The organism is Ammoniphilus soli (assembly GCF_040813775.1).
The window spans coordinates 112,586-170,256 of the sequence record NZ_JBEGDL010000004.1; the positions used below are offsets into that span (position 1 = coordinate 112,586).

General features: G+C 45.2%; 54 protein-coding genes (2 of these 54 running past the window's edge). 12 read left to right on the forward strand and 42 right to left on the reverse strand.

Annotation, left to right across the window (positions count from 1 at the left end):
- The 5 genes from ABLT31_RS10875 to coxB form a co-directional block, all read right to left on the reverse strand.
- Positions 1–412, reverse strand: partial view of a cytochrome c oxidase assembly protein gene (locus ABLT31_RS10875; RefSeq protein WP_367751538.1) — the beginning only. 449 nt of this gene lie to the left of the window's left edge; only the first 412 of its 861 coding nucleotides appear in the window; it begins with the start codon at positions 410–412; its stop codon lies beyond the left edge, outside the window.
- A 115-nt stretch (positions 413–527) separates the two neighbouring features.
- Positions 528–845, reverse strand: a complete 318-nt coding sequence (locus tag ABLT31_RS10880; protein WP_367751539.1) for a cytochrome C oxidase subunit IV family protein — start codon at positions 843–845, stop codon at positions 528–530.
- A 3-nt stretch (positions 846–848) separates the two neighbouring features.
- Positions 849–1,457: a cytochrome (ubi)quinol oxidase subunit III gene (locus ABLT31_RS10885; RefSeq protein ID WP_367751540.1), complete on the reverse strand. Its 609-nt coding sequence runs from the start codon at positions 1,455–1,457 to the stop codon at positions 849–851.
- Complete coding sequence (gene ctaD / locus ABLT31_RS10890) at positions 1,457–3,286, reverse strand: cytochrome c oxidase subunit I (RefSeq protein WP_367751541.1); 1,830 nt, start codon at positions 3,284–3,286, stop codon at positions 1,457–1,459. Before ctaD ends, ABLT31_RS10885 begins: the two co-directional genes overlap by 1 nt.
- 23 nt (positions 3,287–3,309) lie before the next feature.
- Complete coding sequence (coxB, locus tag ABLT31_RS10895) at positions 3,310–4,338, reverse strand: cytochrome c oxidase subunit II (RefSeq protein WP_367751542.1); 1,029 nt, start codon at positions 4,336–4,338, stop codon at positions 3,310–3,312.
- A gap of 849 nt (positions 4,339–5,187) precedes the next feature.
- Between coxB and ABLT31_RS10900 the strand changes: the two genes are divergently transcribed.
- Both ABLT31_RS10900 and ABLT31_RS10905 read left to right on the forward strand, forming a co-directional pair.
- Positions 5,188–5,478: a DUF3817 domain-containing protein gene (locus ABLT31_RS10900; RefSeq protein WP_367751543.1), complete on the forward strand. Its 291-nt coding sequence runs from the start codon at positions 5,188–5,190 to the stop codon at positions 5,476–5,478.
- 170 nt (positions 5,479–5,648) lie between these two features.
- Positions 5,649–6,326 carry an MgtC/SapB family protein gene (locus tag ABLT31_RS10905; protein ID WP_367751754.1) on the forward strand — a complete coding sequence of 226 codons (678 nt, stop codon included), beginning with the start codon at positions 5,649–5,651 and terminating at the stop codon, positions 6,324–6,326.
- A gap of 52 nt (positions 6,327–6,378) precedes the next feature.
- Here ABLT31_RS10905 and ABLT31_RS10910 read toward each other — a convergent pair whose 3' ends face one another.
- The 3 genes from ABLT31_RS10910 to ABLT31_RS10920 all read right to left on the reverse strand — a co-directional run bounded on the left by ABLT31_RS10910 (position 6,379) and on the right by ABLT31_RS10920 (position 8,937).
- A complete protein-coding gene (locus ABLT31_RS10910; protein WP_367751544.1) occupies positions 6,379–7,770 on the reverse strand; it encodes a sensor histidine kinase in 1,392 nt (463 codons plus the stop codon).
- The gene (locus tag ABLT31_RS10915; RefSeq protein WP_367751755.1) at positions 7,760–8,428 is read right to left on the reverse strand and encodes a response regulator transcription factor; all 669 of its coding nucleotides are present in this window, start codon (positions 8,426–8,428) and stop codon (positions 7,760–7,762) included. Before ABLT31_RS10915 ends, ABLT31_RS10910 begins: the two co-directional genes overlap by 11 nt.
- A 143-nt stretch (positions 8,429–8,571) precedes the next feature.
- Positions 8,572–8,937 carry a group I truncated hemoglobin gene (locus ABLT31_RS10920; protein WP_367751545.1) on the reverse strand — a complete coding sequence of 122 codons (366 nt, stop codon included), beginning with the start codon at positions 8,935–8,937 and terminating at the stop codon, positions 8,572–8,574.
- A 344-nt stretch (positions 8,938–9,281) separates the two neighbouring features.
- Here ABLT31_RS10920 and ABLT31_RS10925 point away from each other — a divergent pair, with 344 nt between their 5' ends.
- Entirely contained in the window at positions 9,282–9,722 is a 441-nt protein-coding gene (locus tag ABLT31_RS10925; RefSeq protein ID WP_367751546.1) for a MarR family winged helix-turn-helix transcriptional regulator, read from the forward strand.
- 66 nt (positions 9,723–9,788) lie between these two features.
- On the forward strand, positions 9,789–10,352 hold the full coding sequence (locus tag ABLT31_RS10930) for an FAD-dependent oxidoreductase (protein ID WP_367751547.1): 564 nt from the start codon (positions 9,789–9,791) through the stop codon (positions 10,350–10,352).
- A 319-nt stretch (positions 10,353–10,671) separates the two neighbouring features.
- Here ABLT31_RS10930 and ABLT31_RS10935 read toward each other — a convergent pair whose 3' ends face one another.
- From ABLT31_RS10935 to ABLT31_RS10960, 6 genes are all read right to left on the reverse strand, one after another.
- Entirely contained in the window at positions 10,672–11,529 is an 858-nt protein-coding gene (locus ABLT31_RS10935) for a class II fructose-bisphosphate aldolase (RefSeq protein ID WP_367751548.1), read from the reverse strand.
- Between the two features lie 145 nt (positions 11,530–11,674).
- Positions 11,675–13,012, reverse strand: a complete 1,338-nt coding sequence (locus tag ABLT31_RS10940) for a glucose-6-phosphate isomerase (RefSeq protein ID WP_367751549.1) — start codon at positions 13,010–13,012, stop codon at positions 11,675–11,677.
- A gap of 33 nt (positions 13,013–13,045) precedes the next feature.
- Positions 13,046–14,005 (reverse strand): 6-phosphofructokinase, encoded by a 960-nt coding sequence (gene pfkA / locus ABLT31_RS10945; protein ID WP_367751550.1) that lies wholly within the window; start codon positions 14,003–14,005, stop codon positions 13,046–13,048.
- Positions 14,006–14,051: 46 nt separating this feature from the next.
- Entirely contained in the window at positions 14,052–14,324 is a 273-nt protein-coding gene (locus ABLT31_RS10950) for an HPr family phosphocarrier protein (RefSeq protein ID WP_367751551.1), read from the reverse strand.
- A gap of 58 nt (positions 14,325–14,382) precedes the next feature.
- A complete protein-coding gene (locus ABLT31_RS10955) occupies positions 14,383–14,511 on the reverse strand; it encodes a hypothetical protein (RefSeq protein ID WP_367751552.1) in 129 nt (42 codons plus the stop codon).
- Positions 14,512–14,538: 27 nt separating this feature from the next.
- Positions 14,539–15,975 (reverse strand): NADP-dependent glyceraldehyde-3-phosphate dehydrogenase, encoded by a 1,437-nt coding sequence (locus tag ABLT31_RS10960; RefSeq protein WP_462976485.1) that lies wholly within the window; start codon positions 15,973–15,975, stop codon positions 14,539–14,541.
- Between the two features lie 179 nt (positions 15,976–16,154).
- On the opposite strand from ABLT31_RS10960, the gene ABLT31_RS10965 reads away from it, so the two are divergent.
- A complete protein-coding gene (locus ABLT31_RS10965) occupies positions 16,155–16,397 on the forward strand; it encodes a hypothetical protein (RefSeq protein WP_367751553.1) in 243 nt (80 codons plus the stop codon).
- Between the two features lie 114 nt (positions 16,398–16,511).
- Here the strand turns inward: ABLT31_RS10965 and ABLT31_RS10970 are convergent, their stop codons facing one another.
- The 3 genes from ABLT31_RS10970 to ABLT31_RS10980 are packed head-to-tail and all read right to left on the reverse strand — an operon-like array spanning position 16,512 to position 20,499.
- Positions 16,512–17,639, reverse strand: a complete 1,128-nt coding sequence (locus tag ABLT31_RS10970) for a GerAB/ArcD/ProY family transporter (protein ID WP_367751554.1) — start codon at positions 17,637–17,639, stop codon at positions 16,512–16,514.
- Positions 17,640–17,657: 18 nt separating this feature from the next.
- The gene (locus ABLT31_RS10975) at positions 17,658–18,872 is read right to left on the reverse strand and encodes a Ger(x)C family spore germination protein (RefSeq protein ID WP_367751555.1); all 1,215 of its coding nucleotides are present in this window, start codon (positions 18,870–18,872) and stop codon (positions 17,658–17,660) included.
- Complete coding sequence (locus ABLT31_RS10980; RefSeq protein WP_367751556.1) at positions 18,862–20,499, reverse strand: spore germination protein; 1,638 nt, start codon at positions 20,497–20,499, stop codon at positions 18,862–18,864. Before ABLT31_RS10980 ends, ABLT31_RS10975 begins: the two co-directional genes overlap by 11 nt.
- Positions 20,500–20,596: 97 nt before the next feature.
- Between ABLT31_RS10980 and ABLT31_RS10985 the strand changes: the two genes are divergently transcribed.
- Positions 20,597–20,917, forward strand: coding sequence for a hypothetical protein (locus ABLT31_RS10985; RefSeq protein WP_367751557.1), 321 nt, complete (start codon positions 20,597–20,599; stop codon positions 20,915–20,917).
- Between the two features lie 177 nt (positions 20,918–21,094).
- On the opposite strand, the gene ABLT31_RS10990 is transcribed toward ABLT31_RS10985, so the two are convergent.
- The 9 genes from ABLT31_RS10990 to ABLT31_RS11030 all read right to left on the reverse strand — a co-directional run bounded on the left by ABLT31_RS10990 (position 21,095) and on the right by ABLT31_RS11030 (position 30,623).
- Positions 21,095–22,111, reverse strand: a complete 1,017-nt coding sequence (locus ABLT31_RS10990) for a LacI family DNA-binding transcriptional regulator (RefSeq protein WP_367751558.1) — start codon at positions 22,109–22,111, stop codon at positions 21,095–21,097.
- A gap of 95 nt (positions 22,112–22,206) precedes the next feature.
- Positions 22,207–23,394 carry an MFS transporter gene (locus ABLT31_RS10995; RefSeq protein ID WP_367751559.1) on the reverse strand — a complete coding sequence of 396 codons (1,188 nt, stop codon included), beginning with the start codon at positions 23,392–23,394 and terminating at the stop codon, positions 22,207–22,209.
- A gap of 87 nt (positions 23,395–23,481) precedes the next feature.
- Complete coding sequence (locus ABLT31_RS11000; RefSeq protein ID WP_367751560.1) at positions 23,482–24,213, reverse strand: ThuA domain-containing protein; 732 nt, start codon at positions 24,211–24,213, stop codon at positions 23,482–23,484.
- Between the two features lie 13 nt (positions 24,214–24,226).
- Positions 24,227–25,306, reverse strand: a complete 1,080-nt coding sequence (locus ABLT31_RS11005; RefSeq protein ID WP_367751561.1) for a Gfo/Idh/MocA family protein — start codon at positions 25,304–25,306, stop codon at positions 24,227–24,229.
- A gap of 27 nt (positions 25,307–25,333) precedes the next feature.
- Positions 25,334–26,302 (reverse strand): sugar phosphate isomerase/epimerase family protein, encoded by a 969-nt coding sequence (locus ABLT31_RS11010; RefSeq protein ID WP_367751562.1) that lies wholly within the window; start codon positions 26,300–26,302, stop codon positions 25,334–25,336.
- A 23-nt stretch (positions 26,303–26,325) separates the two neighbouring features.
- Positions 26,326–27,414 (reverse strand): Gfo/Idh/MocA family protein, encoded by a 1,089-nt coding sequence (locus tag ABLT31_RS11015; RefSeq protein ID WP_367751563.1) that lies wholly within the window; start codon positions 27,412–27,414, stop codon positions 26,326–26,328.
- A gap of 28 nt (positions 27,415–27,442) precedes the next feature.
- Positions 27,443–28,279: a carbohydrate ABC transporter permease gene (locus ABLT31_RS11020; RefSeq protein ID WP_367751564.1), complete on the reverse strand. Its 837-nt coding sequence runs from the start codon at positions 28,277–28,279 to the stop codon at positions 27,443–27,445.
- Between the two features lie 10 nt (positions 28,280–28,289).
- Complete coding sequence (locus ABLT31_RS11025) at positions 28,290–29,234, reverse strand: carbohydrate ABC transporter permease (protein WP_367751565.1); 945 nt, start codon at positions 29,232–29,234, stop codon at positions 28,290–28,292.
- Between the two features lie 78 nt (positions 29,235–29,312).
- Complete coding sequence (locus ABLT31_RS11030) at positions 29,313–30,623, reverse strand: ABC transporter substrate-binding protein (RefSeq protein ID WP_367751566.1); 1,311 nt, start codon at positions 30,621–30,623, stop codon at positions 29,313–29,315.
- 775 nt (positions 30,624–31,398) lie between these two features.
- Here ABLT31_RS11030 and bglB point away from each other — a divergent pair.
- The 5 genes from bglB to ABLT31_RS11055 all read left to right on the forward strand — a co-directional run bounded on the left by bglB (position 31,399) and on the right by ABLT31_RS11055 (position 35,434).
- A complete protein-coding gene (gene bglB / locus ABLT31_RS11035) occupies positions 31,399–32,484 on the forward strand; it encodes a beta-galactosidase BglB (RefSeq protein WP_367751567.1) in 1,086 nt (361 codons plus the stop codon).
- 125 nt (positions 32,485–32,609) lie between these two features.
- Positions 32,610–32,837 carry a hypothetical protein gene (locus ABLT31_RS11040; protein WP_367751568.1) on the forward strand — a complete coding sequence of 76 codons (228 nt, stop codon included), beginning with the start codon at positions 32,610–32,612 and terminating at the stop codon, positions 32,835–32,837.
- Positions 32,788–33,573: a TRAP transporter substrate-binding protein gene (locus ABLT31_RS11045; protein WP_367751569.1), complete on the forward strand. Its 786-nt coding sequence runs from the start codon at positions 32,788–32,790 to the stop codon at positions 33,571–33,573. Before ABLT31_RS11040 ends, ABLT31_RS11045 begins: the two co-directional genes overlap by 50 nt.
- Positions 33,574–33,592: 19 nt before the next feature.
- On the forward strand, positions 33,593–34,111 hold the full coding sequence (locus tag ABLT31_RS11050; RefSeq protein ID WP_367751570.1) for a TRAP transporter small permease: 519 nt from the start codon (positions 33,593–33,595) through the stop codon (positions 34,109–34,111).
- A gap of 24 nt (positions 34,112–34,135) precedes the next feature.
- The gene (locus tag ABLT31_RS11055) at positions 34,136–35,434 is read left to right on the forward strand and encodes a TRAP transporter large permease (protein WP_367751571.1); all 1,299 of its coding nucleotides are present in this window, start codon (positions 34,136–34,138) and stop codon (positions 35,432–35,434) included.
- 100 nt (positions 35,435–35,534) lie between these two features.
- Here the strand turns inward: ABLT31_RS11055 and ABLT31_RS11060 are convergent, their stop codons facing one another.
- From ABLT31_RS11060 to ABLT31_RS11105, 10 genes are all read right to left on the reverse strand, one after another.
- Positions 35,535–36,293 carry a DeoR/GlpR family DNA-binding transcription regulator gene (locus tag ABLT31_RS11060; protein ID WP_367751572.1) on the reverse strand — a complete coding sequence of 253 codons (759 nt, stop codon included), beginning with the start codon at positions 36,291–36,293 and terminating at the stop codon, positions 35,535–35,537.
- A gap of 233 nt (positions 36,294–36,526) precedes the next feature.
- Positions 36,527–37,993, reverse strand: a complete 1,467-nt coding sequence (gene rhaB / locus ABLT31_RS11065) for a rhamnulokinase (protein WP_367751573.1) — start codon at positions 37,991–37,993, stop codon at positions 36,527–36,529.
- A 17-nt stretch (positions 37,994–38,010) separates the two neighbouring features.
- The gene (rhaA, locus tag ABLT31_RS11070) at positions 38,011–39,294 is read right to left on the reverse strand and encodes an L-rhamnose isomerase (RefSeq protein ID WP_367751574.1); all 1,284 of its coding nucleotides are present in this window, start codon (positions 39,292–39,294) and stop codon (positions 38,011–38,013) included.
- A 78-nt stretch (positions 39,295–39,372) separates the two neighbouring features.
- Entirely contained in the window at positions 39,373–41,442 is a 2,070-nt protein-coding gene (locus ABLT31_RS11075; protein ID WP_367751575.1) for a bifunctional aldolase/short-chain dehydrogenase, read from the reverse strand.
- Entirely contained in the window at positions 41,420–41,650 is a 231-nt protein-coding gene (locus ABLT31_RS11080; RefSeq protein WP_367751576.1) for a hypothetical protein, read from the reverse strand. The genes ABLT31_RS11075 and ABLT31_RS11080 overlap by 23 nt, the downstream gene beginning before the upstream one ends.
- Before the next feature lie 237 nt (positions 41,651–41,887).
- A complete protein-coding gene (locus ABLT31_RS11085; RefSeq protein WP_367751577.1) occupies positions 41,888–45,004 on the reverse strand; it encodes a rhamnogalacturonan lyase family protein in 3,117 nt (1,038 codons plus the stop codon).
- Between the two features lie 327 nt (positions 45,005–45,331).
- On the reverse strand, positions 45,332–47,902 hold the full coding sequence (locus tag ABLT31_RS11090) for a rhamnogalacturonan lyase (protein WP_367751578.1): 2,571 nt from the start codon (positions 47,900–47,902) through the stop codon (positions 45,332–45,334).
- Positions 47,903–47,937: 35 nt separating this feature from the next.
- Entirely contained in the window at positions 47,938–48,693 is a 756-nt protein-coding gene (gene kduD, locus ABLT31_RS11095; protein ID WP_367751579.1) for a 2-dehydro-3-deoxy-D-gluconate 5-dehydrogenase KduD, read from the reverse strand.
- 25 nt (positions 48,694–48,718) lie between these two features.
- Entirely contained in the window at positions 48,719–49,645 is a 927-nt protein-coding gene (locus ABLT31_RS11100; RefSeq protein WP_367751580.1) for an alpha/beta hydrolase, read from the reverse strand.
- 31 nt (positions 49,646–49,676) lie between these two features.
- A complete protein-coding gene (locus ABLT31_RS11105; RefSeq protein WP_367751581.1) occupies positions 49,677–51,713 on the reverse strand; it encodes a beta-galactosidase in 2,037 nt (678 codons plus the stop codon).
- A gap of 395 nt (positions 51,714–52,108) precedes the next feature.
- On the opposite strand from ABLT31_RS11105, the gene ABLT31_RS11110 reads away from it, so the two are divergent.
- Complete coding sequence (locus ABLT31_RS11110) at positions 52,109–52,981, forward strand: transposase (protein ID WP_367751582.1); 873 nt, start codon at positions 52,109–52,111, stop codon at positions 52,979–52,981.
- Between the two features lie 188 nt (positions 52,982–53,169).
- Here the strand turns inward: ABLT31_RS11110 and ABLT31_RS11115 are convergent, their stop codons facing one another.
- The 6 genes from ABLT31_RS11115 to ABLT31_RS11140 form a co-directional block, all read right to left on the reverse strand.
- On the reverse strand, positions 53,170–53,541 hold the full coding sequence (locus ABLT31_RS11115; RefSeq protein WP_367751583.1) for a sensory rhodopsin transducer: 372 nt from the start codon (positions 53,539–53,541) through the stop codon (positions 53,170–53,172).
- A complete protein-coding gene (locus ABLT31_RS11120; protein ID WP_367751584.1) occupies positions 53,528–54,313 on the reverse strand; it encodes a sugar phosphate isomerase/epimerase family protein in 786 nt (261 codons plus the stop codon). The genes ABLT31_RS11115 and ABLT31_RS11120 overlap by 14 nt, the downstream gene beginning before the upstream one ends.
- A gap of 103 nt (positions 54,314–54,416) precedes the next feature.
- Complete coding sequence (kduI, locus tag ABLT31_RS11125) at positions 54,417–55,247, reverse strand: 5-dehydro-4-deoxy-D-glucuronate isomerase (RefSeq protein WP_367751757.1); 831 nt, start codon at positions 55,245–55,247, stop codon at positions 54,417–54,419.
- A 20-nt stretch (positions 55,248–55,267) separates the two neighbouring features.
- Entirely contained in the window at positions 55,268–56,311 is a 1,044-nt protein-coding gene (locus tag ABLT31_RS11130) for a glycoside hydrolase family 88/105 protein (protein ID WP_367751585.1), read from the reverse strand.
- A 36-nt stretch (positions 56,312–56,347) separates the two neighbouring features.
- Positions 56,348–57,235 carry a carbohydrate ABC transporter permease gene (locus ABLT31_RS11135; RefSeq protein WP_367751586.1) on the reverse strand — a complete coding sequence of 296 codons (888 nt, stop codon included), beginning with the start codon at positions 57,233–57,235 and terminating at the stop codon, positions 56,348–56,350.
- Between the two features lie 4 nt (positions 57,236–57,239).
- A protein-coding gene (locus ABLT31_RS11140; protein ID WP_367751587.1) for a carbohydrate ABC transporter permease crosses the window boundary here: on the reverse strand, positions 57,240–57,671 show its 3' end. Its footprint extends 468 nt past the window's final position; only the last 432 of its 900 coding nucleotides appear in the window; its start codon lies off the right edge, out of view; its stop codon occupies positions 57,240–57,242.

Here is a 57,671-nt window from a genome sequence, read left to right on the forward strand (position 1 = left end):
ACAAGAAGTTAAAAGCAAAGATAGTTAACAGCATATGGGTCTCTAATAGCTTGCGTACAGGCTTCACACTGTAAAACGCTTCGAGCAGATATCTAGGCAAGCCAAGAATGAGCAAGGGCGGAACCATATAATACATCAAAGCCTGCTGCAGCATATGAGCGCTGAACAGATAATGATGCCCATAATAATTTAAAGGACTGCCTGCAGCAATAAAATAGAGAACGAGCCCTGAGATAAATAAAGTGATATGTCGTCCCTTCACGGGAGTGACATGTTCAAAACGTTGCCGACCTGGACCAATGAGATAAAAGTATAGGAAACCGATAGCCAGCGCCAAGAGCAACTGCCAAGGATTCCACATTGCAAATAATCCTACTGGATCCATTCCATGATGTTGGTGTCCATGTGTCATTCGACATTCCTCCTACCTTGGAGATGAGATCAATACCTCTAATATTCTACCACTAGTCAGCCATCATGCTCCATAGGAAAAGAGAGGGGCATGCAACTCGCCCCTCTCTTTTTTCTTAATAACCGCCCAACCAGTAGACGAAAACAATGATAGTTAAAACAGCAACCAAAAGACCCGTATAGATTCCTAATTCAGGCAATTCATGACCTTTTTGGTCCATGTGCATCCAAATATAAAGCTGGAAACCGGCTTGTATGATCCCAAGCACGATAATGAAAGGTATTACGAAAGCATTAGAGCCTCCGAGTATAACGGCTAAAAAGGCAAAAGCAGTAAGAATGATGGAAACGATAAAGGCAACAAGATGTCTCTTCTTCCCTTCCGGCTTATGAGGCTTGGAATTCGTTTCCGTATTGTTTACTTGTTGTGCCATCCATTAACCCACCTTTCCCATGAGATAAACAACTGTAAAGATGAATACCCAGATTAAGTCTACAAAGTGCCAATAAAGACTCGCTAAGTAGAACTTTGGCGCTGTTACGACAGTTAAGCCTTTCTTCGCCAACTGCATTTGAAGCAATGCAATCCAAACTACACCACCCAAAACGTGTCCCCCGTGGAATCCGACAAGCGTATAGAATGCAGATCCAAAGGCACTGCTGGACATGGTATGCCCTTCATGGATGTAGTGATAGAATTCATATCCTTCTAATCCTAAGAAGCAAAGTCCGAGAAATACGGTAATTCCAAACCAACGCTGCATGCTTGCCACATTGTGACGGTGCATGGCTTGAACTCCAAAAACACTAGTTAAACTACTCGTTAACAAGAGCATCGTTGCAACCGCAACAAGTGTCAGATCAAACAGTTCTTCACCAGTAGGCCCGCCTGCATAGGACTTGCGAAGGGCAATAAACGTAGCAAACAAAGAACCGAACAATACGACTTCTCCACCTAAGAAGAGCCAGAAGCCAAGAACTTTATTTTTGCCTTCAAGCGTCGCAGTCTCAGGATGGGCGGGAAGGGTTGTAAAATTTTGTGCCATTACGCCTTTACCTCCTCTTCATCCGGATGCAAATGGTATCCCGGATCGTCATAGATCGAACGCAAGAACATACATACAACTGTAATTCCCATTCCGATGATGACGATTAGATAGGCATGATTCATAAATCCAAAACCTGCAATAAATAGCCCCAGTGACATAATGAGCGGAATAATCGAAGGAGATGGCATATGAATCTCTCCCAGCGGCTCAGCCGGTGTCATCTTCTTCTTGCCAGCCATTTTCTCAATCCAGAACGCATCCAAACCACGAACTAGCGGAGTTTGAGCAAAGTTGTATTCAGGCGCTGGAGAAGAAATGGTCCACTCTAGCGTACGTCCGTCCCAAGGATCTGCTGGAGCTTTTTGCTTGCTCATCGCTGTCGCTACGACATTCGCTAAGAAGACAAGCGTACCGACTGTCATGGAGAAAGCTCCAATCGTACTGATAAAGTTACCTAGCTCCATCCCTTGGTTCGGCAAATAGGTAAATACGCGGCGCGGCATACCAATTAGACCAAGGAAATGCTGAGGGAAGAATGTAAGGTGGAATCCGATAAAGAAGAACCAGAATCCAATCTTTCCTAAAGTTTCGTTCAAAATCTTACCGAACATCTTTGGCCACCAATAATGAAGACCAGAGAAAAGAGCAAATACCATACCACCTACAATTGTGTAGTGGAAGTGGGCAACAACGAAGTAACTGTCTTGGAACTGATAGTCAGCCGGAGGAACAGAAAGCATAACCCCAGTCATACCACCAATTACGAATGTAGGCAAGAATCCTACAGCCCAAAGGTTTGCAGCCGTAAAGCGGATATGTCCTCCCCACATCGTAAACAACCAGTTAAAGATCTTAATCCCCGTAGGAACGGCGATCAGCATGGTAGCGATCGAGAACAAGGAGTTTGCTACAGGACCTAAACCAACCGTAAACATGTGGTGAGCCCAAACCATGAAACCTAAGAAACCGATGAGCACGGTAGCAAATACCATGGCACTGTATCCGAAAAGTCGCTTCTTAGAGAAAGTTGCAATAACCTCTGAAATGACACCAAAAGCAGGCAAGATCAAGATATAAACCTCAGGGTGTCCAAATACCCAGAATAAATGCTGCCAAATCACGATGTTTCCGCCAAGAGCCGGTTCGAAGAAAGCCCCTCCAAACAGGCGATCAAACATCAAAAGAACTAAACTAACTGTGATTGCAGGGAAAGCAAACAAGATAAGCGCAGATGTTACAAAGACGCTCCATGTAAACAGCGGCAAACGCATAAACGTCAATCCAGGTGCACGCATGTTAATGATGGTTACGAGGAAGTTAATCCCCCCCACCCATGTACCGATACCAGCAATCTGTAGACCAAGCACATAGAAGTCTACACCTGCTCCGCTGTAATTCTTTCCGGATAGCGGCAAATAAGCTGTCCAACCGGCATCAGGCGCTCCGCCTAAAAACCAGCTTAGGTTAAGCAATACTCCTCCAAGGAAGAATAGCCAGAATCCTAGAGAGTTCAAGAAAGGAAACGCTACGTCGCGCGCTCCAATCTGTAAAGGAACAATCGCATTCATCAAAGCAAAGATAATCGGCATCGCTGCCAAGAATATCATGGTAGTTCCGTGCATGGTGAGCAACTGATTAAACGTACCGCCCACAAAAATCTCTTGGTTAGGGTACATCAACTGAATACGCATGAGAAGAGCTTCTAAACCACCGATAAGAAAGAAGAATCCACCCGCAATCAGGTAAAGAATCCCGATTTTCTTATGGTCAACGGTCGTTAGCCAATCCCACAAGCCAGTTCTCTTTGGGTGTGCATGTGTAGCCAAGGTAATACCTCCTTTATTCGAGATTATTCAATAGTCAAGGTGTTCACGTATTCAACGAGATCATTAATTTGCTGTTCGTTTAATTTACCTTCGAATGCAGGCATCACATTTCCAGGCTTCAAGGATTGCGGGTTCTTGATCCATTGCGCTAAGTTATCGCTATTGTGCTCAACAAAACCAGCCAATACAGTACGATCCGCAAAACCAGCAAGGTTTGGCGCGATATCAGGAACTTTCAAGCCTTTCGTCGCGTCCACTGCGTGACAGCTGATACAGTTTTGGTTAAAGACTTCTTGTCCAGCCTTTGCAGAAGCAGGAACAGCCTTCGTAGCTGTAGCCTTCATATTGCCTACCCACTTGTCGAACTCAGCCGGTTCAAGTGCAACGACCTTAAAATCCATGAGCGCATGCGACGGTCCGCAAAGCTCAGCACATTTACCTTTATATGTACCTGGCTTATCCGCATGGAGCCACATGTTATTGATCATTCCTGGGTTCGTATCGATCTTTCCTCCGAGAGCCGGGATCCAGAACGCATGCATTACATCTTTAGAAGTAACTTGGAATTGAACTTTTTGGCCAGTAGGAATATACAAGTCCTGTCCAGCCGAGATTTCTAAATCCGGATATTCAAATTCCCACCAAAATTGGTGAGCTACCACCTTTACTTGCAACGCTTCCTCAGAGCTATGCTTCTCTGCCAAGTCAAATGTAAGAGAAACAGTAGGAACAGCTAGTACCGCAAGAAGAATAAGAGGAATAACCGTCCAAATAATTTCAAGCTTGTGGTTCCCTTCTACCTGTTCAGGAACACCAGTTTGTCCCGGACGCTTACGGAAACGGAACAACACGTAAACGTAAATCACCATTACCACAATGAATACGCCAATCATGATGTACAAACTGAGCATAATCAATGATAACTGCGCTGATGCTACGGGTCCTTTTGGATCCAAAGCAGACAGATACGGGTCTTGTGCGCACCCAGTGAGTACCAGCATCATTACCGCGAGCATTAGCGATAGACGCCCACTTAAATTCCATCGACTCATCAAAATCTAACCCCACTTTCTTGTTTAATCACTCTACCTATAATGGTTAGTCAATCTATTTTCCACCTAATAATGAGGTGGATGAACAGAAATTGCAAGCAAGTGCAAATCTGCAATAATGATATGAGGGCTTTGTAAACTTCCCTTATGAAAAACACATAAAACGACATTATCTACTTTCTTGCCAGTTTGCACAAGCATTAAACCGAGAAATAGATAATAGCAAAGATTTGTTTGCTAACCAAGGATATTTGCACCTGTTGTTTGCAATAGTCCTCCCCATTACAGTAGTCGGTAGTTATCACACTTGAAGATTATACATCATTGTAAGCATTATTTGAAGCGTGAAAAACGTATTTTTGAGGAAATACAAATTCTGGGGAAGATTTGTCTTCCTCTGCTTAATTATTGTTTATAATATGTGAACTTCAATATATTTTCCCTTTTGAATATGACAATTTTATGAACATTTCCATCTCACCCCCCATCCCTTTCGACAAATGCTACCTCCTCTTTTTCGATCGATCCCGCTCTTTTTCGACAACTCCCTCCTATCCTATCCTACAGAAATAATGAAAAAATATGATATATGTTCTCTTGAAATAATTTGCCTTCAAACCTACTTCACCGTTCCCTTACATACAAGACCTTTGTGCATCCAAAACTTTCCATCTAATATAGTAACCATACCCTCCCTATTTTCATACGTAACATCTAGTCTACCCAGTGAAAATAAAAATTTCTGACTATCTTGTGAACTTCTCTCTATAACCATAGTGTTAAAGGTGTTTTTTCATTATAATAGGCTTATTCGTGTAAAATAATCATTAAGCGAAGGGAGTTTTTCGCATGCTGAATCATCCGATTGGCCGCTTGCGCGCCATTGGTCTCATAGAAGGAGTGTCATTCCTCCTGCTGCTGGGTATCGCTATGCCACTGAAATATATTGCCGGGATTCCGGAAGCTGTCCGCGTCGTGGGCGCGATCCACGGTTTGCTATTTGTGTTGTATATCATGGCCGTAGCCCATGTGACCTATCGCTTTCGCTGGTCGATTGCCAAAGTAATAGGAGCCGTAGCCGCTTCCCTTGTTCCTTTCGGCAACTTCATACTAGACCGAAAGCTGCGCAACTACCAATAAGGAAGAATACTTGGCGAACTCATAAATGGATATTGTATTGACTAAGGGACGATTTCTATCTGAGAGAATCGTCCCTTTCTTTTTTGAAACCCTCCACGATCAATACTGCAGTTACAATATGATATAATTAGTTTTAAAAGATGAGGAGAAACACAAAAATGAATTGGTTAATCACCTATGACTATATATGGAAGCTAGGACTAGCCCTTTTTCTAGGATTGCTGATCGGTTTAGATCGTCAGTTAAAAAAGAAGCCTGTGGGGATTAAAACTTGCATGATCATCAGCGTAGCCAGCTGCCTGGTTACCATCGTATCGATTGAGTCTGTTCATATCTACTCGGTTGAAGGACACACCAACATGGATCCGATGCGATTGGCCGCCCAAGTGGTAAGCGGAGTCGGTTTTTTGGGGGCAGGGGTCATCCTTCGTCGCAATAATGACGTCATCTCCGGCTTAACGACCGCCTCCATGGTATGGGCTGCTTCAGGCTTAGGAATTGCAGTCGGTGCCGGTTTTATTCTTCAGGCGTCTGCAGCGGTGGTTATCATGATGCTAGCCATTAATGTCTTTCCTTCTCTTACGAAACTTCTCGGTCCGAAGAGCTTTCGCCAGCGAGATTTGCTCGTGAAGATGATCGTTGGGCCGCCCGACAAATTAGACCAAGTGTTTAAAGAAATTAAGCACCGCGGCATGAAGGTGAAACATGTAAAATTAAAGGATCTCGATGACTGTCTTTCCGAGGTCCAAATGATCATATTAGCCTCAGAAGAGCATTATACAACACATATTTATCGCTTGCTCAAAGACATTAAGGGTGTCATTAAGGTTGAGCTTGAAAGCCGATGATGTGAAAAACCCGCAGCCTTCTCCTCCTTGGAAAAGGCTGCGGGTTTTTACGTTAAGCGATCTCTTTGCCCAATGGCATGGTTACGGTGAACGTACTTCCTTCACCTATCCTGCTTGAAGCTTCAATACTGCCATGGTGAGCTTCCACAATCCATTTCGCAATCGCCAGGCCAAGACCGGTTCCGCCCATCTGCCTGGACCGATTTTTATCCACACGGTAGAATCGGTCAAAGATCCACTGAAGATCCTCCGCTGGTATGCCCACCCCTGTATCTTGGATCATCATCTTTAGAACAGAATGCTTGGCTTCCATGGCAGTGGATAAGACCAGATTGACCTGTCCCCCTTTTAGCGTAAATTTGATCGCATTATCCAACAGAATATAAATTAATTGCTTTAGCCTTTCCTGATCTCCTCGGAAGTTCAAGTGGGAAGGCGTTTCATAATTCAAGGAAATTTCTTTGGATTGCGCAAGCGCTTGAGTGGAGTCCACCGCTTGTCTCACAATGGGGATCAAATCGAAGCTTTCTATTTTCAGATCCGGGACCCCTGAATCGGAACGTGCGAGCGTAAGCAAGTCACTGACCATATTTGTCATGCGCTTGACTTCATTCTTCATATTGGAGAGCACTTTGCGGGAAAAGTCGGAAAGCTTTTCCTCCTCCTCCATATTCAGTACATCAAGAGATGAATTCAATATACTCAAAGGCGTCCGCAGCTCATGGGAAGCATCGGCGACAAACTCCCGCTGCCGCTGGAAAGACCTGCGGATCGGAATGATAGCCCGTTTGGACATAAAGTAGCTGAGAAAGATGGCAACAACCAAAAACAAAATTCCTATCACCATGAGAATGGACAGCAATCGTTCATTCACTTCATAAATGAAAGAAACGTTCCGTCCGGAGTAAAGGATGCACACCAACTGGTCTCCATTATAAATCGACCGTCCCGTCATCATTAAATGCATCTGTCGCGGTTCCTGCTGCGGACGGCCAAATCCTCCACGAGGAACAGGCGAATTGATGGTTCTAATGCGAATTTCATTCGATTGGGGGATCCATCCTCGCGCTTGTTTCAAAATCTCATGCCTCACCGGCTCAATAACCTCGTCCCCGAACAACAGTTGACCATTGGGAGCAACGACATAATAAAAGAATTGATTTTCACTTTGCAGGATATCTACCAGGATGTTCAGTTCCTGCGTGCTCATGGAGCCATCCTTAAGAAATTCTTTAATCGCCCTTGCCTGCTGATTGGCCGTTCTTTCTAAATGCCTTTCCTGATCGAAAGAGATAAGAAAATCTACAAGAAAATATACAATAGCAATAAACAGGATCAGAAAGACCATAATCAAAAAACTATATTGAGCAGCCAATCGGGCTTGGGTGTGGAGGAACATATCCTTTTTCAACTGCTGCAGTCGAGTTCCTAAATTAAACTTCAAGCTTATATCCCACCCCTCGAACACTATGGATGATGTCCGTTTCCATATTTAGTTTTTTTCGCAGCAGCTTAACCGTTGCGTCGATTGTCTTCAGCGCTACATCGGAATCATACCCCCAAATGCGTTCATAGATCACCTCTCTCGTTAGTACATGTCCCTTATTTCGGATCAGCAAGTCCAATAGCTGAAATTCCCGTTGGGTTAATTGAATCTCTTCTTCCCCATTGAATACCGTTCTGCTCGTAAGATCGATGCGGATATTTTGGATTTCGATCACTTGCTCCTGCAGTGGAGCAAAGTTTCGGCGTCCCAACGCCCGAATCCGGGCAAGCAGCTCATCCACCTCAAACGGCTTCACAACATAATCATCTGCCCCCGCATCCAAACCAATGACGCGATCCTCGAGCGCATCTTTAGCCGTTAACATAATGATCGCGCCGGAATATCCTTTTTTTCGCAAGCGGCGGCAAATTTCCACACCTTCCTCCCCTGGCAGCATCCAATCCAGAACAAGCACATCATAATGGGACTCAGTCGCATAATCGAATACTTGGTCCCCTTCCGTCAGCCATTCTACCTGATAGCCTCCTTTTTTCTTCAATAAATGAGCAACCAGTTCTCCTAAGTAAATATCGTCTTCCGCTAATAGGATGTTCAAAAAATCCACTTCTTTCACGTTGATTGATCGTAATAAGTATCTATTCATGATAGCGCAAATTAGAGAGAAATCGGTAAAAAATCACGAAATCTATTTTACAAAGAAAAGCCGATGTCCCTCAATAGAGAAACTTCGGCTTCAATTTATTTATACAAAATATCATCCTTTAACGTAGCTACTTTACTTAAGGCTTGATCGATATCGGATTCACTGACGCCAAAATGGGCCAGCGCGTCATGCAAATGATTGGCAATGGCATGGAAGTGTTCCGGCTGGAGATTCATTCCTTCATGCGCCTTGGCCATGGATGTTCCTGTATATTGATTCGGTCCGCCCAAAGCAAAGCTGATGAATTTCGTTTGGTGGCGGCGTTGTTTTTCCATATCGGTATTTTCAAAAAACTTGTTGACAGTGGGATCCTTCAACACCAGTTCAGAATAAAAGTAATCAACCACTTTAGCAATCGCTTCTTCTCCGCCTGCTTTTTCATAAAGGGTTTGTTCAGACATGCGCTTTCGACTCCTTATTGGATATTCTGTATTATTCTTTCTTAGCATAAGAGAAATTATGTTAATTTTATCACACGGTAGTTTCCTTAGTGTATCTTGATGTCCAGCGATCCGATTTGGGACACGACGAGCTCTTCATATTTCTTCTCCGCGAGCATAGTCCATTCCTTGGTTTCAGCCTGCGGGTTGGCTTGCTTTACAAAAAAAATAACAAAAAAGAGGGATACCCCTTTTCATCGGGCACGGTTTTAGAAGTTTCATCTACACTCACATTTGACAAATAAACCCATTGGGCTATACAATATTAACAATATTGCAAAAGTTGTTATAGCAACACTCATGAGGTGATTCCATTGAAATTAGTTTTTCATGATTACATCAGCATTTTTATTCATCAGACCGATCTAGCCCTGACTAATTATGTGAAAAGTAAACTCGTGCCTTTTAATCTGGCTCCTGAGCAAAATTTAATAATGATGTTACTCTGGGAAAAAGACGGCCTTAATCAAAATGAAATTGCAGAAAAATTAAATAAGGATAAAACCAATATTGCCCGCATGGTTTTTAACCTGGAACAGAAAGGCTTTATTCACCGAGTTTGCGGGGAACAGGATCGGCGTTCATTAAGGGTATTCCTCACTAGACAAGGTAAGGAACTAGGCAATCAGATCATCCCTTTAGCTGAAGAATTTAATGAGCTTGTATGTAAAGGCATTTCGAATGAAGAACTAATGGAAGTGCGAAGAATCCTATCAAAGATGTGCTCCAATGTCCAAAAGGACTAGGACATTTCTTTGAAATAAGTTTGTGTTATAACAACTAAACCTCACATATAAAAGGAGTTGTTGAAGATGTATGATATCGTCGTTATCGGTGCCGGTCCTGCCGGAGCCAGTGCAGCCTTATTTGCGGCAAAAGCCGGAAAGAAAACCTTGGTAATTGACAGTGACAAAAGCATGACCAAGCGGGCATGGGTTGAAAACCACTATGGCGTCATGGAAATCACAGGACCCGATCTCGTCGAGATCGGCAAAAAACAAGCGGCAAAATTTGGGGCGGAGATCACTGAGAACACCGTAACAAACATCGTGAAAACAGCAAACGGGGTGCAAGTCGAAACGGAAAATCAAAATTATGAGGCCAAGCATGTCATCCTAGCTACCGGAGCTGTAGCAGAACTTGCCGAAAAAATCGGGGTAAAAACCAAACCCGGAACTGAACCGCGCATCAAAACCGTCGTCGATGCAGACCCGGCTGGGAAAACCAACGTCGAGGGCATCTGGGCCGCAGGAACCGTTGCTGGAGTAAGTGTTCACACGATCATTACGGCTGGTGACGGTGCGAAGGTAGCGATCAACATCGTCTCTGAATTAAATGGAGAACGCTATGTTGACCACGATGTATTAAAGGCCTAATCGTATATAGCCGTTTGGAAGGATGATAACGGGAGTTTTTCCGGCTAAACCTCCAGAATCATGATTTTTTTCCGTGTTTTAGAGAAATAACCGGACTTTTTCCGATTATTTTCGCCAGAAAGTCATCATTTTTATAAATAGTCCGACTTTCTCCTGTTATCTGATACCTGCTTCTAGAATAATTAAATGGACAAAAAGATCCCTTTAAGCTGTTGCGATTCAGCTTTAAGGGATCTTTTTAGCAATTAAAAATATCAATCAAAATTTATAAACCTACCATTACTTGATAGGGCATTGAAAAAGAAATTGGATATGATGACTAAGCTTGTCCCGCAGATCCGAATTCACGGATTTTTCCTTTTACTGTTTCTTTAATGGCATCTCTTCCTGGCCCGATAAATTTACGCGGATCATATACCGATTGGTTTGAAGCTAAAACTTCCCGAACCACAGCCGTAAAAGCAATTTGATTTTCCGTATTCACGTTAATTTTCGAAGTACCAAGCGAAATGGATCGCTGGATTTGTTCGGTTGGAATCCCTGTACCGCCATGCAAGACCAAAGGAACCTTCGTCATATCGCGGATCGTTTCCATTTCCTTAAACCCTAATTTTGGCTCTCCTTCATAGGGTCCATGCACAGAACCCAGTGCAGGAGCCAGGCAGTCAATACCGGTCAACTCAACCAGTTTTCTGCATTCCTCTGGGTTGGCATAGATGACTCCATCTCCTATAACATCATCTTCTTGCCCACCAACGATTCCGAGCTCCGCCTCTACTGAAATGCCTCGATCGTGCGCGTACTCTACGACTTTTTTTGTAATTTCCACATTATCTTGGAAAGGATGATGGGAAGCATCAATCATTACGGATGTGAATCCCGCTTCTATCGCGTCTTTGCATTTCTCAAAACTGGAACCGTGATCCAGGTGAATCGCTACAGGCACGGTTATTTTCATGTCTTCAATTAAACCTTTTACCATGTTTACCACGGTTTTAAATCCACCCATGTAACGAGCAGCACCTTCAGATACACCTAATATAACGGGGGACTTTTCTTCTTGTGCAGCAGCCAAGATGGCTTGCGTCCACTCCAAATTATTCATGTTGAACTGCCCCACCGCGTATTTTCCTGCGAGAGCATTATCTAGCATATCTTTCATCGAAACTAATGGCATTGAAGTTTTCTCCTTTATTTAAAAATGTTGTTATGATTATATTACTATACCGGGACTTAAAATGATAGTCATGGACGAATAATGTCCCTAAAAGAATATGAAACAGCCTAACAACCGTTCTATTGCGCTTGTTATCCCAATTGACTTATTTTAATAAACGCTGTTCAAGCTTCTTCTTCTCTTCCTCAAAGCCAGGCTTCCCTAGCAGGGCAAACATATTTTGCTTATAAGCTTCCACCCCAGGCTGGTTAAAGGGATTAACGCCGAGCAAATGTCCACTAATCCCGCAAGCCTTCTCAAAGAAGTAAACCATTTGACCGAATGTATATTCATTCAATTCATCGAGTTCGACCACTAGGTTAGGGACGCCGCCGTCCACATGGGCTAATAAAGTGCCTTGAAAAGCTTTTTTATTCACTTCATCCATGGTCTTGCCGGCAAGAAAGTTTAAGCCATCCACATTGTCCGGATCCTCTTGAATGGTCATGCGGATCTTAGGTTTCGTAACTTGAAGCACCGTTTCGAAAAGATCCCGCCGTCCTTCCTGCACGTATTGCCCTAACGAGTGCAAATCCGTGGTAAAGTCTGCAGACGCAGGATAAATCCCCTTCTGATCCTTCCCTTCACTTTCCCCGAACAATTGCTTCCACCATTCCGATATGTAATGAAGAGACGGTTCGTAGTTGACAAGCAATTCGATCGTCTTCCCTTTGCGGTAAAGGACATTCCGAACTGCAGCATACTGATAGCATGCATTGCTCATCAGGTCATCGTTATTGTATTTTTTGGCGGCATCGGCAGCCCCTTGCATCATGCGATCAATATCGAGTCCCGCTACAGCAATCGGCAAGAGACCTACAGCGGTCAATACCGAATATCTTCCTCCGACATCATCAGGGATGACGAACGTTTCATATCCCTCTTCATTGGCCAGATTCTTCAGCGCTCCCTTGGCTTGATCCGTCGTTACATAAATTCGTTTTCTTGCTTCCTCTTTTCCGTATTTTTTCTCCAGGTATTCTCGGAAAACACGGAAAGAGATAGCAGGCTCTGTGGTTGTTCCCGACTTTGAAATGATATTGATAGAGATATCCTTGCCTTCCAAAACTTCCAATAAATGAGTAAGATACGTAGAGCTGATATTCTGACCTGCAAAATAAATTTCCGTGTTACCCTCTATTTGGTTATGAAAGGTATGCGATAGCGACTCGATGGCTGATCTTGCTCCTAAATAGGACCCGCCGATCCCGATCACCACAAGAACTTGTGAATCGTTTCGAATTTTCTCTGCCGCTTGCTTAATCCGTTCGAATTCTTCTTTATTATAATGGAAGGGTAAATCCACCCACCCAAGATAATCGGATCCTGGTCCCCTTTTTTCATGAAGAAAGGAATGAGCTGTTCTTACAAATTCTCTAAGGTTTTCAATTTCACTTTCCTGCATAAAGGATAATGCATTTGAATAATCAAACGAGATAGACATGGTTAACCTCCATACTTCTTTCAGTTCCACTGCCTAAATGGATAAACTTTTGGCCAAATGGTGTACGGACATATCGATGGTATGCTTGTCTTTAGCCGCTTCCTGGAAAGGAGTGTGAATGAGCTGGCCTCTCTTGAACCCTACCATCACACCAATTTCTCCTTCCAATAATAGATCCACAGCTTTCGCCCCCATCTGGCTGGCCATCATCCGATCGTAAGCGGAAGGAGATCCGCCGCGCTGAAGATGTCCCAGTACGGTCACCCTTGTTTCCAGGCCTGTTTTCTCCATAATGATGTCAGCGATATCTTGTCCCCGGCAGACACCCTCCGCCACTACGATGATGCTGTGCCTTTTTCCGCGCTTATTGCTTCGCTCCAGCCTGCCAATCGTATCGTTGATATCATGATTTTCCTCAGGGATAATGATGGATTCCGCTCCCGCACACAATCCTGCCCAGAGGGCAATATCGCCTGCATCCCGCCCCATTACTTCAATCACATAGGTGCGTTCATGGGATGTCGCGGTATCCCGGATTTTATCAATGGCCTCTACTGCCGTATTCACTGCTGTATCAAACCCAATGGTATAATCCGTACCAGAAATATCATTATCTATCGTCCCGGGAATCCCTATCGTTGGGAATCCCTGTTCCGTGAGTTTGCTTGCCCCGCAGAAAGATCCGTCCCCGCCAATGACGATCAATGCCTCGATCTGGTTCTCCCTTAATTCGGATAATGCTTTTTGCTGCCCCTCAACTGTCTTGAATTGTTCACTTCGGGCACTGCGAAGGATCGTACCTCCGCGATGAATAATATCCCCGACACTTCCTAAGTCCATTGGAATAAAATTTCCGTCCATTAACCCTTGATAGCCATTCTTGACACCGAAGACTTCCAGTCCCCTATAAATTCCTCGGCGAACAACGGCACGAATCGCAGCATTCATTCCTGGTGCATCCCCACCGCTAGTAAGTACTGCTATTCTTTTCATTCTTGCTCCTCCATTCTTTCCTCAGTCATTACCAAGGGTATTTCTATCAATCATGTACAGTCGTCAGTATTGCCCCTAACTCCTGCAATAATTTTATTTCAAGCTCGCCGTCTACCTCGCCTTCGATCTCAAGGGTTATTTCTTCCCCTTTAGACGCAGCCAAAGACATCACACCCATAATGCTTTTTCCGTCCACTCTTTTGGTTCCTTTAATCACGTTCACTGCACCTGAGAAAGAGATGGCTTTCTGCACAAATAACGATGCCGGACGCACGTGTAAACCTGCCCGATTTTGAATGACTATTGTTTTCAAGATCATGAAAAATCTCCTCCTCTCATCGTTTTTTTGTGATCATTTTATCATGGTCCTATTCAGCTTACTCACTATAGTCCGTATCCTCGTCACTGTATGACTCGCAGGCTTTGTCACGGCAGTCAAAGCATTCCGTGCGATTGCGTTCAAACGATGCCAGTTCGGTTTCACAGGAAATGCACAAATCCATCATGAATTCCTCCTTATATCAATTGATTAATTAAAGATTTAATACCAATACCTTTTCCCTAGTCATTGATTCGATGCTCTTGCGGACTCCCTGTACACCCAGACCCGAATTCTTCACCCCTAGGAATGGGAAGTGATCTGGACCGCGCTCGGTTCTGCCGTTAAATTGCACCGTACCGACTTCCAGCTTGGCAGCCATAGCAAAAGCTTTATCCATGTTTTGCGTGAAAATGCTGGCTTGCAAACCATACTCGGATTGATTGGTCAATTCTACTGCTTCTTCTTCCCCTTGAATGCGGATGATAGGCAATACAGGACCAAATGGTTCCTCCCATGCTACTCTCATCTCTTTCGTTACATGATCCAGAACTGTCGGATAGATTAAGTTGTCTACTCTCTTATTTCCCGTAATCACGGAAGCCCCTTTTAAAATAGCATCTTGAATCAGTCCATGAACAAAATCAGCAGACTCTTTATCGATTAGTGGAGTGATGTCCGTGTTTTGCTGCGGTAAACCCACAGTCAGCTTTTCAACCTGCAGTTTAAGCTCCTCAATCAGCTGATCCGCAACGGAGTCCATGACCACGATTCTTTTGATCGCCGTGCAGCGTTGCCCTGAATAGGAAAACGCGCCGCTGACAATCTGCTTCGCAGCCTCCTGAAGATTCGCATCTTCGAGGACAATCGCCGGATCCTTTCCGCCCAACTCCAGTACAAGCGGGATCATGGCTGCTTTCTGGGCGATATCCTGTCCCGTTTTCGTGCCTCCAGTGAAGGAAATCATGCGGATGGAAGGGTGTGTAACTAGAAAATCGCCAATTTCTGATCCTTTTCCGGTAACGACATTTAAAACACCATCAGGCATTCCTGCATTAACCAGGGCTTTTGCCATAAGCAAGGCACTGATTGAACCTTGGGTAGCCGGTTTGAGAACCACTGTATTTCCCGAAATTAAAGCGGGAGCTATTTTCGCTGCAGACAGGTTCACAGGATAATTAAAAGGAGAAATCGCCAAAATGACACCTAGAGGTTCTCTGCCAATGATCGCCATCTTCTTGGAGCTGCCTCCGGTGAAAGAATCGCCTTTCATCATTTCCCCGTGCACTCTTTTTCCCTCTTCAACCGTATATCGGATTAAATCGGCTGTCCGAACCACTTCATCTTTAGCTGATCCGAGTTTCTTCCCCACTTCCATCATGATGGCATTCGCAATTTCGTCCTGCATCTTCACCAGCTCGTCTGCCCAGTCAAGCAGCACTCGTCCTCGCTCATGAACGGGCAGGTCGGCCCACTCTCTTTGTGCATTAACCGCTCCGGCAATAGAAAGTTCCACTTCAGATCTAGTCATAGCCGGAACTCTTCCAACTACTTCTTGATTAGACGGAGATAATATATCAATAAATCGGTTGGATTCACTTGTACGCCATTCCCCATTCATTAGGAAACTGTAATTTTCATGTAATAGGATACTCACTCTCAACACACCTTTCTATTATTTCTGTAATAACAGATTATTTTATAAAATGATTATATTTTACCGGGACTAAAAATGCAATACATGGACGTTAATTGTCCCTATAATAAATAAAAAAAGACCCTCCTTCTCGAGAGCCATGCGAAAGTCCGATTTTTTACAATTGAAAAAACGTGAAAGAAAAACGAGCCTGTGGAATTACTTCTAAGGCTTGTTGCATGCGGGTTCTCGCCCCTTGGCTTTTAGGTTTAGTCGGCATTCATCAATTTTGCCATGTATGCAATAGGCCCAAGTATTCCAATATGTGCGATGATAACAAAAGTCACAAGAATATACGAATCCAATTTATGGTTCCCAATTGCAGGAAAAATAATAAGCAACGGGAACGCGATCAACGGGATGAGAACTATCTTTAGCATAATGGATTTAAAAGACATCTTAGCTTCCACTCCTATATGTCGGGCTGCATCCGCTACAGCCCTTGGTCATGGTTTGTTAACGGTTTGTTAACCTTTCCCCTTGTCCTTTGTTTACGGTGTTTTACCCGAAACGTGAGCACCAAACCGTTTTCGAATTAGGACAACTGCCAATAGCAGAAGGGGGATCCCGGCTGAAAAAATAGGAAAAATGGTCTTCAGGGCTAATTTCCCTTCTTTTAGGTGTTCTGGAAAATTGCTGGCAATCGTTATCGAAGAGAAAATGATAAGCATTCCAATGGGCAATACGAGTTTTTGGTACTTCTGAACCCCGAATAAATCCGCTGATCCAATCACCGCAACATAAAAAAAGATCGCGATCTTAAAAAAATCAGTAATAATCAAGGTGAATACCACAATCGCGTCCATTCGCTGAATAAAATCGGCTATATTCACTTTGCTGATCGTGGTCAGCAAGGGAAAGGTAGACCGGCTGGTAATATCAACGCCCAGGACAGCGATCTCAACGGCAATGGTTAAGCTTAAAACCGCACCGCTGTAGACCATAGCTGCCAGTCCTGTCTTCATAGCCAGGTTCAGTCTGTTTAAATAAGGCAAGATCATGGTAAAGCAAACCGCTTCACCGAATGGAAACATAATCGTTTGCGATAGGGCCGTGGATAAAACCGGATTCCAACCATGCCCAAGAACGGGCAGCAGATTCTTAACATTTAATATTCCGGAAGAGATCACAAGCACATTCCCCAGAGCGCCTAATCCAGTCAAAAAAATGAACAGGATCTCCCCCGTTCTTGCTATGACTTCAATGCCTTTTTGAATCACGTAAGCAACCGAAACGATGATCAAAACATTGATTACAAACAAAGGGGTACGGTCGTACCCGGAGGCGATCAGCAGGCTTCCCACATCGCGAAGGTCTCTAGCTCCCCCATAGATAAAAAAAACGACGTACAGCAAACCCAATGGCCATCCTATATACTTTCCGAGAATGGCCTGAATATAACTGGTCAAAGGCATTCCAGGATATTGGCGAAATAAATAATCATAGACCTTAAATAAAACGACTCCGCCAAGCAACCCAAGGAGAATAGCCAACCATGCATCCTGTTTGGCATCCATTCCTAAAGGAACCACCAGGGCCGTCCCCAATCCGAAAATTGCGAGCAAAGAAAACAGCTGTACTGAACTTATTTTCGCCTTTTCCACGGCAGATCTCATCATCTCCATTACACATTACTTTTATTTTTTTTCCTTTAGAAAGTATGGCTGCATCCGCATAGCTGTTCGGCGAATATAGGAGTCCACCTTGACCTCCATATGACTTTCGGCAAAAGAGCTGCCCCAGTCTTTCTTCATCTCTTCCCATTCCTTCGGGTACTCCCGGCTGACCGCTTCCCCGAAACCGAAAATATCGCTTTTTTCCTTCTTGGCTATTTCCAGCACCGCCATCACTTCTTTTTTGGTCTCCGCTGCCCATTCCTTTTCCAGCTTCTCAATTACTTCCGGGTCGCTGATATCAAGGGGGCATTCAATTTCATCTATATTTCCTTCTTCCCGTATCCTTATTTGGAATTTTGGTTTTCCATTCACAAATTCGGTTTTAATCTCAGTACGCGAACCCGTAAGCTCGATCGCAACACCATCTTTTTTCTCGTTGCAATCCAAACTCATGACTGTGCCCTTCATTTTATCTTTCAGCCTTATTAACCCGCGTGCTTCAGGTCCATCGACCCAGCGCATTAGCTTTCCCTCCTTGAAAAGACCAATTCCTCGGATTTCCAAAACAACCGGCAGCTTCGTTTCCTCAATGTTGGAGTATTTTCCCCCTGCATGAGGTTTCCCTGTCATTTTGACCCCACTGATAAGCGGCTCACTCCCCTCGCTTACCAGCCCTCTGACCACATCATCAATCTCGACACTCATTTCCTCGGACCATATTTTTTCCGAGAACTTTATCTTTCCATCTACAGCATTGGCAGGAAGTTTCTCCAATGGAGTGAGCGTACGGATAATCGACTCCGCTGACGTTCCTCTGGCCACAAGCACATGGGTAGTCAGGCGAGTCTCATGGGACCTGGTGAAAAAATCAAACAAGGGTTCAATCCCTTTTCTCGCCATGGGTTCGCCGATCACGATGATCCGAATATGCGAAAAGAATAACTGCCTTGGCAGTTTTTGGGATGCCTTGCGAATCGCTTCAAATAGGTTGCTTCCCGTTTCGGTATATACGGTTACCGGTGTTGCTTTTCCTGCCCCTCCTCCAGTTGCCCCAGTAGCTACCACAGCCGGATTGACGATTTGAAAAGACACGCGATACTCATTTTTCTGCGGGATCTGATCTACTCCTATGGCAATGACGATCGAAAGTTCCCCGAGCTCTCTGCGGTTCCAGCAGCCCGCCAGCAGAATCAGGACCAAGAACAGTGCGGTAAGGAGGAATGCTTTAGTTTTCATTCTGATCCCCTTTTGTCTGCTTCTTTTTTTCTGAGGGATAAAGCTCAACATCCCGCTTCATCCGGGTCGTTTTCTTTTGGCTGATCAGCCGCGGGCGAGCGAAGAGTGACCATAAAGGCAAGCGCAGCACCGCATCCTTCTGATCCGATGGAATCAATGGGGCGAAAGGAGCGAGATAAGGGATGCCGAAAGAACGCAGACTGGCTAAGTGAGCAATGAGCATGATCATCCCCAGCGTGAGTCCGAAAAAGCCGAAGGCCCCCGCTAAAATCATAAATAGAAATCGGAGCAAGCGTGCGGCAATCGCCAGACTGTAGGCCGGTGTGGTAAAACTGGCAATTCCCGTTGCTGCTACGACGATTACCATTGCGGCGGATACAATACCCGCCTGTACAGCTGCCTGGCCTATGATGAGAGCTCCTACGATCGAGACGGCTTGGCCTACCGCCCGCGGCATGCGAACTCCAGCCTCCCGCATGACCTCAAAGCTAGCCTCCATCAACATTGCCTCTATAAAGGCAGGAAAGGGAACCCCTTCCCGTTGCGCTGCCACACTGATAAGAAGCGGCGTAGGGATCATTTCCTGATGGAACGTAATGGCCGCGATGTAAATGGAAGGACCAATCAAGGCAACAATGAAAGACAGATACCTTAGCACCCGCACTACTATACTGATATCAAAACGCTGATAATAATCCTCGGCAGATTGAAAAAATTGGGCAAAAACCGTCGGTACAATCAGGACGAAGGGAGTTCCCGCCACCAAGATCGCGATTCGCCCCTCTACTAAATTGCCGGCTACCACATCAGGTCGTTCCGTATTGAAAACCGTAGGAAAAGGGGTAAAGGTTTGATCCTGAATCAGTTCTTCGATATAGCCAGATTCCAGGATCGAATCAATTTCGATATCATTCAATCTTTGCTTCACTTCCTGTACCAGCTGATCATTTACGATCCCCTTGATATACATAATCCCGATATCCGTTTTTGTAACCTTGCCGATTTTCATGGTTTCCAGCCATAGATTCGGGCTTTGAATCCGGCGACGAACAAGAGAGATGTTCGTGCCCAAAGATTCGCTAAAACCGTCCTTGGGACCGCGTATCACCAATTCACTTGTCGGTTCCGTAACCGAACGGGATTCCCCTCCCCTTGTATTCCCGCTAATCGCCTTCGCCCAACCGTCAATTAAGATCACCGTATCTCCCGATAAAACCGATTGCATCAGCTGGTTCCAGTCCTGGATGACTTTGACTTCCCCTATAGTCAAGGCATTATGTTTAATGAAGTGAAAAACATTTTTATCCGTTGCCATTTTCTCGAAAGATTCCCCAACAGAATCGACCATGAGGGAGTGCAGGATGAAATCGCTGACCATTTTCTTATCAGCCAGACCGTCCATATAAATGGCCGCTACCCGAATCTTGGGGTTACCCCCCGCCTCAAATTCGCGGGCCACGATATCCGGGCTATTTCCGAGATCCTTTTTGATATTATGCAGGTTCGTTTTTAGATCGTGATAAAGAGAGGATTTTTCTATATCAACTTTTTCAAATGGAAATTCTGCTTTTTTACTATGACTTGCTTGGTCCTTTTTCTTTCGAAACCGCTTCCAGAATCCATTCATAAGATTTTCCTCATGCCTAAATTTTAGGTTAATTATTCACCATTTAAATTGACATTATACGGCAATTCTTACCTCTCTGGTTTAAAACGATGATCCGATGGGCCAAAATAAAAAACGCAACCCCATTTTTAAGCAGCAGGTTCATGGACAAAAAAATCCATTCATTCTGCACTACCTTTTAAAACGAGGGATCATTCACATGAAAACAATGGCCATTTTCCTTCTCCTATTCCTACTGATCGCGTCTTTCAACGTATTCATGGATCTGCTATTGGGGATTCCATTCCACCGAGCGCTGCATAATCTCAGGAATCCGTTTTGGGTCAAAACCGGTCCAGAAATATCCTTTACCTTTATCTTAATCTTGATATGGATAGCGCCAACCGTCTATTACCATATTGCAGAAAAAAAGAAATGAAAAACAAATGAAAAGTCATAGTTCATTCCTCCTACAAAACGGCATTATGTATAATTAGAATCCAAAGTAAGCACCCTCAAATCAAAAAAACAGGGGAAATTCCCCCTGTTTCATATGGCATTTTAGAATGATCCTTTCAAAACGGTTGCTCTTCCCTAGTATCCTAAAATACTTAAATCACGTAATTTTTAAGCAACTTTCCCTTACGACGATTTCATGCGGAAGAATCCTCATCTCTTTGGAATGATTCTCTTTTTCCTGGATTTGATGAATCAGCATTTGCGCGGACTGAATCCCCATTTCTACGATCGGTTGGCGCACAGTGGTCAGCCCCGGCCGGTAGGCTTCCGCGATCGGAATATCGTCGAATCCCATGATGGAAACATCTTCGGGTACGCGGATTCCCATTTCTTCAGCTGCCTTGATGGCTCCAATGGCGATCGTGTCACTGGCGCAACAAACGGCTGTAGGAATTTCCTTCATGCTAAACAGTTTTTTTCCTTTCATATATCCTGAAGAGATGTCCGTTTCCGCTTCAAGGAACCACTTCTCTTGAAATTCGAGAGAATTGTCCTCCAAAGCTTTCCGGAACCCGGCATACCGTTGATAAATCTCAGAATCAACCTTGGTAAGAATAGAGCCAAGCATCCCGATTTTTCTATGCCCCAGATCGATCAAATATTGAGTGGCATCATAAAAGGCTTGAAAATTATCAATATTAATGCAGGAAAATTGACTTTTTTGAGGATCCGCATAACTTTTAAAGACAACAGGAATCGGGTTGTTCTCAAAAAAATGAAGATGCTCTTCTTTCGGCGAGGAAGTGAAAATGATGACTCCATCTACATACTGGTCTTTTAACAGGTTCAAATAATAAAGCTCTCTTTGCGTTTCCCCGTTCGTACTGCACAGCAGCGGAGTATATTTTTGTTTAAAACATTCTTGCTCAATGGCGCTGACTAAAACCGAGAAAAACATATTCGAAATATCGGATATCAATACACCGATCAACCGGCTTTCCTTCATCACCAGGCTGCGGGCAACCGGATTTGGATTAAAACCCAGTTCCTCCACCGCTCTCAACACTTTGTCTTTGACCTGAGGGCTGACCGGTTTGCTTTGATTCAGCACTCTCGATACCGTTGCGATTGATACATTGGCTCTTTTGGCCACATCTTTGATTGTAATATTCATCTCCATCATCCTATAGCATCATTAATTATCTGTTTCTATTTTACTCTTTAATGTGACTGGAAGTAAGTCCAGTTCGATAGTGAATGCCATACCGCCTAGACTTTTCTGCTTTTGCCCGAAATGATAATACATACAGCTCCTAACAAAGACAAAAATGCCGCGAAACGGTACATCATGCTTCCATTGAAAGCCTCCATCATCCACCCCCCCAAGAGACTTCCCAAAATCCCGGACACGCCTCCAAAGACCGAGGCAAACAATCCTTGTCCCGTAGCGCTCAGCCTTTCCGGCACCAGCTGGGCCAAATATCGCAGACAGGTTGAGAAAAAGATAGCGAAAGTGATAGCATGAAAGGTTTGAAACAAGAGTAAGACTCCTGGTGATGAGACAAGGGAATACAAAAACCACCGCAAGGAGTAGAGAAGAGTAGACACCAGGAGAAGGACCTTCGGCTGATAGTTTTCCAGTTTACTGCTGAAAAATAAAAATACAATCGTCTCCGCTCCTGCTGACAGCATCCAGGCCGCGCCCACCATCTGGTTTGAAGCCCCAAGCTGGCTTAAATAAATGCCCAGCCAATTATCGTTTAAACGATGAGGAATCGCCACAATCATGACGAGCAGCAAAAATTTTAGAAAAGGGCCGTTCTTGAGCAAGATTTGAATATCCCTTATTTCCATTTTATTTCGGTTGGTGTTGGATATCTCTTCTGTTCTCCGGCTGAATACGATGATGAGAATCATGAAGGCTATGTATAAGATGGCCATGCTCGACAAGCCGATCACGGAAAGAATCGCTCCTATTCCTACCGCGGATAGACTGAACCCAATGGAACCCCACGCTCGAATGGAACCGTAATTCACGCCATGCGTCATGGCCATATGGACATTCAGACTCTCAGTTAAAGGGCCAATGGATGTCATGAAAAACATGAAGAAAGCCATGAAGAAAAAGATGACATAGAAGCTCTTCCCCCAAAATACACCCAACCACAACAAGGAAGTACATATGGTTAATAATAGGACCGTCCGTTTAATCGATCCGGTTCGATCGGCTACAATTCCCCAAAAAGGCTGACCGACAATGGAAATGAAGGGACCAATCGCTAGGATGAACCCAATTTCGTTTGCCCGAAGACCGATTTCTTTAAAATATAGAGGCAAATAGGTTACAATAATGGCCAAGCTAGCAAAGAAAAAGAAATTTTGCCCTTTCAGGAAGAGAATGGAGTTTGCCTTAGGCATTCGCTCCATACTCCATCTGATCTGCTCCGCTAATCTCATGGGAACCAACCTCCGAGTCTATAACCTAAGAAAAAAAAGGCTAAAGCAATCTCCCTGCTTTTAGCCTTTTGTTGACCTTTTTCATTCCTATCTCGTTCCAATGGTTTCAAGCGGCTTGGCATTCCCGAACACTAATTCCGGGCCATTCACTGGCGCTGCCCAACGAACCGCATTGGAAATGACTTTTTCAATTTGGGGATGGTAATAGGTAGGGTAGGTTTCATGTCCGGGACGGAAGTAGAATACCTTGCCTCTGCCCCGCGTATAGGTGCAGCCGCTCCTAAATACCTCTCCTCCCTCAAACCAGCTGACGAAAACCAATTCATCCGGTTCCGGGATGTCAAAGAATTCCCCATACATTTCTTCCTTCTCCAATTCAATGAACTGCCCGATGCCCTCCACGATCGGATGAGCCGGGTTGACTACCCACAAGCGTTCCTTCTCGTCTGCTTCACGCCACTTCAGGTCGCAAGTGGTGCCCATCAATTTCTTGAAAATTTTTGAGAAATGTCCGGAATGAAGCACAATCAGTCCCATGCCCTCTAATACGCGACGCTGTACCCGCTCGACGATCTCGTCCCGCACTTCGCCATGGGCTTTATGTCCCCACCAGATCAGTACATCGGTATCGTTCAACACGTCCTCCGTTAATCCATGTTCAGGCTCATCAAGTGTTGCCGTCTTTACTTGGTACCCTTCTTCCCGCAAAGGGTTGGCAATCGCCTGATGAATGCCGACCGGATACACGCTTCTTACCGCTTCACTGGTTTGCTCATGACGGTTTTCATTCCATACTGTAACTTTAACAGCTTTTGACATTTTATTCTACCCCCTAGAAATATACTGCTTCGCCCGTACTGGCGGACTTGTAAATCGCTTCAAGAATCTCGGTGACGACTAATGCCTCTTCCGGTTTCACGACCGGATCAGTATCATTCAAAATGCATTCGATCCACAGTCTCGCCTCAAGCTCCGCTGCACTTTCGGTTTCTCCGTTATAAAAATCAACGCCTTTGGCATCCAGATCGATGCGATTCGTGTATAGCTTACTGAAGTTTTCGCCGTTGATGCGAAGGCCGTCCAGCATATCCGCACCGCCTTCGGTACCGCACAGGGTACATTTGGCTTCTCCGGTCTGAAGCATGTTTAACGCCCAGCTGGATTCGAGAACGATGGTGGCTCCGTTTTGCATCGTAATATAGCCGAATGCTGAATCCTCCACTTTAAATTTCTCAGGATCCCAGGATCCCCAAGCGTTGGCCGCCTCCTTCTTCTTTCCGAGCTTATGGAAAGTGCTTCCTAAGACGGCTTTAGGCTTGTAATTATTCATCATCCACAGAGTTAAATCTAAAGCGTGAGTCCCGATATCAATCAAAGGGCCGCCGCCTTGCTTTTCTTCATCGAGAAACACTCCCCAGGTCGGTACGGCACGCCTGCGGATCGCATGGGACTTCGCAAAATAGATGTCCCCCAGGTCTCCTCGCTCACAGAGCTTATGCAAATACTGGCTGTCTGAACGAAAGCGGTTTTGATAGCCGATCGTTAATTTCTTGCTTGACCTCTTGGCCGCCTCTACCATGCGGCGAGCGTCTTCAGCTGTCTTCGCCATCGGCTTCTCGCACATCACATGTTTATCTGCTTCCAAAGCGGCCACCGTAATATCGGCGTGGGAATCGTTCGGCGTACAAACATGGACAACATCGATTGTCTGATCTTTCAGCAGTTCCCGATAATCCACATAAACCTTGGCATCCTCCGTACCAAACTTAACCGCTGCCTCATGGGCCCGTTGCTCCTCCACATCACAGAAGGCAACCATCTCCACCTGTGACAGTTTGGCTAAACTAGGCAGATGCTTGCCATTGGCAATCCCGCCGCATCCGATGATTCCTACTCTTACTTTCTTTGTCATTTTTGTTCCTCCTCTTTTGGGTTTTATCTAAGCCCACCAAATTTCTTTGACTCTATCCCGGATCAATAAACCTTTGAGGTTTTTGACGGCCTTTTCAAAGCCTTCTTCGATGGACATCAAGCTGTCCTCATGCTCAATGGAAATCGCACCTTCATAGCCCACCATTTGCAGGGTACTGATGATCTTTCTCCAAGCCTCCTCGCCATGACCATAGCCTACGGTCCGGAAAATCCAGGAGCGGTTTAGTTCATCCCGATAGGATTTCGTATCCAATACTCCGTTCAAAGCGACATTGCGGTCATCAAAAGCGGTGTCCTTCGCATGGAAATGATAAAGTGCCCCCGCTTTGCCCAATTCCTTGATGCATTCATTCGGATCCATCTGCTGCCAATATAAGTGGCTCGGATCAAAGTTCACGCCAATGTTATCTCCGGCTTCGCGCCGCAGCCGAAGAGCCGTTTCCGTGTTATAGACGACAAATCCCGGATGCGGTTCAATGGCAACGCGTACTCCGTGAGCTTTCATGAACGCGGACATTTCGCGCCAGTAAGGAATGACCTTCTCTTTCCACTGCCACTCCAGCACGTCCACATGCTCCGGTGGCCATGCGCAAGTCACCCAAACCGGATTTTGGGAATACTCCGATTCACCCGGACAGCCGGAAAAGGCAATCACCGTTTCCACCCCGAGCTTTTCCGCCAATAAAACGGCATTGACAAAATCATGATGGAATTGCTGAGCGACCAGCTTATTCGGATGCAGCGGGTTCCCATGGCAAGACAAGGCACTGATTTCCAACCCTCTTGACTCAATTGCCTTCCTGAATGCCGCTAACTTGTGCACATCGGCTAACAATGCCGCTGCATCCGCGTGCTTTTTCCCCGGGTAACCCCCTACACCGATTTCTACCGTATCTAAACCTTGGGATTGGATGTAATCCAAGGCTTGCTCTAACTCCTTATCACCGAACAATACTGTAAAAATCCCTAACTTCATGAATTCTCACTCCTATACTCTACTTATTTCGCTATCGCCGATTCCGCGGTCGCAATCAGGACTTCACGACCTTTCTGACTCGATTCATAAATGGCATCCAAAATCTTGTTGATCATCATCCCCTGCTCAGGAGAAGTGATCGGCTGTTCACCGGTTCTTACGCAATGAAGGAAATGCCGCCACATTTCTGTTCGGGCTTCCTTATCATCAAATCTCACCTGCGGATGGATATCTTCCAGGATCGCAAACTTTTCCGTATAAATAGAGACTCCTTTTTCATTTTCCAAAGAAGCTCCCCCTTTGGTCCCGATCAGATTAAGGAAAACCTTTTCCTTTTCGATGTTGGCTGCCCAACTTACATCCAGGGTTAACGTCGCTCCATTTTCCAACCGAATAAACGCCGTGGCCAAATCCTCCACATCATAGATGCCCTGCGGATTGGCAATACCCCAGACGCGGGAGCCTGCTTGGCCGTTATTCCCAAATTTCGTATACGTGGATCCGACTACTGAAACCGGTTGGGGATTCCCCATGGTATAAAGGACCAAATCGAGCATGTGAACCCCGATATCGATCAGCGGCCCTCCGCCGGATTGGGCCATCGTCGTAAACCACCCGCCCCAGCCGGGAATTCCCACTCTTCTCATCCAGCCGCACTTGGCATGATAGATTTCTCCGAATTCTCCTGCCTCCGCATAAGCCTTAAGATATTGAACATCTCGGCGAAAGCGGTTATTCAGAGCCAGCATCAGCGTTTTTCCTGTCTCTTGCTGGATCCGGACCATTCGTTCGGCTTCGCTTGCATTGACCGCCATGGGCTTTTCGCATAACACGTGCTTGCCCGCCTTCATCGCATCAATGGCGACTTGCGCATGGAGAAAATTCGGTACGGTAATCAGCACCGCATCTACTTCTTTTAACTGAAGGAGATCCCTATAGTCTTCAAAAGCATGCTCCGCTTGACATTCTTCAGCCAGCTTCTTTGCCGCTTCATATGCCACATCCGCGACCGCCGTCACTCGAATTTCATCCGTTAATTTACTCAAAGCCTGAAAATGGGCCGTTCGGGTAATCCCGCCCGCACCGATCAGGCCGATATTGATTTTAGACATGCTCGTATCCTCCAAAATTTTGTAAATATTATCCTTTTACGGCTCCTGACGTTAAACCGGATATGATCCGACGCTGGAAGATCAAAACCAGGATGATCAAAGGAACCGTCACCACAACGGATGCGGCGGATATATCTCCCCAAGGGAGTTCGTGCTGGCCGGGGAACATCGCAATTCCAACCGGAACCGTCCGCATTTCATCGGTGGTCATGAACGATAAAGCAAACAGAAATTCATTCCATGAGTGAATAAACACCAGGATGGCCGTCGTAAAAATCCCCGGTGTCGCCAAAGGCAGGATAATCCGGAAGAACGCCCCCAGCTTCGAGCATCCATCCATCGCAGCCGATTCTTCCAATTCCTTCGGGATCTCACGGAAAAAGCCGGTTAAAATCCAAATCGTCAACGGCAGACCAAACGTGGTATACGGCAATATCAACCCGGCATACGTATTCAGCAGCTTAAGATCCTTGAGAAGGATAAAAATCGGACTCAAAATCGCAATGGCGGGAAACATCGAAACAGCCAGCACTAAGCTAAGAATGAGTTTTTTAAAACGGAATTGCAGCCTAGCCAATGCGTAGGCGCAAAACGATCCGATAGCGATGCAATAAAGGGTCGTTAACGTAGAGATGATAAAGCTGTTTTTCAAATAAGTTAAAAACGGACGTTCCGTGAACACAGCCACATAGCTGCTGAAATCAAAGCTGGGCCACCAGGTAGGGGGCATCAGGTACAGCTCTTCGGGGGATTTCAAGGATGTAATGAGCTGCCAAAAGAACGGGAACATCGTGACCAAAACGAACAATCCGACCCCCAGGTAAAATCCGCCCCACCTTGCTGTAACGGCTAAGTAATTCTTCATGATTCCACCCCTATTCCCCGTCTACTTTAACGCCGAGAATTTTAATATAGAAGAAACTGATCAGCATGACGAACAAGAACGTGACGACTGCGATTGCCGAACCGGTTCCGAAATCCAAGTAACGCATCATGGTCGTGTGGGCATACATGGACAAGCTTTCTGTACTGTTGCCCGGGCCGCCCCCGGTCATGACCACAATCACGTCGAATACGCGGAAAGCGTCCAGCGTCCGGAATAATAACGCTACTAGAATCGCTGGTTTCAGCAAAGGCAAGGTGATTTTAAAGAAACGCTGGATAGCACCTGCTCCGTCCACCTTGGCCGCTTCATACAACTCATTAGGGATAACCTGCAAACCGGCTAACAGGAGCAATGCCATAAACGGCGTCGTCTTCCAAACATCCGTGATGATGACGGACCATAAAGCACTTTCCGGTGATCCGAGGAAGGTCGCATATTGATCGAGTATGCCCAGCTTGACGAGAATATCATTAACAACACCAAGCTGATCATTATACATAAACTTCCACATCATGGCCGATACGACCGTCGGAATCGCCCAGGGGATCAAGACGGTCGCTCTCACCAGCCCCCGTCCGAAAAAGGCGCGGTTGATTAAGAGGGCGATGGCTAATCCGATCAGGAATTCGAGCAAGACGGACCAAAAACTGAAATAAAACGTGTTATAAAGAGATTTATAGAAGCGTTCATCCTGGAGAAGGGACAGATAATTGCTTAAACCTACAAAGGGTTTGCCAAGGGCCGGCATGTTCAGCTTATAGGTATGCAAGCTCATCCATACCGCTTGGGCTACCGGATATAAGGCAAATCCGAAAATAATGACAAGCGATGGAATAACCATGATGTAACCGAGATTTTTTTCCACAAACTCACTCAGCTTAAAGGTCCTAGAAGGAGTACTCGCTTTAGGCGCAGCCTCAACTTTCGTATTCATCTACCAACATCTCCTTCCCTTAAAGGGACACTGGGCAAGCATCGATCTTCTCCTGATGTATGCCCAGTGCACTCATGATTAGGGTTTAACTAACTTGGAAAGCTCCTCTTGCATGTTCTTTACCGCTTCTTCAGCCTTGATTTCTCCTGTAATCGTTTTATGAATTTGAATTTGCATAACATCCGAGATTTGCGGATAGATTGGAGAAACCGGACGCGGCTTGGCATTTACAAACGCTCCGTAGAGCAATTCCAAGTGCGGGTTTTTGGCCAATACTTCCTGATCCTTATACGTTTCTTTTAATATCGGCTGACGTCCGCCCATCGCTAGAATCTTTTGGCCTTCTGGGCTGGTTACGAACTTGATAAACTTCACCGCAGCCTCTTTATTCTCATCACTAACGTTCTTATTCACCGCTAGGTTCCAGCCGCCCAAGGCAGCCGCAGGCGCTGTTCCGCTTGGTCCGACCGGCATGGGCACGATTCCCACTTTATCTTTCACCTTCGACCCTTCTTCTTGCGATTTGCCCCAGGCATAAGGCCAGTTGCGCATAAATACCACTTTTCCTTCCGTAAACAGGGTACGCGCGTCTTCTTCTACGTAAGTGGTTACGCCTTTAGGCACAAAGTCCGATTTGACCAAGTCTGTCATGTATTGGAGCGCTTCCACATTATTCTTGGAGTCAATCACGACTTCCCCTTTGTCATTCAGAACGTCACCGCCGTTCCCCCACATGTACTCCAGCGCACCGCAAACCAATCCTTCATACTGGTTCCCTTGAAATACAAAACCGTACTCGGTGCCTTCTTGGCCTTTCAGTTCCTTGGATAGCTTCACCAGTTCTTCAAAGGTTTTGGGAGGCTGGACACCGGCTTTCTCCAAAATGTCCTTGCGGTAGAATAAGACCCCTGCATCCGTATAGAAAGGGATACTATAAAGCTTGCCGTTATAGGTATTCCCTTCTACCGGACCCGGCAGGAATTTGTCCAATTCCTCTTGAGTGAAATAATCGTTCAAAGGCAATGTCCAGTCAGCGGCGCCAAATTCCGGCGGCCAGATGATATCGACGGCAAATACGTCAATGCTCGCATCACCCGTAGAAAGCTTGGTTACGTAATCATCATGCTGAGCATCCGTTTTAGCTGGCTGCTCTAGCTCTTTTACGGTAATGTTCGGATTCTTCTTTTGGAAGGCTTCAATTAATTGGGCCGGAACTCCGGTAGCATCTTTACCATGTGAGAACACAATCTCGATTTTCTCGGAATCGCCATTCCCTCCTTGGGAATTTCCTGTGGAACCGGATGAGTCCTTTGCTCCTCCGCATCCGACAAGCGTACCGGCTAATAATACGGAAGATAATACAGCGGATAAACTTTTTCTCAATTTCATCGTGAATCCCCCTTTACATTACCTTTAAGTATGAAGTCCAAGTTTGAAGTTTTTTTATCATTCCAAGGCTGAAATCCCCCTCCCGCCAAAACTTTGGACTGAATTTATAGGCATCGCTTAATGGCGATTGTCCTTGTGAATAAAGATGATTTTAGGTTGTTCTTGTTATGGGTAAACGTTTTCCTACTATCTTAAAAAAATAATACTTAATACAACTTTTAATAAGTAAGTGTTGGTAAATTGATTTGTCATGTAATATCTCCTCGTTGGGGTAAACGTTTTCCTGTTTACGTTTTCATTCTACGAAATTCCATCCCTATAGTCAACACTTTTGTTTAAAGAATTTAACCAATGTAATCAATTTAGTAAATTCAATCTCTTTGCTGTAAGCATTGTTGTATAGGGAAATTCCTGCCTTCCATACGTTCTGACGTCCATATCAAAGCATAGGTATACTTCCATACGGCGTTCATACATTTTTAATTCTTAAACGCAAACATAGAAACAATACCCATTATATATAATATCCATTAAATTCCAACAGATAAATAAACGTAAACGGAAATAAAAATGTACAAACGGTAATTTAACAGTCTGTTTTTTTGCTTAATTTGTCTGTTTTTCTGCTTTATCAATGACAGATTTTATTGCAATATATAGGTATTGTTGCGATTACACATATTTAATCTTATAACATACTAAAATATTTGTTTTCCTACTTATTTTTTGTTTTCGATTGTTTTTTGTAAATCATGTCAAAAGGAAGGTGTTTAAAATGAATAAACAAGAAATTGAACAAAAGATTGAGTTGTTAATTGAAAACTTAGTAAACTTGAATGACCCTGAAGGCAAATATGCGATTCCTCTTGCGGATGGACGCAAAATTGACAATAAAAGCTTTAATTATTGGGAATGGACATCCGGAGTCGGTCTTTATGGGATGATGAAATACTACAAGCTAACTAAGAAAGAAAAAGTATTAAATCTTATTATTAAATGGTTCGATAACCAATTAGCACAACCTCCTGTTGAGAAAAATGTGAATACAATGGTTCAAATGTTGACGCTATCATACTTATATGAAGAGACAAAAAATCCAACCTATTTGCCTTATATAGAAACATGGGGGGATTGGCTTTACCATGATATGACCAGAACAAAAGATGGCGGAATCCAACATATTGTATTCGGTTCAGAAAACTACGAACAATTGTGGGACGACACCTTAATGATGAGTGTTCTGCCGTTGGCTAAGATTGGTCTGTTACTAAACAAACCGGAATACATTGAGGAGGCTAAAAAGCAATTTTTAGTGCACATTAAATATTTATTTGACAAGAAAACTGGATTATGGTTCCACGGCTGGAATTTCGATGGCAACCACAACTTTGCAGAAGCATTATGGGGACGCGGAAACTCCTGGGTCACAATTGCCATTCCTGAATTTTTAGATTTAGTAAACCTACCAGCTAATGATGCTGTTTCTCAAATTCTAATGGATACGCTAGAAAGGCAATTGGAAGCGTTAGAAAAATGCCAGAATGAAAACGGTTTATGGCATACCTTGTTATTAGATCCCACATCCTATGTAGAAGCATCATGTACCGCAGGTTTCGCATTTGGAGCATTAAAAGCCGTTCGTAAACGTTATGTGGATAAAAAATATTTAAAAATGGGTTTGAATGCGGTACAAGCAGTTATTGAAAATATCAATGATAAAGGCGAACTGCAGAATGTATCTGCTGGAACAGCAATGGGAGAAACACTTGACTTTTATAAAGAAATTCCTGTTACTGTTATGCCTTATGGACAATCCATGGCTATTCTTTCATTAGTAGAATATTTGTATATCAAAATTTAATAGGCTTTTTAAATAGTTGAAAAAACAAAAGACGGAGTTCGTCCTTCAGGTATACAGGATCTTTACCCGAAGGACCACTCGTTTTGCTTTGCGCAATATATGTCCTTTATTCAGGAGGAACTGTAATGAAAAAGAACATCATTCTGTTACTTGCAGGATTGTTATCACTTATTGTGTTGTCTGGTTGCAGTAATCCATCTCACGCGGAAAGCCAAGTAGTTTTGCGATTTGCTTATGCTAGCAATAGCCAACCGGTTAAGGATGCAATGTCCAAATTCGGGGAATTGCTTTCAGAAAAAACAAATGGCGAAGTTGTTGTTGAGTATCGAGTTAACGCAGACCGGGGCAGTTGATATAACAAAAGTAAGCGGTTCTGCACTTGAAGCTTTCTCAAAGAAATATTCCATTTTTGGAATCCCCTATCTATTCGATAGTGAAGAACATTTTTACACAGTTATGGAAAATAGGTTGATTATGGATCCCATTTACCAATCTACGGAGGATTTAGGGTTTATCGGATTGACCTATTATGATTCCGGGCAGAGAAGTTTTTACATGACTCATGGTCCTGTGAAAACGCCAGAAGATTTAAAAGGGAAAAAAATCAGAGTTATGCAAAGTGAAACAGCTATAAAAATGATTCAATTATTAGGCGGTTCACCTACACCTATGGGCAGTAACGAAGTTTATACTTCCTTGCAACAAGGAATTATTGACGGAGCGGAAAATAATGAGTTTGTGTTGGTAACCGCAGGACATGGTGACATTACGAAGTACTACTCCTATGATGAACATACAAGAGTACCTGATATCGTTATTATAAACAAAGAAACATTAAATCGATTAACAGAAGAACAGAGACAAGCCGTCTATGAAGCTGCAAAAGAATCAACCGAATTTGAGAAATTAGTATGGAAAGCAGCTGTTGAAAAGGAAAAAGAAGAAGCTATAAAAAAACATGAAGTTATATTTAATGATGTAGACAAAAAGCCATTCCAAGAAGCAGTACAGCCGCTTCATGATGAGTTTAAAAACAGTAAACCATTCAGCGAAATCTATAAAGCTATTCGGGATTTAAGTAAAAACTAAGTGATAGGAGTTTCGAATAATGCCAAAATTTAAAAAATATGTGGATAAAACTCTTGAACTTATTACTGGAACATTATTTCTTGCCATGATTGCGATTACAACCTGGCAAGTTATTAGTCGGTATATTTTAAATAGCCCTAGTACCCTTTTGGAAGAGTTCCTTAGATTTAGCTTGATTTGGCTTTCCATGTTATCAGCGGCATATGTTGTAGGGAAAAAGAGTCATATTGCATTCACTCTTCTTAGAGACCGATTAGTAAATAAGAATAAACTAGTAATCGATATAGTCATTCAAGCAAGTTTTCTAGTATTTGCAGCCGTCATCATGTTGTTTGGGGGAGGAAAAGCTGTTTCTCTTACCATGGCTCAGATATCGCCTTCACTCCAAGTGCCGATGGGCCTAGTGTATTTATCATTGCCGATTTCGGGAATATTTATATTGTTTTACAGTTTCTCAAATCTACTAGAGTTATTCGGTGAGAAAAAAGGTAGTTTAACTCAAGAAGACGTTTTTTTAAGCAAGAAAAAAATAAGTTAAATAAGACAAAGAAGGTGAAATAGCGTGGTATTACAAGCCAGTTTAACGTTATTTTTAGTATTCGCCGGTCTATTGGGAGTTGGGATACCCATTGCTATCAGCATAGCAGTAGCTTCCTTATCAACAGTATTATTGGTATTGCCTTTGGATATATCGGTTTTCACATCAGCGCAAAAAATGGTAGCAAGCATAGATAGCTTTTCATTGATAGCGGTACCATTTTTCATATTATCCGGAATCATCATGAACAACGGAGGAATTGCAGTCAAGCTTGTTGACTTTGCTAAACTATTAACAGGTAGAATCCCTGGTTCATTGGCACACACAAATATCATGGGAAATGCGCTTTTTGGCTCCATTTCCAGCTCTGCGATTGCTGCTTCTACAGCTATTGGCGGGGTAATGGTTCCACTTCAGGAAAAAGAGGGTTACGATCGAAAATTCGCTGCGGCAGTGAATATTGCTTCAGCTCCAACTGGGATGGTCATTCCCCCAAGTACCGCATTTATTATCTATTCCCTAATAAGCGGAGGTACTTCTATTGCCGCTTTATTTATGGGAGGGTATGTAATCGGAATTTTATGGGCGCTCGCTATCATGATCGTCTCGTATGTAATAGCCAAAAAGAGAAAATACCCTATTGCAGCTAAAGATATAAATAAAAATTTCAAAAAAATAATTATTGATGCCATGCCCAGTCTGCTGTTGATTTTTATTATCATTGGCGGAATCCTTACGGGTGCTTTCACAGCGATAGAAGCGTCAGCAATATGTGTCGTTTATTCCTTATTCTTAGCACTCGTTTATTATAAGACACTTACTATTAAGCAACTTCCAAATGTGGTTATTCAAGCTGTTGAAATGACGGGAATCATTATGTTGCTCATTGCCGCTTCATCCTTGATGTCATTTGCCATGGCATTTACCGGACTGCCTGCTGCTATCAGCAGTTTGGTTTTAAGTGTTTCGGATAATCCAATCATCATTTTATTAGTTATGAATATAGTGTTGTTACTTATTGGATGCTTTATGGATGTTGCGCCTGCCATATTAATCTTTACACCTATATTTTTACCAATTGCCCAAGGGATTGGCGTTGATCCAGTTCACTTTGCTATGTTTTTCATCCTGAATTTGTGTGTAGGTACCATCACTCCGCCTGTAGGGACCGGGCTATTTGTGGGAGCAAGTGTAGCTAAAGTGAAGGTCGAAGAAGTCCTGAAGCCGCTCCTCCCTTTTTACGCAGCCATACTTATCTTATTATTAATAGTAACCTATGTACCGCAAATCAGTTTATTTTTACCAAACTTGCTAGGACTTTAAAATAATCTAATGCCAAAAAAAGCCTCTTCACTTTTTGAGAAAGGAGGCTTTCTTTTTATAGGTGCTCGCTAGATGAGCTTGATCGGCACAGGCCTAAATCTTATACCGTCGTAAGGGATATTGCCAGTTCTTTGAGTTGATCCAACGTTTCCTTTGCGATGTTTCGATCCGTGATGATAGCATCTACTTGGTTTAAATCTGCTACTCTCGTCAAGGCCTGTACTCCGAACTTGCTTGAATCGGCAAGCAAGATGACCTGATCGGCCATATCTATCATTTTTTGCTTCACCCTCGCTTGAAGCTCATTGGATTCGCTGATCCCCCGCCGAAGATGAACCCCTTTACAAGATAAGAAGACTTTATTCACATGGTAAGAGTCTAATGACCGTTCCGCCAATGGACCCACAAATGACAGTGACTTCTGGGCCAGCAAGCCCCCTGTAGAAATGACCTCAATCTTTTCCTTACTGCTTAATTCCGTGGCCACTTTAATTGAATTGGTCAGCACAGTTAATGGAATATCGGGTAAATACGAAGCCATATACCAAGCTGTAGTACTGGCGTCCAGAACGATCCGTTCATTCGGTTGAATTCGTTCAATGGCTTCCAGCGCAATTCGCTTTTTTTCTTCCGCATGTGACGTTTCCCTTTCAAAGTACGGAATTTCCGTTTGCTGGTCCTTAATGCTCACTGCTCCACCGTGTGAACGGCGCAATCGTCCAGCCTGCTCCAGACGATCCAAATCGCGTCGGATCGTTTCCTCCGTGACATTACACAACTGGCTTAATTCGGTTACCCTAATGCTCCCTCTTTCATTAACCAGTTGAACAATTTTTTCATAGCGTTCCGCAACTAGCATATTGACACCTCCTTCCCAAACATGATGAAAGAACTCTCAATCAAGGGATGATTATGATCCATAACACCTTCCGCTTGCAGAAAAGGATTTTTGTTTGTTTTTGTTTTTATATTATAGCACTCATTGTTACACGATGATATAGAATGCCTTAACGGCCCGTACACCCCGACAACCAGGTTGGATTTCCTTGACCTCAAAAGAAGGGCCAAACCCCAAAAGGATTTGGCCACAGACTATAGTCCCGTCATCTTCAGGAACCGACCATATGCATTCTCCCATTCATCCCGCTGTTCGGGATCATACATGGAGACAGGGAACGACTCCCGAATGACCCGTCGCGCTTCCCAGATGTCAGAGAACTCTCCTTGCGCCAGCCATTGAACGGCCAAATTTCCGATGGCGCTTGCTTCTGCCGGACCTGCCCATACGGGTTTTCCGATAGCGTTTGCCGTCCACTGACAGAGGAGCGTATTGTGGATGCCCCCTCCGACCATATGCAATCCGTTAAAACGCTGGCCAGATAGCCGTTCCGTAAGCCCCAAGACATAACGGTATTTCAAAGCCAGGCTTTCTAAGATGCAGCGAACGATGGCGCCTCGTCCCTCCGGTACCGGTTGCCCAGTTTGCCTGCAGTACTGCCGGATGCGCGAAGGCATGTCGCCCGGGTGCAGAAAACGGGGATCATCCGGATCGATCATAGCCGCGAAGGCCGGTGCCTGTTCCGCCATTTTCACCAATTCCGGGAATGAATAGTTCATCCCTTCTCTTTCCCACTCCCGTCTGCTTTCCTGCAAGATCCACAGACCCATAATATTTTTGAGAAGCCGGTAGGTTTCCCCGACTCCGCCTTCGTTCGTAAAATTGAGTTCTAACGCCAACTCATTTATCACCGGCTGCTGCACTTCCGTTCCCATCAGTGACCAGGTACCGCAGCTCAAGTAAGCAAAGGGTCGCTCCAAGGCAGGAACAGCGGCTACCGCTGAACCCGTATCATGTTCTGCCACAGCATACACAGGAATTTCTCCAACGCCAAGCTCCGAACCAATGGAAGTGCGCAATTTCCCTACACTTGCGCCCGGATGCACGATTGGACCAAACCACGAATCGGGAATACCTAATTGGCGGATTAATTGCACATCCCACTTGCCTAAAGTAGGATTAAACAATTGGGTCGTTGTCGCATTCGAAAATTCATTGGCCATTTCACCCGTCAAGAAATAGCGCAGAAGATCAGGAATCATCAGAAAGCTGTCTGCTTCCCGAAGCAAGGGCGAATCGCTCTTCTTTAGCGCATACAGCTGAAAAATCGTATTAAACGAAAGAAACTGTATACCCGTCCGATCAAAAATCTCAGACTTCGGGATTTCAGCAAAAAGCTGTTCCATGACTCCATCCGTATGAGGATCTCTATAGTGATAGGGATTGCCGAGAAGCTCACCATTTTTTCCGATCAAACCGAAATCGACGGCCCAGGAATCGATCGCAAGACTCTGGGGAGATACCCCTTGATGCTTCACTTTGAGCAGGCCTTGCTTGATTTCGTGAAACAATCGCAGAATGTCCCAATGCAGGCGGTCACCCACCTGCACAGGATCATTCGAAAAACGGTGGATTTCCTCCACTTCCATCCTGCGGTCAATCAGGCGGCCGAGTATGACTCTGCCGCTGCTTGCCCCTAGATCAAACGCTAGAATGCTCACCCGCTTGCACCGCCTTTTTAATAATGTAAAACCGTTTCATTTGCATGGCGTTTCAACAATATTTCCTTTTCATAGGCTTTTATCTCTGCCAGCCACTCTTCGCGGACAGGAACACCCATCTTGGCACAGTAGTAATCCCATACCGCTCCAAATGGATAAGACTTAAACTCTTCCGTTAAGGCTAGGCGGGTGGTATAGTCGCCTTCCAGCTCTGCTTTTTTGAGGGTTTCAACCGGTTCCAGCATGGCGCGCAAAATCGCTTTAATGGTATTGCGCGTTCCGATGACCCAAGCAGCAACCCGGTTGATGCTTGCATCAAAGAAATCCAGCCCGATATGGGTTTTGCCTAGCAAGTCATTGCGTACCAATTCTCGGCCGATTTCGATTAATTCATCATCCATAATGACAACATGGTCGCTATCCCAACGCATCGGGCGGCTGACATGCAACAGAATGCCTTCACTAAATAGGGCAAGAGAAGATAACTTATTGGAGATGACTTCAGTCGGATGGAAGTGACCGGCATCCAAGCAGATCAATTTATTATTTTGGATCCCGTATCCCATATAAAATTCATGGGAACCCACGACATAAGCTTCTGAACCAATACCAAACAGCTTGCTTTCCACAGCATCCAAGTTGTATTGCGGGTTTAACTCTTCAGCAAAAATCTGATCCAGCGACTCCTTCAAGCGTTGTCTCGGCGCCATGCGGTCCACCGGGATATCCTTAAAGCCATCGGGAATCCATACATTGGTTACGCACGTTTGGCCCAGCTGTTCTCCGAAGTAAGCCCCAATTTTTCGCGATGCCTTGCAGTGTTCAATCCAAAACTGGCGAATCGATGGGTCCGGGTGGCTTAAGGTAAACCCATCTTTAGACTTTTCATGGGAGAAGCAAGTGGGGTTGAAATCTAAGCCTAAACCTTGTTCTTTGGCCCAATCCACCCATTTTTGAAAATGCTTCGGCTCCAGCTGGTCCAAGTCTACTTTTTCATCCGTATCCGCATAGATGGCATGAAGATTGACTTTATGTTTTCCGGGGATCAAGGAAAACGCCTTCTCCATGTCCTGACGCAATTCCTCTGGAGTTCGTGCCGCTCCGGGAAAACTACCCGTTACTGAGATCCCTCCAGTCAATTCCTGATCGCGGAAAAGGAAGCCTCTCACATCGTCTCCCTGCCAGCAATGCATGGAAATTTTAACGTTTTCAAGATTCTTAAGAACTTGATCCACGTCGATTCCGTGTTTTTGATACTGTTTCTTTGCCTCTTCATAATTTCTTTCCAGGTTCTGCTGCATTCGCTTTCCCTCCTGAGTAGTATTAGAGAATGACCCGGCGAGGCGGTCCCCCCGCCTGCACCAGGTCACTTCAGAGCTTTATCGTGTGAAGGCTGCTGGAACACCGCCATCAATGGTTAGCATGCAGCCGGTCGTTTTTTCCGATTTGGAAGAAGCGAAAAAGGCAATCCCTTCCGCAATATCCTTGGGATAAATATTCACGAGCAAAGTCGTACGCTTGCGGTAATATTCCTCCAATTGGTCAGGCTCGATGCCATAAGCAGCCGCTCGCTCATTGCGCCAGCCGGAATTCCAAATTGCAGAACCCTGCAGAATCGCGTCTGGAAGAATCGTGTTCACGCGAATGCCGAATTCTCCGCCTTCAGCTGCGATACAGCGGGCTAGATGCGCTTCCATTGCTTTTGCTGCACTATAGGCTGACGCGTTTTTGCCTGCATAAACCGAATTCTTGGATCCGACAAACACCATGTTGCCGCCGATTCCCTGCACCTTCATTTGCTTAAAAGCTTCACGGGCCACCAAGAAATATCCGGTACCCAACACGTTCATATTTAAATTCCATTCTTTCAGACTCGTTTCATCGAATGGGCTGGAGGTAGCCAGTCCAGCATTATTGACAATGATATCCACCCCTCCATACGTAAGGGCTGTTTCAGCGAAGGCTGCTTGAACCGCTTCTTCACTGGTTACATCCATTTTAACCGCAATAGCCCGGTTTTCTCCGTACTTCTCATTAATCTCTTCAGCAACCTTTTGCGAGCCTTCCAAATTCAGGTCCGCCAGCACGACGTGTGCGCCTTCGGAAACCAGACGTCTTGCCGTCTCACTGCCGATTCCACCGGCCCCCCCTGTAATGAAAGCCACTTTGCGCGAGAATTCAGCTTCTGCCGGCGCAAGGGTTAATTTGTAAAGCTCAAGCGGCCAATATTCTACGTTATACGATTCGTTCTCGCTTAGTGATACGAAGCGTCCCAATGCTGTGGATCCTTTCATCACCGCGATCGCACGGTGGTAAAGAGCTCCGCTTACTTTGGCCATCACCCAGCTCTTTCCGGTATTGATCATACCGACACCCGGAATCAGGATCACGCGGGGAGCGGCTTCAAACATCACATCGCCGTCGTTGTGGTTGCGAGCGAAGTATTCTTGGTATTGCTCTTTATAAGCGGCAATGCCTTCTTTAAGCTTTACCTTCAGACCTTCTACATCGTCTGCATTCGGTGTCCAGTTGATAAAGAGCGGAACCATTTTGGTATGAACCAGATGGTCTGGGCAAGCAGCCCCCACTTGAGAAAGCTCAGCGGAATCTTGGCCACCCACGAACTGCAGGACATCGTCTTCATCATCGAACGAAAGCATCATTTTCTTCTCGTCGCTTACGGCCCCACGCACGGTCGGCATCACTTGGGCAGCGATGCTTCTGCGCACTTCTGCCGGAAGCGCTTCGTATTTCACGCCGCCAAACACCTTATCCTGATTTTCTCTCGCTTCAATGTAGGATGCTGCTTCATTGATGATCGCAATGGTTTTTGCGTAGCATTCCCCTGAGGTCTCCCCCCAAGTGACTAGACCATGCTTTTCCATGAGGACAAGCTCCGCTTGTGGATTAGCTAAGACGCCTTCTGCGATCATTTTGGAAAGCTTGAAGCCTGGTCTCACATATGGCACCCAAACAAAACGGTTTCCGAAAATCTCACGAGCGATTTCTTTCCCGTTATCCGCACAGCAAAGGCTGATGATGGCATCCGGGTGGGTGTGATCGACATGCTTGAATGGAAGGAAACCATGAAGCAGCGTTTCAATGGAGGCTCTTGGATGCTTGTTGTCAATCATGCAGTGTGCCAGGTAAGCGACCATTTCCTCATCGGACATATCTTCTCTTTCAAATAAAGGACGGATATCTTCCATACGAAGACCTGTGAAATTGCCCGCTTTCATCGTTGCAAGGTCTGAACCGCTCCCTTTTACATACATCACTTCCACATCGCGCCCACGAAAATCTTTGACAATCGTTTTCATCGAAGTATTTCCGCCGCCCCAGTTGCACACCCGGCGATCAGTTCCTATGATATTGGAACGATAGACAAGTTCTTCTACCCCTGCCTTTAGTTCCGATGCTTTGGATTTATCCCATAAAGTTGGTACCATGATTGTGACCTCCATTTTTATTTTGTTGGTATTTCGTTTGTTTATTTATTATTTTTATTTTAACATGGTTGTTTATTTTTGAATAGAAGAAAAATAAAAATAAAAACAGAAATCTTTCAATAATAAATCGGCGAAGGAGACAACTTCTCTTCCCTTTTCCTAATAGACCTTTTTCGTCATTATCTCCCTTTGCGATTTTGGCGTACATGCAAATAACCGACTTTTCCCGTTTAATTATCCGGTTAAATAAATTGGGAAACAGCATGCACTGTTTCCCGCACGTTATTACTGGATGACCTTCAGAGTGTCCTTTCCACTAAAACTTGTCCCGTCCTGGAGATATCCGGTAATGTTGATCTCAATCTGTCCATTGTGCTCGCCTAATGCATCAATGACTTGCTGTCTGTCAAATTTGACCACCAACGCCTTGCCGTATTCTTGAACCTCAAGTGGAGAGAATCCAGCGAAATAGCTCTTTCCGTTGGCGTATGACAGAAGCTTTACTCACTTGAGATGTACCGCCCTCCTGCGGCAACTCAATAAAGGCAGTCATGGAATTCTTGCCGCCTTCCGCTTTTAAATTCAATGTATTCGGATTCACGTCTACACTAGCCGCAACCACTTTGGAAGTATAAATATTTGGTGCTGGCGGATTGGTCATTCCATGCCCCAGATAAAAACTGGTGTGAGGAGGTTGATTATAGCCGACATTTTGCCATGCAATTCCTTGTCTATAAACCGGATCATGCATCAGCGTATGAATCCGGTGATCGGTTACGTCCGTTGTTGTAAAGATTCGCAGTGAACTGCTATCTTCCGTTCTCCAGATCGCCTCTTCTCTCCAGTCGCCTAATATATCGGCCTGCAGGGCAGGATTACCTTTCGTGGAATTATTGGAGAAGGTTCCCTCAGCCGTTAACAAATTGACTGTCTTTTGATTCACATAATCCCACTTGTCGATCTTCCCGACTCCGTTCGGATCTGTGAAATCATGATCGAGAAGTTCACGCTGGAGATCCCCATCCCACCAAATCGCAAAGTTGGCTGGCGGTATGTTCGTGGAGATTTTCTCGCCTTTGGCCGTAAATAATCCTCCTGTTGGACTATTCCATGCACCATCAATCGCCCAAACCTCTGCCCCTTTGTAATTAGGCTCAATATCGGCAGCCAATCCTCTTCCTGTATCCTGGCCTGTATGAACTCCCCAGATGGTCTCCCCGGTATCAGCATCACGGAATTCTATTCCATACTTCGCATTTTTGTCTTCATGCACTTGGAATACCTCCATCCCCGGTCTATCCGGATCCAAGTCACTCAAATGCATGGCATCTCCATGTCCTAAACCTGTGGTATACAGCCCTGTTCCGTCATCATCGACAGCCATCGCTCCGTAAGTGATTTCATCTTTTCCGTCGCCATCCACGTCAGCCACACTCAAATTATGATTGCCTTGTCCCGCATAGCCAGAATTGCTAGGATCATTGCTGTCAAAGGTCCATACTTTGTCGAGCTTGCCATCTCTCCAGTTATAGGCAGTCAATACAGATCTTGTATAGTAACCGCGCGCCATGATCAGACTCGGCTTCTCTCCATCAAGATAAGCGATACCAGCCAGGAAACGGTCCACACGGTTGCCATAGCCATCTCCCCAACTAGAAACGTTTCCTCTAGGCGGCTCGTAATCGGTGGTCGTGAGAGCTTTGCCGCTCAAACCATCGAATATGGTGAGATACTCCGGCCCGCTCAAAATATACCCGCTAGAGTTCCGATGATCGGCATTCGCATCGCCGATGACCGTGCCTAATCCATCGACAGTTCCGTCTGCTGTTTTCATAGCCACTTCCGCTTTTCCGTTACCGTCCAAATCATAGACCATCATTTGCGTATAGTGTGCACCGGCGCGGATGTTCTTTCCGAGATCAATCCTCCACAGGCGGGTGCCATCCAATTTATAAGCGTCAATAAACACATTCCCCGTGTAACCTGCTCTTGAATTATCCTTTGAGTTGGATGGATCCCATTTGACTATAATTTCATACTCACCGTCCCCATCCAGATCCCCGACACTTGCATCATTGGCGTTGTACGTATAGGAAACACCGTCCGGAGTTATACCTCCTTCCGGTTTTTGCAGCGGAATGTCAAGATGGTTCTTATTCCAAACCTTTGCCGTGCTGGAATCCGGTTGCTCCCGTCCATTGAGAACAGTGCGGACTTCATAAGTAGACCCAGGGGTTCCTTCCTTATCCAGGTAGTTTGTGCTTCCCGTGATCGGGGTGACATTGATCTTTTCCCCTTCGCGGTAAAGATTGAAAGAAACACTCTCCGGATCCGTACCTAGCATCCGCCATCCAACGTAAATGACATCCTCCGCCTTCACAGCTACCAAACCGCGATTCAGTTTCTCCATCTGCCTCAACAAGACTTTGCTGATCGGCGTTTTCAATACGTCAGACTCTTGGGAGAATCCACCCAGATTAAGAGCCACAACTTTATAATAATAAGCTTGGGTAGTGGACACCGTATCATCCGTAAACTCCGCATTTTCTGCAATACCAACTCGTGTATACGGCCCACCCTCTGAAACTGCCTTGTAAATGTAATACTTCACATCATCATCCACCGGTTCCCAGGTCAATGTAATGGAGTTTTCGGAAGCGCTTTTAAGTGTCAGATTAGAAGGCGCAGCAGGAACCGCTACGGATGGATCGGCTACCGTAACCGACAGGGAAATACTCTTCGGCGATTCTACGCCTGCTGCTTTCACCTGGGTAACTGTATAATGGTAGGTAGAGCCAAGCTCTGCCGTTTCATCGGTATAATTAGGCGTGGTTGAGCTTCCTATTTTAATTGGATCGCTCTCCCCTTCGCCTATTCTATAGACATTATAGCTTTCAGCTCCTTCCACTCCTTCCCAGCTAAAGCTCACGGATGGTTTTGGGGTAAGCGTCATTTCTTGTAAAGATAACCCAGTCGGAGCTGAAACCGGCACAATTTCAATCGCATTCACCCGGCCATCTTTGCTGAATGCAAAGTTCAACTGCCCATCCGTTACTGTAATGACCTTAGTTAATTCAGAAAAATTCCCGCTGCTCGAAGAAACTGATCCTTGCGAGGCTCCTTCGATGGAGACATTGGTTGTATTGGCTGCTATAGTATCACCAGCAATAATTTTCACATAGTAGTCTCCATTCGGTACATCCACTAAGAACGAGTAATTGCCGTTCACAAAATCTCTTCGTATTTCATCCGGAGTTCCTCGGTCACGGAAGGTTGTTACTTTATCCAGCCCATATCCCCTTGCGCTATCATAAATCATCGTATTATCGACCCGAGTATATCCTGCCGCCACAGGACTGTCAGCCGAACCAAAGTCGAATTTCCATTCTTTACTTGCCGATACTGCCAAAGATAGCGGCTCGGTTGGTGTTTGTTGCTCCGTTTGAGCTGTTTCCTCTGCTGCAGTCTGTCCTGGTTCTATGGCGCTAATGCCCGAAAACATTGAAAACGTTACCATTAAACTCATCGCTAGAGGTAATTGCCTTAATCGTTTCCTGGCCATTCTTTTGTCTCCTTCATTCCTATTTTTTATGGAAAGTTCTCCTGCCATAAATCATGGGGGCAGTGTCCACCAACGCTTTTTATTATAAGAAATTAATTTTTATAATTCATTCAAAAATTCAGTCTCATCTGTTCAAAAAACAGTGTTCAATTTTTATCTATACTAAAACACCACGCAAGTCAGTAAAAAACACTGACATACGTGGTGTTCTGTTAAACATCTGATACTTTCTGTACAGCTTCCGATGTCCTGGAAGACGTGTCACCTTGGAAGCGTTTTGTACGACAAGAGTATTTCCATCCAACTTCACCTTTATATAAAAGCTGCCTATCTTCCCCACATCTCAATCAATAGATTAGCGTGATAAGACAGGTTCTTTTCAGCCCGATCGGAAAGATTGTCTTCTTTCGTTTTCTGATTAAGCTGGGATACGTACTTTTCCATAAACCTGATGGCATCCTTTGTTGATTCTTGTTCGAAGTGATGTTCAGCTTGCTTAAGAGTATTCGTTAACTGAGCAACGATCGGGCCGGTTAACTCACCGTTCGCCTCGTATTCTTCCATCTGTTTCTCCATAACGGATAGAACCCCTGAAATGGAGTAGTTCGGAACCGGGACGTTCGCCCAATCGGTATCAGATGCAAAATAGAAGCTTGGGTAGGAAGGCTGGTTGTAAGCGCTATTTTGAGTTGCGATACCTGATCTGTATTGAGCATCATGCATTAACGTATACAATTTGCGGTTTGTTTTTTCCGTGCTTAAATAGATACGAATAGCCGAGCTGTCCGTTGTTCTAACCAGCAGTTCTTCCCTCCAGTCCCCAAATACATCAGCGACCAAGGAGGGATTTCCCTTTGTGCCGTTATTTGTTCGGGTATCGGCAGCCGTAAGCAATCGGCCCTTCTTCCAATCCTCGATGGTCGGCGTTTTTTCTTGCGCACCGTCCACAATCTGTGTTGTCATATCGGCAGACCACTTAATATTCATGTTTGTGCCAGGTGTTTGAATACCTAATTTTTCTCCGGCAGCCGTCCACAATCCAACGCCCGTATTAGCCCACGTTTCCAAGCCTCTCGAAGAAGGATCAATATCTCCTACCATACCGCGACCTGTATCTTTACCTGTATAGCCGCCATAGATGATTTCCCCGGTTTTGCCGTCCCGCAAGGCATAGCCGTATGGAGCCATGGATGCATTCTCATGGACCATGTAGATCTCTTGCCCAGGTCTGTCCGGATCAATATCCGTCACATGGATGGCGTCACCGTGACCCAGTTTAGCTTCTTTTCCAGGGGCTGCACTTTGTTCAGGCAAAATACCTTTTGAGCTATACAATAAGGTACCATCATGATCGACGGTTGCGCCTCCATACACGATTTCATGTTTGCCGTCACCGTCTACGTCTGCCATAGTGAGGTAATGGGCACCTTGGTTTGTCAAGGCTCCGAGTTCGCCATTCGCTCCCGGTGTATAATGAGGATTATCGTTAAAAGGATTGCTCATCGGAGTCCAGCCGCTGTCCGCATACCAATGTTCCTTCAAGTGCTGGCCATCCCAGCTATAAGAAACGAGGGTGGTTCGGGTATAATAACCGCGGGCAAATACGGCATACGGCTTTTCACCGTCAAGATAGCCGACGCCGGCAAGGAAACGGTCCACCCGATTGGCTGGCTCAATTCTAGGCAAAGCATAATCTCCCCACATCAGACCATCGTCATGGCGCCCGGTTTTATAATGAATGGTTTCCAGTTCATCACCCGTTGCCCCGTTAAAGACAGTTAAATATTCCGGTCCATCTACAATAAAGCCTTCAAACTTTCTGAGTTCGTTGCGGGTGCTTCTGCTTGGAGCGTACACATCAAGGAAGTAGTCAGCTAAGGCTTCAGCATCTGCCCTGGATAGCGGATAGTCATATTTCTTTTCAATCCCGAAGCATTCCTCGAGGCTTTTCGGCCAATTTCCCTTTACCACCTCTTCATGCTTATCCCAGCCCATAAACATGTTTACCACGTGTTCACGATAATCCTCCGCACTCATGCGGTAGTCATCCAGGTTGCTGTAGCCGGCATTTATATCTTCCTGAGGCATCGTGATATACTTTTCGGAGGCAATATTGCCTTCCTTATCAAACTTTATGATCTTTGTCCCTGGAGCTGTTTTAAACATCATTTCGGACTTTCCGTCGCCGTCGAAATCATTAACCAGGAACTGGGTATAGTGAGCGCCCGCCCGGATATTCACGCCTAGGTCAATTCTGTACAGCTGCGTTCCATCAAACTTATAGCAGTCAATAAAAACATTTCCGGTATATCCTTTTATGGATACGTCTTTAGAATTGGAAGGATCCCATTTCACAATGTATTCATACTGACCGTCACCGTCGACATCCCCAACGCTCATGTCATTAGCAGCGTAGGTATACGTTTCGCCAGTAGGCGTTACACCGTCTGCCGGTTTTTTGAGCGGCAAATTATAGTACGAATTTTCCCAAGGGGTAATCTCTGAACTTTGGTCTACTTCTTTTCCGTTAATAACTGCAGAAATATAATACTTGGAACTAGCTGTTCCTTCTTTATCCTCATAGTTTGTGCTGTCTTCAACCGTCGCGATCTTTGTACCATCACGATATACATTGAAGTTTGCACCAGTCAAACCTGTGTCGGAATACCCTTTCACTTCATTAGCCAAGAGCCTCCAGCTAAGAAATACCCCTTCTGGCGTAGAAGCCGCAACCAGGCCTCTATCCAGGTATTCTAACTGGACGGATTTCCCTTGAACAGTCGGAATGCTTGTCTGCACTTCAGCCCCTAATGCGCTGGCCACACCTGTAAAAGCTAAGGATAGAGCTAAAGAGTTTGTAAGCACGTTTTTCGCAAGTCTAGCTTTTTTCAAATTCATGTCGAGTCACCTTCCTTAAATCTAGTAATCTACTATTATCTTGCCATCCAACCGCCATCTACAACGAGCACGTGACCATTCACATAATCGGATGCGGGCGAAGCTAAAAATACCGCAGCGCCGGCCAAGTCCTCCGGATTGCCCCATCGCCCTGCGGGGATACGGGATAGTATCGATGTGCTACGATCTGGATCGTGTCTCAATGCCTCCGTATTATTGGTTGCGATGTACCCTGGAGCAATGGCGTTGACTTGAATCCCTTGGGCTGCCCATTCATTGGCAAGAGCCTTGGTAAGGCCGGTTACCGCATGCTTGGCGGAGGTATAGCCGGGAACGTTAATCCCGCCTTGGAAAGATAATAAAGAAGCGATATTGATGATTTTTCCGCTTCTCCTCTCCAGCATCGGCCGCGCAATCTGCTGTGTGAGGATGAACAGGGCATTCAAGTTAGTATCGATCACGGCTTTCCAATCCTCAAGCGAATGCTGGATAGCTGGCTCCCTTCGAATGATGCCTGCATTATTCACGAGGATATCGATTGGAAATCGGGAAGCTAGCTCCCCGGCTTTCTCCTCAAGGCCATCCGTCTTGGACAAATCCATCAGAATCGTCTGAGCGTTCCGTCCAAATTCTTTGACCATCGCTTCTGTCTCTTGCATGTTATTTTGATGCCCGAGGAGGATTAAGTCTGCACCCGATTTCGCCAAAGCAACAGCAATCGCTTGGCCGATCCCCGTTCTTGCTCCAGTCACTAGCGCCGTCTTCCCCTCCAGGGAAAATAAATGATACATCTGTCTACACACTCCTTTAATGTCTCTATCGATCTTGAAGAAAAGATCCTATCAGCTTGTATGCATCCGTTTTTTCTTCCATATCTTCCAACCAATTTAAAAATCCATGAATCATGCCATTAAAGCGGCGGCTTACCACGGCAACCCCTGCTTCTCGAAGTCTTTCAGCATACCTCTCCCCTTCATCGCAGAGGGGATCATACTCTGCTGTAACCACCACGGCCGGGGGCAATCCCATTAGATTCGCCGATTTCATCGGAGAAGCATAAGGGTTGTCGCCTTCTTCTTGCTGTTTCAGGTAATACTGCCAATAAAGGCCCATTCCCTTGCTTGTGAGGCCATAGCCAGTCCCTTTCTCCTGATACGAAGGATAGGGAGACTGGATCCCATGGCGATGGTAGTCCGTAACGGGATACATCAATACTTGTTTGGCAATGGAGGGTCCACCCCGGTCGCGTGCCATGATCGCTACGGCAGCAGCCAGGTTGCCTCCCGCACTATCTCCTCCGACTGCGATTTGTTCCGCATCGCCTTGAAGTTCGTCCACATGCTGAACCGTCCACTGCAATCCTGCATAACAATCTTCCAGACCAGCCGGGAATGGATGCTCAGGTGCCAGACGGTAGCCTACCGAGATGACTTTCCAGCCGGAAGCGCGTACTAGATTACGGCAAGAAACATCATGCGTTTCAATGCTTCCCCTCACAAATCCTCCCCCATGGAAGAAAACCAACAGGGGGAAAGGGCCATCTCCTTCCGGCGTGTAGATGCGAATGGGAATTTCGCCGCCGGGTCCGGAAATCATGCGATCTTCAATGGAACCTACGGCAGGTCGGTCACTCTCCGGAGGCAGCCCGATCTTTTCCAAATTCCTCAATTTGGACACGGGAGCCTCTGTAATCGACTTGGGAGCCGCATCTAAGTATCTTTTCGCCAAAGGGTGTAACGGCATATCTATACCTCCTATCTGGGCAAATAGTCTTTTATGTTGCTAAGCATTCCAAAATCAACACACCTTTTCCCAGCAATAGCGTTTCTTGCTGATAGAATTTTCCATCGAGCAAATTTCTGAAGGAGCCGGTGCCTAGTTGAATTTTTTCATTAGAGTCGTTGTGATTTAAAACAAAGGTATAGGTCTTTCCGTCCTTGGTACGCCGGGTAGCTTCCACCCCTTCTGCCGCCTGAAGCACGGGTTCAATCCCTTTTTGGCGGCACAACTCTCCAAGCAGATCAATCAAGAAGCTTCTTTCCGGACTGGATGCCACATACCAGGCCTCTCCTTTTCCATATCGGTTCCTCGTCAGCACCGGCATGCCTTGATAAAAGTCCGACCCATATTCCGCGATCACATCGGCTCCTTCTGAGTGAATGAGATCACATAGCAAGTTGCATTGGTAAGTTCCTTGAAGGGATCCGATTCTTTCTGTCATCACGATTTGATTCGACATATCAGGGAAAAGAGCATCGATTTCCTCCGCCCAAATGCCCAATAATTCTCGAAGTTCGCCAGGGTATCCGCCAAGTGTGACTAAATCATGTTCATTGACGATTCCGCTAAAGAAGGTGGTGAGAAAGGATCCGCCCCTTTTTACAAAGTCTTTTATGCGATCGGCAACGCCGGATTTGACCATATAGAGCACCGGAGCTATCACGAGATCATAGGAATCAAGGGGGGTATCTACACTGATCAGATCGACCTGGATATTTTGCGTATACAGTGCATCGTAATATTTCCAAACTTCTTCCACGTACTTCAGATCCGCACTCGGACCGGTAGACATTTCAATCGCCCACCAGTTCTCCCAGTCAAATAAGATAGCCGCCTTCGATTCGATTCTCGAGTCTAAAATCCTATCCCCGAGGTCTTGGAGTTCTCTCCCCAGCGCGGAACATTCCCGGAACACCCTGGTATGTTCATGCCCCGCATGTTCGATGACTGCTCCATGATATTTTTCACAGGCCCCGGCGGATCGTCTCAGTTGAAAAAACATCACCGTATCGGCTCCTCTAGCCACGGCCTGGTAGCTCCATAACCTCATAACGCCCGGCCTTTTCAGGCTGTTGTAAGGCTGCCAGTTTTGCTGGCTGGGGGTCTGCTCCATTAGCATGAACGGAGCTCCCTGCTTCAGCCCCCGCATCAAGTCATGCCTCATAGCTGTCAAGCTCACCGGGGTATCAAAAGCCGGATAGTTATCCCACGATACAATATCCATTTGCTTTGCCCATTTAAAATAATCCAGATCTTTAAAAGTGCCCATCAGGTTGGTCGTGACCATGATGTCAGGAGTGATCTCTTTCAGTACTTGATATTCTGCTTGATAGCATTCCAGCAAGGAATCCGAATTAAATCGGTAGTAGTCTAGCGTAATGCCCTGAAATACTGTGGCTCCATCTTCTTCCCGATGCTCCGACAAGCGGTTAGGAAGCACGATTTCATCCCAATCATAAAACGTATGGCCCCAGAAGCTCGTATTCCATGCCCGGTTTAATGCATCCAAGGTCCCGTAGCGCTTTTTCAGCCACACTCGGAAGCCGATCTCACAGTTATCGCAATAACAGTGGCCGCCGTATTCGTTATTCACATGCCATACCAGCAAGGCGGGGTGGTCCTGGTAGCGTTCAGCAAGCTTTCGCGCCATTAATGCGGAATATCTGCGATACGTAGGGCTGTTCGGGCAAAAATTATGCCGAAAGCCAAATTTTCTTTTCATACCGTCAAAGGTAACCCTCAATACATCGGGATAACGTTTAGCCATCCACGCAGGCACAGCAGCCGTACCCGTGGCTAAACAGGCATATACCCCGTTTTCCGCCATCTTATCTAGTATCTGATCCAACCAGGTAAAATCGTAATGGCTCTCATCCGGTTGTAAGCGTGCCCAAGAAAAAACACCTACAGTCGCTACATCAATATGAGCCAGTTTAAATAGCCTCATATCTTCATCCCATATCTCTTTTGACCACTGATCGGGGTTATAGTCTCCACCGTAAAAGACCTTAGGCAGTTTGGCGTGAATCACACGTTTACCTCCATTTTTAAAAATGTAAGAATTCCATACCCTGCAAGGTCATTATAAAAAAGGGAACAGGAAATTGGAGGCTAATTTTCCGATATTTCTGTTTAAAAATTAGAGGCAAAATATTTGGGGAATGATTCGGTCTATCAGATGCAGCTATGTTCCCTAATACAATATCCTTTGCACACCCCTATACCCCATTTGGATTCTTGTGTTTACTATCCCTTCCCGTCAGACATAACCTTGTTTATTTGGTCCATCCCTATTAGACATTAAGATTGGAGAGCAATGCCAGACGAACGGAGAAATAGAACTGAAATCCCATTCCAAGATTCAATTTAGAACATATGTTTGGTATAATGGAATTATAATCTTCTATTGAAAAAGGGGGGCTTTCTTTGAGCGAGCATAACTTGACTTTAGACGAGTTTCTTTCCCGGTTTCCTACGGAAGAGGATTGTGCAAATTACTTATTCCAGGTGAAGTGGCCACATGGTTTCGTCTGTCCCCGTTGCAGCCATCACCAAGCTTATAAGACGTCTACTCGACGACTCCCGATCTACGAATGTACCCAATGTCGTCATCAAACCTCCCTAACCGTCGGAACCGTCATGGAGGGCAGCCGGACAGCCCTGCGAAAGTGGCTAACCGCACTATTTCTTGTTTCTCATGATTTGTGCGGGATAAGTGCCCTCAAGCTGAGCAAGATCATTAACGTGACTTATAAGACAGCCTGGCTAATGCTGCACAAAATTCGCCATGCCATGAGCGATGCCGATGCTTCGATCCTTTTATCTGGGCTTGTTCACGTGAACGATGCCTGTTACGGAAAACCTTATAATTCCACGTGGAACAAACATCCCCAAGAACACCCCCTCCTCGTGGGAGCCACCTTGAATGATCGGGAAGAACCTGTCTATATTAAAATGAAACTCCTTCCGGCAAAACAACTAAAGAAGAGGTATATTCACCGCGTTGGACGTGATGAGTTTGTCAAACAATATGTCCAATCAGGCTCCACTAAGGTAAAATTCACCCTCGGACGATATATCTCTCAAAAAGCCAAAAAGTTATTCCCTCACTTTGCCAATGCGAATCGATGGATCAACCAAACATTCCATGGATTAGGTCCACGTTATTTGCAGGCCTATTTCAACGAGTTCTGCTATCGCTTAAATCGAAAATTACAAAAAGCATCGATCTTCGAAAGTCTGGCGAATCTCTGTATGTCCAGCCAGCGGATTACGTATGCCGCTTTGACTCGCTGGTAGGAAGGAATCTATTAAAAATTTTTTGTGCTGCATTTACCTAGAAAGCTTTACACCTCGTGTCTGATCAGAAGGGATAGTGATTACAAGAATCCGAACATAGATATAGCTCATACGGATGATGGTTTAGCTGCAAAAAAGAATGACCCCATGAGGTGGTCCCCTACCTTCATCGGGTCTTTAATAAATGTTTATTTGATAGGATAAGCCATTGTAGACATGAGTGCGTTTTCCGCCTGAGTCGCATCCAAACGGCTGTACTGGACAATCACCGGCATATCGCTTTCCACTTCCATCGCATAAGGAACACCCACAGGAATCGCCGTACCGTCCTTAGCGATAGAACTGGTACGAATATGTTTCGTGCGTCGTCCGGGTACCACTAACAGAATGTCTTCCATCGGCTCCCGATCCTCAAAGAACACGGTCACCTTCAGCTTGGCATCCTCGGAACCTGTGTTCAGGACACAGATCGACTCATGACTTTCCAAATCACCTGAACTCGTTGGAGGAATATACCCGTCCGGGATAAACCAAAGCTTCTCGCCTTTAGCTTGTGACACCCGTCTCCCTCCTTTCAGCTTGATGATATTTCTCCTTTAAAAAAGCCATACTTTCCTCTATAAAAGGCTCCTTTGTATCTTCCATTAAAATATTTATGAAAGGTTTTTTAGCCTTAATTAATTTCATCAGGAAGTCATAGTTTAGTAAACCTTTTCCAACAGCTGCCGGTTTCAGCTCATTTCCTTCTAAGATAAAATCTTTGGCATGCAAGATCACGATTCGATCTCCTAATAAATCAACCGCTTCTTCTATAATCTCTTCTTGATTTTTATAATTTTCAATGGTCAATAAATTGACCGGATCAAAAATGACTTGAAGATTGTTGGAATTTATACTATCTAGAAGCCTTTTCATCACTTTTGCAGAATAGATAGGATGGTTAACCCCTGCTTCAACTCCGACAATCACGCCAAATTTTTCAGCTTCTTGCACTAGTTCACGGACGCTTTCCACTACTTCTTGGAATGGTTGCTCTTTAAAATTTTCTACCGTAAATGAAATCTCTGCATTCACATTGCCGGTTTCGGTTCCTACAATGCCGCAGCCGAAATCGCGAGCATATCTAATATACTCTTTGAAGCGATCCAAAGACTTTCTTCTTTCCTCCTTGTCCGGATGAATCATGTTGATATAACAGCCTAACACGGCAATCTGTATATCATGCTTGCGGAATGCACTGCCGATATGGTGGGCCAATCCGGGAGATAAGCTTCCTAGATCGGTACTGATATCTTCAAAGGATTTAGTTAATGCTAACTGAACGGATGTCAAGCCTTTTCAATTTCTATCACTAATTCCTCTAAAGGACGGTAGTCCATGTCATGCGCTCTGATGCCAAGGTTCATATTCATCACCCGCTTTTCGTGTATTCCTATTACTTCAAATCTCCCATTTTCACATGATCCATGTCATGATACGTGATGTTCTCTCCGCACATGCCCCAAATGAACGTATAGTTGCTTGTAGCTGTTCCGGTGTGAATCGACCAGCTTGGCGAAATGACCGCTTGTTCATTTTTGAGCACGATATGCCTCGTTTCATCCGGCTTCCCCATGAAGTGGAATACCCGCGTTTCAGGTTCCATATTGAAGTAGAAATAGACCTCCATCCGGCGTTCATGGGTATGGCAAGGCATCGTATTCCAAACGCTTCCGGGCGAGAGCATGGTTAATCCCATTTGAAGCTGGCAGCTTTCGCACACATTCGGATGGACATACTGGTAGATTTTGCGTTCGTTCAATGTTCCCGGAGCCCCGGCGTGCAGAGGATCAATCTTATTGATATCAATTTTAACAGTCGGATAGGTGTGATGGGCCGGAGTCGAGTTGATATAGAATTTAGCTGGATTGCTCGGATCTTTTGAACGGAATAAAACTTCTTTTGTTCCCCTTCCGACATATAAACCGTCGCGGAGCTGCATATTGTATTCTGCGCCGTCAAGGACGACGGACCCTTCGCCGCCGATATTAATGATCCCCATTTCGCGGCGTTCCAAGAAATATTCCACCCCCAGCTCTTTATCCAGCGTAATGGCTAATTCTTCTTTAGCCGGTGTGACACCGCCGAAGATCATGCGATCCACATGAGTATAGGTCAAGTGTACTCGGTCCGGTTCAAACAGGGTTTCCATCAGAAAGTGTTCTCTCAATTCTTCTGTGGTCATTCTTTTTACATGGTCAGGATGATGAGCATAACGAGTTTCCATTTCCATCATTCAGTCTCCTTTTATCCAATCAAATTTGAGCTTCGTTTACTTGAATTCAATAAGGCGGAAAGGAATGCCAGTACCAGTCCCTGGCCCCATCCCTGAATCCGCTTGTGAGGCACCTCTTTATATCCTTGCACATTGCGCATGACGGCCGTCCCTGCGGACACTTGCGTAACCATTCCTTCCTCGGTTATGTGCTCCAATATGCCCTGGATGGACTTTTGAATGTACTTGTTGTAAAGGGATCCTTTGGAAAGCAGCCCCAGGGCAATCCCGGCGGAACCTGAAATCTCCTCATAAGACGTCGGATCCGTCAGCACGGTATGCCATAATCCATTCTCTGACTGGAGACGAACCAATGCACTCAATTGATCTCGTAGGGAGCCTTCGATCATCATGAATGACGGATGCGTCACATGGACGATGTCAAGCGCTTTGGCCATCGTGAGCGCAGCCCAAGCGTTTCCGCGAGCCCAAAACACTCCGGACATGTGGTCTTGCGCGATATTGTCCCATCCGTGGTAATAAAGATTCGTCACCGGATCCTGCAAAAATTGCTCGTGGCCATGATACTGCTTCAATCCGTCTTCAAAATAGTCGTCTCTTTCCAGAAGAGCTCCGATCCGAATCAAGTAATAGCCAGCCATCATCATCGTGTCGACCCAGGCCTGTTCCGGGAAATTATACACCTCCGAATTGACCGTGTGCTGGAAGATGCCGTCCGCAAATCGTTCCGCATCATGTTTCAGGAATTCCGCCATTTGGATGGCCACATCCAAATATTTTTCATCCCGAGTGGCCTGATATAAGGAAAGAAGCGCATGTCCGATCGAAACGCCATTCACGGATAATTTCGGGAGGCCATCCTCCAGTCTTTCATCCACCCAGCCTTTCAATAGCTCGATATATTTTTCGTTCCCTGTTGCCTCATAGGCTTCCGCAACGCCGAAAAACGCGACGCCTCCTGGCCAATCCCAGCTAAAATCCATCTCAAACGTTCGATGTACAACTCGGTCAATGACCTGGCGAATTTCTTCTTCATTAAATACTAGTGCTGGCATAATTTCTCTCCTCTCTATCCTTTCACGCGATAATATTTATTTCAAACCGCTGGTACTGATCCCTTCCACAATGTACTTTTGAAATAGGAAGAATACGAGAATGACAGGCAATAAGGAAACGACGGACATGGAGAACATCGCTCCCCAATTGGAAACCGATTCGGCATCCAAAAACATTTTCAAGGCTAGGGACACCGTATATAATTCTGGACTATTCAAATAGATGACCGGATTGATCAAATCTTCCCATCTCCAATAGAAAGAAAAAATGGCTGATGTGGCAAGCGCCGGCGTAATCAAGGGAAGGACGACCCGAAAGAAAATGCCGAATCTGCCGCATCCATCAAGAGTGGCCGCTTCATCAAACTCCAAAGGGATGGTGCGGATAAACTGAATGATCAAGAAGGTAAAGAACGGAATCCCAAACCATTGCGGAATCACGATCGGTTTAATCGAATTCAGCCAACCCAGTTTGGCAAACAGGATGTATTGCGGAATCATGACTACCTCATGCGGCAGCATCATGGTGAGCATCATGCAGGTAAACCAAAAGTTTTTGCCCCAGAATTGAATCCGGGCAAAGCCATAGCCAATGACGGCCGATGAAAAAACCGCACCAATGGTAGAAATGATAACGATCACCAGTGAATTTTTAATAAAGGTGAAAAACGGTTGACCGCCAATCCCTTTCCAGCCTTCCGCATAGTTCCCCCATACCCACGGATCCGGAATCAGAGAATGCGCTGTAACGAAGATGCTGGAGCTTTCCTTAAACGAGCTCATTAAAAGCCAGATGACAGGGTACAGCATGACGATGGCCAAACCCAAGGTAAACAGGTGATAAAAGCTGATTTTCCGCTTCCATTTCACCGGCCTAACGGCTGCAGGCTGCTTTACGGCAGTATCAGAAGTGATGGGCCTCATTTATTTACTCCCCCTTTGACTCATAATGCACCCAGTAAGACGATGTCTTAAATAGGATTAAGGTTAATAAAGCCACCATAATCAGCATGACCCAGGCCATCGCGGAGGCATAGCCCATTTGGAAAAAGTTAAATGCTTTCTGGAACAGATACAGCGAATAAAGCAAGGTTCCATCGAGCGGCCCCCCTTCCCCTTTCGAGATGACGTAAGCGGGGGTAAACGTCATAAACGCGGAAATCGTCTGCATGACTAAATTGAAGAGAATGATCGGACTCAGCATAGGCAATGTAATCTTGAAAAACTGATGGATGCCATTGGCACCGTCCACACTAGCCGCTTCATATAACTCTTTCGGGATGTTTTTCAAGCCTGCCAAAAAGATCAGCATCGATGATCCAAATTGCCAAACCGAAAGCATAATCAATGTCCACAACGC

Coding starts and splice junctions, on each gene's coding strand:
- ABLT31_RS10935 (WP_367751548.1), bottom strand. CDS start 11,529: ATGCCATTAGTTTCGATGAAAGATATGCTAGATAATGCTCTCGCAGGA.
- ABLT31_RS11130 (WP_367751585.1), bottom strand. CDS start 56,311: ATGCCAGCACTAGTATTTAATGAAGAAGAAATTCGCCAGGTCATTGAC.
- ABLT31_RS10885 (WP_367751540.1), bottom strand. CDS start 1,457: ATGGCACAAAATTTTACAACCCTTCCCGCCCATCCTGAGACTGCGACG.
- ABLT31_RS11040 (WP_367751568.1), top strand. CDS start 32,610: ATGAAAAAGAACATCATTCTGTTACTTGCAGGATTGTTATCACTTATT.
- ABLT31_RS11050 (WP_367751570.1), top strand. CDS start 33,593: ATGCCAAAATTTAAAAAATATGTGGATAAAACTCTTGAACTTATTACT.
- ABLT31_RS11005 (WP_367751561.1), bottom strand. CDS start 25,306: ATGACAAAGAAAGTAAGAGTAGGAATCATCGGATGCGGCGGGATTGCC.
- ABLT31_RS10920 (WP_367751545.1), bottom strand. CDS start 8,937: ATGTCTGAACAAACCCTTTATGAAAAAGCAGGCGGAGAAGAAGCGATT.
- ABLT31_RS10930 (WP_367751547.1), top strand. CDS start 9,789: ATGTATGATATCGTCGTTATCGGTGCCGGTCCTGCCGGAGCCAGTGCA.
- ABLT31_RS11025 (WP_367751565.1), bottom strand. CDS start 29,234: ATGAATACGAAAGTTGAGGCTGCGCCTAAAGCGAGTACTCCTTCTAGG.
- ABLT31_RS10970 (WP_367751554.1), bottom strand. CDS start 17,639: ATGATGAGATCTGCCGTGGAAAAGGCGAAAATAAGTTCAGTACAGCTG.
- ABLT31_RS11010 (WP_367751562.1), bottom strand. CDS start 26,302: ATGAAGTTAGGGATTTTTACAGTATTGTTCGGTGATAAGGAGTTAGAG.
- ABLT31_RS11075 (WP_367751575.1), bottom strand. CDS start 41,442: ATGGTACCAACTTTATGGGATAAATCCAAAGCATCGGAACTAAAGGCA.
- ABLT31_RS11030 (WP_367751566.1), bottom strand. CDS start 30,623: ATGAAATTGAGAAAAAGTTTATCCGCTGTATTATCTTCCGTATTATTA.
- ABLT31_RS10900 (WP_367751543.1), top strand. CDS start 5,188: ATGCTGAATCATCCGATTGGCCGCTTGCGCGCCATTGGTCTCATAGAA.
- ABLT31_RS11090 (WP_367751578.1), bottom strand. CDS start 47,902: ATGAATTTGAAAAAAGCTAGACTTGCGAAAAACGTGCTTACAAACTCT.
- ABLT31_RS10940 (WP_367751549.1), bottom strand. CDS start 13,012: ATGTCTATCTCGTTTGATTATTCAAATGCATTATCCTTTATGCAGGAA.
- ABLT31_RS11060 (WP_367751572.1), bottom strand. CDS start 36,293: ATGCTAGTTGCGGAACGCTATGAAAAAATTGTTCAACTGGTTAATGAA.
- rhaA (WP_367751574.1), bottom strand. CDS start 39,294: ATGCAGCAGAACCTGGAAAGAAATTATGAAGAGGCAAAGAAACAGTAT.
- bglB (WP_367751567.1), top strand. CDS start 31,399: ATGAATAAACAAGAAATTGAACAAAAGATTGAGTTGTTAATTGAAAAC.
- ABLT31_RS10995 (WP_367751559.1), bottom strand. CDS start 23,394: ATGAGATTAGCGGAGCAGATCAGATGGAGTATGGAGCGAATGCCTAAG.
- kduI (WP_367751757.1), bottom strand. CDS start 55,247: ATGGAAACTCGTTATGCTCATCATCCTGACCATGTAAAAAGAATGACC.
- ABLT31_RS11000 (WP_367751560.1), bottom strand. CDS start 24,213: ATGTCAAAAGCTGTTAAAGTTACAGTATGGAATGAAAACCGTCATGAG.
- ABLT31_RS10975 (WP_367751555.1), bottom strand. CDS start 18,872: ATGAAAACTAAAGCATTCCTCCTTACCGCACTGTTCTTGGTCCTGATT.
- ABLT31_RS11015 (WP_367751563.1), bottom strand. CDS start 27,414: ATGTCTAAAATCAATATCGGCCTGATCGGTGCGGGCGGGATTACCCGA.
- pfkA (WP_367751550.1), bottom strand. CDS start 14,005: ATGAAAAGAATAGCAGTACTTACTAGCGGTGGGGATGCACCAGGAATG.
- coxB (WP_367751542.1), bottom strand. CDS start 4,338: ATGAGTCGATGGAATTTAAGTGGGCGTCTATCGCTAATGCTCGCGGTA.
- ABLT31_RS11080 (WP_367751576.1), bottom strand. CDS start 41,650: ATGTACGCCAAAATCGCAAAGGGAGATAATGACGAAAAAGGTCTATTA.
- ABLT31_RS10950 (WP_367751551.1), bottom strand. CDS start 14,324: ATGATCTTGAAAACAATAGTCATTCAAAATCGGGCAGGTTTACACGTG.
- ABLT31_RS10980 (WP_367751556.1), bottom strand. CDS start 20,499: ATGAATGGATTCTGGAAGCGGTTTCGAAAGAAAAAGGACCAAGCAAGT.
- ABLT31_RS10990 (WP_367751558.1), bottom strand. CDS start 22,111: ATGAATATTACAATCAAAGATGTGGCCAAAAGAGCCAATGTATCAATC.
- ABLT31_RS11020 (WP_367751564.1), bottom strand. CDS start 28,279: ATGAAGAATTACTTAGCCGTTACAGCAAGGTGGGGCGGATTTTACCTG.
- ABLT31_RS10955 (WP_367751552.1), bottom strand. CDS start 14,511: ATGATGGATTTGTGCATTTCCTGTGAAACCGAACTGGCATCGTTTGAA.
- ABLT31_RS10880 (WP_367751539.1), bottom strand. CDS start 845: ATGGCACAACAAGTAAACAATACGGAAACGAATTCCAAGCCTCATAAG.
- ABLT31_RS11085 (WP_367751577.1), bottom strand. CDS start 45,004: ATGGCCAGGAAACGATTAAGGCAATTACCTCTAGCGATGAGTTTAATG.
- ABLT31_RS11100 (WP_367751580.1), bottom strand. CDS start 49,645: ATGCCGTTACACCCTTTGGCGAAAAGATACTTAGATGCGGCTCCCAAG.
- ABLT31_RS11135 (WP_367751586.1), bottom strand. CDS start 57,235: ATGAGGCCCATCACTTCTGATACTGCCGTAAAGCAGCCTGCAGCCGTT.
- ABLT31_RS11045 (WP_367751569.1), top strand. CDS start 32,788: ATGGCGAAGTTGTTGTTGAGTATCGAGTTAACGCAGACCGGGGCAGTT.
- kduD (WP_367751579.1), bottom strand. CDS start 48,693: ATGTATCATTTATTTTCCCTGGAGGGGAAGACGGCGCTAGTGACTGGA.
- ABLT31_RS10985 (WP_367751557.1), top strand. CDS start 20,597: ATGGGCCAAAATAAAAAACGCAACCCCATTTTTAAGCAGCAGGTTCAT.